At 71.3% G+C, this 56,282-nt stretch carries 50 protein-coding genes, 1 tRNA gene and 2 pseudogenes (2 of these 53 running past the window's edge); 23 read left to right on the forward strand and 30 right to left on the reverse strand.

Features of this window, described 5'->3' with window-relative positions:
- On the reverse strand, positions 1–455 hold the 5' portion of the coding sequence (locus tag ACIP63_RS30640; RefSeq protein ID WP_401522074.1) for an ABC transporter ATP-binding protein. 409 nt of this gene lie to the left of the window's left edge; the window shows 455 of its 864 coding nt (coding positions 1–455); its start codon is at positions 453–455; the stop codon falls past the left edge of the window.
- 165 nt (positions 456–620) lie between these two features.
- Entirely contained in the window at positions 621–1,496 is an 876-nt protein-coding gene (locus tag ACIP63_RS30645) for a helix-turn-helix domain-containing protein (RefSeq protein ID WP_401522076.1), read from the reverse strand.
- 93 nt (positions 1,497–1,589) lie between these two features.
- Between ACIP63_RS30645 and ACIP63_RS30650 the strand changes: the two genes are divergently transcribed.
- Entirely contained in the window at positions 1,590–2,663 is a 1,074-nt protein-coding gene (locus ACIP63_RS30650; protein ID WP_401522078.1) for a P1 family peptidase, read from the forward strand.
- A 153-nt stretch (positions 2,664–2,816) separates the two neighbouring features.
- On the forward strand, positions 2,817–3,563 hold the full coding sequence (locus ACIP63_RS30655; protein ID WP_401522080.1) for a DUF6227 family protein: 747 nt from the start codon (positions 2,817–2,819) through the stop codon (positions 3,561–3,563).
- Positions 3,564–3,577: 14 nt separating this feature from the next.
- Here ACIP63_RS30655 and ACIP63_RS30660 read toward each other — a convergent pair whose 3' ends face one another.
- Positions 3,578–5,152 carry an MFS transporter gene (locus ACIP63_RS30660; RefSeq protein ID WP_401522082.1) on the reverse strand — a complete coding sequence of 525 codons (1,575 nt, stop codon included), beginning with the start codon at positions 5,150–5,152 and terminating at the stop codon, positions 3,578–3,580.
- 61 nt (positions 5,153–5,213) lie between these two features.
- On the opposite strand from ACIP63_RS30660, the gene ACIP63_RS30665 reads away from it, so the two are divergent.
- On the forward strand, positions 5,214–6,209 hold the full coding sequence (locus ACIP63_RS30665; RefSeq protein WP_401522085.1) for a helix-turn-helix transcriptional regulator: 996 nt from the start codon (positions 5,214–5,216) through the stop codon (positions 6,207–6,209).
- A 150-nt stretch (positions 6,210–6,359) separates the two neighbouring features.
- Here ACIP63_RS30665 and ACIP63_RS30670 read toward each other — a convergent pair whose 3' ends face one another.
- Entirely contained in the window at positions 6,360–7,361 is a 1,002-nt protein-coding gene (locus ACIP63_RS30670; RefSeq protein WP_401522087.1) for an RNA polymerase sigma factor RpoD/SigA, read from the reverse strand.
- 150 nt (positions 7,362–7,511) lie between these two features.
- On the opposite strand from ACIP63_RS30670, the pseudogene ACIP63_RS30675 reads away from it, so the two are divergent.
- Positions 7,512–8,091: pseudogene (locus tag ACIP63_RS30675) on the forward strand (GNAT family N-acetyltransferase).
- Here the strand turns inward: ACIP63_RS30675 and ACIP63_RS30680 are convergent.
- Positions 8,039–8,821: a dioxygenase gene (locus ACIP63_RS30680; RefSeq protein WP_401522089.1), complete on the reverse strand. Its 783-nt coding sequence runs from the start codon at positions 8,819–8,821 to the stop codon at positions 8,039–8,041. The pseudogene ACIP63_RS30675 and the gene ACIP63_RS30680 sit on opposite strands and share 53 nt — an antisense overlap.
- Before the next feature lie 181 nt (positions 8,822–9,002).
- Between ACIP63_RS30680 and ACIP63_RS30685 the strand changes: the two genes are divergently transcribed.
- Entirely contained in the window at positions 9,003–9,515 is a 513-nt protein-coding gene (locus tag ACIP63_RS30685) for a MarR family winged helix-turn-helix transcriptional regulator (RefSeq protein ID WP_401522092.1), read from the forward strand.
- A gap of 33 nt (positions 9,516–9,548) precedes the next feature.
- Here ACIP63_RS30685 and ACIP63_RS30690 read toward each other — a convergent pair whose 3' ends face one another.
- Together ACIP63_RS30690 and ACIP63_RS30695 are read right to left on the reverse strand one after the other, a co-directional pair.
- Positions 9,549–11,069 carry an MFS transporter gene (locus ACIP63_RS30690; protein WP_401522099.1) on the reverse strand — a complete coding sequence of 507 codons (1,521 nt, stop codon included), beginning with the start codon at positions 11,067–11,069 and terminating at the stop codon, positions 9,549–9,551.
- A 196-nt stretch (positions 11,070–11,265) separates the two neighbouring features.
- Complete coding sequence (locus ACIP63_RS30695) at positions 11,266–11,928, reverse strand: TetR/AcrR family transcriptional regulator (RefSeq protein WP_401522102.1); 663 nt, start codon at positions 11,926–11,928, stop codon at positions 11,266–11,268.
- 253 nt (positions 11,929–12,181) lie between these two features.
- Between ACIP63_RS30695 and ACIP63_RS30700 the strand changes: the two genes are divergently transcribed.
- Positions 12,182–13,459: a M6 family metalloprotease domain-containing protein gene (locus tag ACIP63_RS30700; protein ID WP_401522104.1), complete on the forward strand. Its 1,278-nt coding sequence runs from the start codon at positions 12,182–12,184 to the stop codon at positions 13,457–13,459.
- Here the strand turns inward: ACIP63_RS30700 and ACIP63_RS30705 are convergent.
- Both ACIP63_RS30705 and ACIP63_RS30710 read right to left on the reverse strand, forming a co-directional pair.
- On the reverse strand, positions 13,446–15,173 hold the full coding sequence (locus ACIP63_RS30705) for a class I adenylate-forming enzyme family protein (RefSeq protein ID WP_401522107.1): 1,728 nt from the start codon (positions 15,171–15,173) through the stop codon (positions 13,446–13,448). The two genes, ACIP63_RS30700 and ACIP63_RS30705, sit on opposite strands and share 14 nt — an antisense overlap.
- Positions 15,174–15,253: 80 nt before the next feature.
- The gene (locus tag ACIP63_RS30710; protein WP_401522109.1) at positions 15,254–16,099 is read right to left on the reverse strand and encodes an NAD(P)H-binding protein; all 846 of its coding nucleotides are present in this window, start codon (positions 16,097–16,099) and stop codon (positions 15,254–15,256) included.
- 138 nt (positions 16,100–16,237) lie between these two features.
- Between ACIP63_RS30710 and ACIP63_RS30715 the strand changes: the two genes are divergently transcribed.
- Both ACIP63_RS30715 and ACIP63_RS30720 read left to right on the forward strand, forming a co-directional pair.
- Positions 16,238–16,663, forward strand: coding sequence for a winged helix-turn-helix transcriptional regulator (locus tag ACIP63_RS30715; RefSeq protein ID WP_401522111.1), 426 nt, complete (start codon positions 16,238–16,240; stop codon positions 16,661–16,663).
- Between the two features lie 159 nt (positions 16,664–16,822).
- Positions 16,823–16,895: transfer RNA gene (locus tag ACIP63_RS30720), tRNA-Arg, on the forward strand.
- A 555-nt stretch (positions 16,896–17,450) separates the two neighbouring features.
- Here ACIP63_RS30720 and ACIP63_RS30725 read toward each other — a convergent pair.
- From ACIP63_RS30725 to ACIP63_RS30760, 8 genes and pseudogenes are all read right to left on the reverse strand, one after another.
- Positions 17,451–17,888: an NUDIX domain-containing protein gene (locus tag ACIP63_RS30725; RefSeq protein ID WP_401522113.1), complete on the reverse strand. Its 438-nt coding sequence runs from the start codon at positions 17,886–17,888 to the stop codon at positions 17,451–17,453.
- A 30-nt stretch (positions 17,889–17,918) separates the two neighbouring features.
- Positions 17,919–18,026 (reverse strand): annotated as a pseudogene (locus ACIP63_RS30730) (SDR family oxidoreductase); the annotation flags it as partial.
- 58 nt (positions 18,027–18,084) lie between these two features.
- Positions 18,085–18,219 (reverse strand): hypothetical protein, encoded by a 135-nt coding sequence (locus ACIP63_RS30735; RefSeq protein WP_401522116.1) that lies wholly within the window; start codon positions 18,217–18,219, stop codon positions 18,085–18,087.
- A gap of 58 nt (positions 18,220–18,277) precedes the next feature.
- Positions 18,278–20,575, reverse strand: coding sequence for a rhamnogalacturonan lyase (locus ACIP63_RS30740; RefSeq protein ID WP_401522119.1), 2,298 nt, complete (start codon positions 20,573–20,575; stop codon positions 18,278–18,280).
- A gap of 367 nt (positions 20,576–20,942) precedes the next feature.
- Positions 20,943–21,704: a hypothetical protein gene (locus ACIP63_RS30745; protein ID WP_401522121.1), complete on the reverse strand. Its 762-nt coding sequence runs from the start codon at positions 21,702–21,704 to the stop codon at positions 20,943–20,945.
- The gene (locus ACIP63_RS30750) at positions 21,701–22,612 is read right to left on the reverse strand and encodes a hypothetical protein (protein WP_401522123.1); all 912 of its coding nucleotides are present in this window, start codon (positions 22,610–22,612) and stop codon (positions 21,701–21,703) included. Before ACIP63_RS30750 ends, ACIP63_RS30745 begins: the two co-directional genes overlap by 4 nt.
- A gap of 97 nt (positions 22,613–22,709) precedes the next feature.
- Positions 22,710–22,868 carry a hypothetical protein gene (locus ACIP63_RS30755; protein WP_401522125.1) on the reverse strand — a complete coding sequence of 53 codons (159 nt, stop codon included), beginning with the start codon at positions 22,866–22,868 and terminating at the stop codon, positions 22,710–22,712.
- A 231-nt stretch (positions 22,869–23,099) separates the two neighbouring features.
- On the reverse strand, positions 23,100–23,981 hold the full coding sequence (locus ACIP63_RS30760; RefSeq protein ID WP_401522128.1) for an aminoglycoside phosphotransferase family protein: 882 nt from the start codon (positions 23,979–23,981) through the stop codon (positions 23,100–23,102).
- An 85-nt stretch (positions 23,982–24,066) separates the two neighbouring features.
- Between ACIP63_RS30760 and ACIP63_RS30765 the strand changes: the two genes are divergently transcribed.
- Positions 24,067–24,816, forward strand: a complete 750-nt coding sequence (locus ACIP63_RS30765; protein ID WP_401522131.1) for an ATP-grasp domain-containing protein — start codon at positions 24,067–24,069, stop codon at positions 24,814–24,816.
- Positions 24,817–24,821: 5 nt separating this feature from the next.
- On the opposite strand, the gene ACIP63_RS30770 is transcribed toward ACIP63_RS30765, so the two are convergent.
- From ACIP63_RS30770 to ACIP63_RS30780, 3 genes are all read right to left on the reverse strand, one after another.
- Positions 24,822–25,640, reverse strand: a complete 819-nt coding sequence (locus ACIP63_RS30770; RefSeq protein WP_401522479.1) for an adhesin — start codon at positions 25,638–25,640, stop codon at positions 24,822–24,824.
- Between the two features lie 97 nt (positions 25,641–25,737).
- Positions 25,738–27,561, reverse strand: a complete 1,824-nt coding sequence (locus ACIP63_RS30775; protein ID WP_401522133.1) for an MFS transporter — start codon at positions 27,559–27,561, stop codon at positions 25,738–25,740.
- A 190-nt stretch (positions 27,562–27,751) separates the two neighbouring features.
- Positions 27,752–30,550, reverse strand: coding sequence for a serine hydrolase (locus tag ACIP63_RS30780; RefSeq protein ID WP_401522135.1), 2,799 nt, complete (start codon positions 30,548–30,550; stop codon positions 27,752–27,754).
- Between the two features lie 164 nt (positions 30,551–30,714).
- Between ACIP63_RS30780 and ACIP63_RS30785 the strand changes: the two genes are divergently transcribed.
- From ACIP63_RS30785 to ACIP63_RS30800, 4 genes are all read left to right on the forward strand, one after another.
- Positions 30,715–31,434, forward strand: coding sequence for a GPP34 family phosphoprotein (locus tag ACIP63_RS30785; RefSeq protein WP_356709848.1), 720 nt, complete (start codon positions 30,715–30,717; stop codon positions 31,432–31,434).
- A gap of 248 nt (positions 31,435–31,682) precedes the next feature.
- Positions 31,683–32,540 (forward strand): helix-turn-helix domain-containing protein, encoded by an 858-nt coding sequence (locus tag ACIP63_RS30790; protein WP_401522138.1) that lies wholly within the window; start codon positions 31,683–31,685, stop codon positions 32,538–32,540.
- A gap of 247 nt (positions 32,541–32,787) precedes the next feature.
- Positions 32,788–32,994 carry a DUF397 domain-containing protein gene (locus ACIP63_RS30795; protein ID WP_356709852.1) on the forward strand — a complete coding sequence of 69 codons (207 nt, stop codon included), beginning with the start codon at positions 32,788–32,790 and terminating at the stop codon, positions 32,992–32,994.
- A 559-nt stretch (positions 32,995–33,553) separates the two neighbouring features.
- Positions 33,554–35,137 (forward strand): sodium:solute symporter family protein, encoded by a 1,584-nt coding sequence (locus ACIP63_RS30800; RefSeq protein ID WP_401522141.1) that lies wholly within the window; start codon positions 33,554–33,556, stop codon positions 35,135–35,137.
- A gap of 92 nt (positions 35,138–35,229) precedes the next feature.
- Here ACIP63_RS30800 and ACIP63_RS30805 read toward each other — a convergent pair whose 3' ends face one another.
- The 3 genes from ACIP63_RS30805 to ACIP63_RS30815 form a co-directional block, all read right to left on the reverse strand.
- The gene (locus ACIP63_RS30805; RefSeq protein ID WP_401522144.1) at positions 35,230–36,345 is read right to left on the reverse strand and encodes an ADP-ribosylglycohydrolase family protein; all 1,116 of its coding nucleotides are present in this window, start codon (positions 36,343–36,345) and stop codon (positions 35,230–35,232) included.
- 186 nt (positions 36,346–36,531) lie between these two features.
- Positions 36,532–37,005 carry a carboxymuconolactone decarboxylase family protein gene (locus ACIP63_RS30810; protein ID WP_401522147.1) on the reverse strand — a complete coding sequence of 158 codons (474 nt, stop codon included), beginning with the start codon at positions 37,003–37,005 and terminating at the stop codon, positions 36,532–36,534.
- 153 nt (positions 37,006–37,158) lie between these two features.
- Complete coding sequence (locus ACIP63_RS30815; protein WP_401522150.1) at positions 37,159–38,265, reverse strand: alkene reductase; 1,107 nt, start codon at positions 38,263–38,265, stop codon at positions 37,159–37,161.
- Positions 38,266–38,323: 58 nt separating this feature from the next.
- Here ACIP63_RS30815 and ACIP63_RS30820 point away from each other — a divergent pair, with 58 nt between their 5' ends.
- Entirely contained in the window at positions 38,324–38,698 is a 375-nt protein-coding gene (locus tag ACIP63_RS30820) for a MerR family transcriptional regulator (RefSeq protein ID WP_401522153.1), read from the forward strand.
- A gap of 184 nt (positions 38,699–38,882) precedes the next feature.
- A complete protein-coding gene (locus tag ACIP63_RS30825) occupies positions 38,883–39,809 on the forward strand; it encodes an SDR family oxidoreductase (RefSeq protein ID WP_401522156.1) in 927 nt (308 codons plus the stop codon).
- A gap of 48 nt (positions 39,810–39,857) precedes the next feature.
- Here ACIP63_RS30825 and ACIP63_RS30830 read toward each other — a convergent pair whose 3' ends face one another.
- Positions 39,858–40,103, reverse strand: a complete 246-nt coding sequence (locus tag ACIP63_RS30830) for a hypothetical protein (RefSeq protein ID WP_401522159.1) — start codon at positions 40,101–40,103, stop codon at positions 39,858–39,860.
- Positions 40,104–40,320: 217 nt separating this feature from the next.
- Positions 40,321–42,897, reverse strand: a complete 2,577-nt coding sequence (locus ACIP63_RS30835; RefSeq protein WP_401522162.1) for a bifunctional FO biosynthesis protein CofGH — start codon at positions 42,895–42,897, stop codon at positions 40,321–40,323.
- 120 nt (positions 42,898–43,017) lie between these two features.
- Here ACIP63_RS30835 and ACIP63_RS30840 point away from each other — a divergent pair, with 120 nt between their 5' ends.
- The gene (locus ACIP63_RS30840; protein WP_401522482.1) at positions 43,018–43,794 is read left to right on the forward strand and encodes an HAD family hydrolase; all 777 of its coding nucleotides are present in this window, start codon (positions 43,018–43,020) and stop codon (positions 43,792–43,794) included.
- A gap of 4 nt (positions 43,795–43,798) precedes the next feature.
- On the opposite strand, the gene ACIP63_RS30845 is transcribed toward ACIP63_RS30840, so the two are convergent.
- Positions 43,799–44,539, reverse strand: a complete 741-nt coding sequence (locus tag ACIP63_RS30845) for a FadR/GntR family transcriptional regulator (protein ID WP_401522164.1) — start codon at positions 44,537–44,539, stop codon at positions 43,799–43,801.
- Between the two features lie 244 nt (positions 44,540–44,783).
- On the opposite strand from ACIP63_RS30845, the gene ACIP63_RS30850 reads away from it, so the two are divergent.
- From ACIP63_RS30850 to ACIP63_RS30875, 6 genes are read left to right on the forward strand one after another with little or no spacing between them, the layout of a single operon-like run.
- Positions 44,784–46,145 (forward strand): MFS transporter, encoded by a 1,362-nt coding sequence (locus tag ACIP63_RS30850; protein ID WP_401522167.1) that lies wholly within the window; start codon positions 44,784–44,786, stop codon positions 46,143–46,145.
- Positions 46,145–47,881: a dihydroxyacetone kinase family protein gene (locus ACIP63_RS30855; RefSeq protein WP_401522170.1), complete on the forward strand. Its 1,737-nt coding sequence runs from the start codon at positions 46,145–46,147 to the stop codon at positions 47,879–47,881. Before ACIP63_RS30850 ends, ACIP63_RS30855 begins: the two co-directional genes overlap by 1 nt.
- Positions 47,881–48,405: a ribose-5-phosphate isomerase gene (locus ACIP63_RS30860; RefSeq protein WP_401522173.1), complete on the forward strand. Its 525-nt coding sequence runs from the start codon at positions 47,881–47,883 to the stop codon at positions 48,403–48,405. Before ACIP63_RS30855 ends, ACIP63_RS30860 begins: the two co-directional genes overlap by 1 nt.
- Positions 48,405–49,199 carry a triose-phosphate isomerase family protein gene (locus ACIP63_RS30865; RefSeq protein WP_401522175.1) on the forward strand — a complete coding sequence of 265 codons (795 nt, stop codon included), beginning with the start codon at positions 48,405–48,407 and terminating at the stop codon, positions 49,197–49,199. Before ACIP63_RS30860 ends, ACIP63_RS30865 begins: the two co-directional genes overlap by 1 nt.
- The gene (locus ACIP63_RS30870; protein WP_401522178.1) at positions 49,187–49,981 is read left to right on the forward strand and encodes a sugar phosphate isomerase/epimerase family protein; all 795 of its coding nucleotides are present in this window, start codon (positions 49,187–49,189) and stop codon (positions 49,979–49,981) included. The genes ACIP63_RS30865 and ACIP63_RS30870 overlap by 13 nt, the downstream gene beginning before the upstream one ends.
- The gene (locus ACIP63_RS30875) at positions 49,981–50,850 is read left to right on the forward strand and encodes a phosphogluconate dehydrogenase C-terminal domain-containing protein (protein WP_401522180.1); all 870 of its coding nucleotides are present in this window, start codon (positions 49,981–49,983) and stop codon (positions 50,848–50,850) included. Before ACIP63_RS30870 ends, ACIP63_RS30875 begins: the two co-directional genes overlap by 1 nt.
- Positions 50,851–50,949: 99 nt before the next feature.
- On the opposite strand, the gene ACIP63_RS30880 is transcribed toward ACIP63_RS30875, so the two are convergent.
- Positions 50,950–51,567 carry a TetR/AcrR family transcriptional regulator C-terminal domain-containing protein gene (locus ACIP63_RS30880; RefSeq protein WP_401522183.1) on the reverse strand — a complete coding sequence of 206 codons (618 nt, stop codon included), beginning with the start codon at positions 51,565–51,567 and terminating at the stop codon, positions 50,950–50,952.
- A 61-nt stretch (positions 51,568–51,628) separates the two neighbouring features.
- On the opposite strand from ACIP63_RS30880, the gene ACIP63_RS30885 reads away from it, so the two are divergent.
- Positions 51,629–53,137 carry an FAD-dependent monooxygenase gene (locus ACIP63_RS30885; RefSeq protein WP_401522185.1) on the forward strand — a complete coding sequence of 503 codons (1,509 nt, stop codon included), beginning with the start codon at positions 51,629–51,631 and terminating at the stop codon, positions 53,135–53,137.
- 57 nt (positions 53,138–53,194) lie between these two features.
- Here ACIP63_RS30885 and ACIP63_RS30890 read toward each other — a convergent pair whose 3' ends face one another.
- The 3 genes from ACIP63_RS30890 to ACIP63_RS30900 all read right to left on the reverse strand — a co-directional run.
- Complete coding sequence (locus ACIP63_RS30890) at positions 53,195–54,679, reverse strand: peptidoglycan D,D-transpeptidase FtsI family protein (RefSeq protein WP_401522188.1); 1,485 nt, start codon at positions 54,677–54,679, stop codon at positions 53,195–53,197.
- A gap of 136 nt (positions 54,680–54,815) precedes the next feature.
- Complete coding sequence (locus ACIP63_RS30895; protein ID WP_401522191.1) at positions 54,816–55,661, reverse strand: LLM class F420-dependent oxidoreductase; 846 nt, start codon at positions 55,659–55,661, stop codon at positions 54,816–54,818.
- A 79-nt stretch (positions 55,662–55,740) separates the two neighbouring features.
- On the reverse strand, positions 55,741–56,282 hold the final stretch of the coding sequence (locus ACIP63_RS30900; RefSeq protein WP_401522194.1) for an APC family permease. The gene runs 1,027 nt beyond the window's last position; only the last 542 of its 1,569 coding nucleotides appear in the window; its start codon lies beyond the right edge, outside the window; the stop codon is at positions 55,741–55,743.

Below are 56,282 nucleotides of genomic sequence, written 5' to 3' on the forward strand. Positions count from 1 at the left end.
GTCACGCCCATGGCGTGATCGACGGCACTCCGGTCCTCGGCGGTCGGTCCGGCGAAGCCCCGCCGGTAGGGGTGGCGGCCGAACGCCACGACCTCCGCGACCGTCAGCCCTTGGGGCGAGGGCCGCGACTGGGAGAACAGCGTGACCTCGCGGGCGAACTGACGGGCGCTGAGCAGGGCCGCGTCACGCTCGGACGGTCCGCCGGGGGCGCCGAGCGTCACCCGGCCGCCGTCCACCCGGTGCAGACGCGACAGCGCGCGCAGCAGCGTGGACTTCCCGCTGCCGTTCGGCCCCACCAGAGCGGTCGCGCGGCCGGGTTCCAGGGCCAGCGAGACGCCGTGGACGACCTGTGTGCCGCTGTACCGCAGTACCAGGTCGTGCCCGTTGAGGGTGGCCGCCGGCATGGCGGCGTCGGCCGCCGCGCGACCGGCGCGCCGGGAGGGGCTCGTGAACATGGGGTGGGTCCGGACGTTCGGAGGGGCAGGGACAGCGGCACCCTCCGTCCGGATGTCACCGGCCGGGCATCGGACTCCCCGCGCACGGAAGCACCGTGCGCGGCGAGGTAGAACTTAGGGTCGCCTAACTACGAGAAGGGTATGTTCCGGTTGCCACGTCGGCAATCAGGAGTTTTGGACAGGCAATACGGGATTCCGGACATCCCCGGATGAGTTGTCGGCCGCGTCGAAGTAAGCGCCCGGCGTGGTGCCCATGACCCTCCGGAAGGAGGCGATGAAGGTGCTGGGCTGCGCATAGCCGAGCGACTCGGAGACGGACGCCACGTCGAGTCCCTCGGAGAGGAGCGTCAGCGCCCGGTGCACCCGCAGCACCTGCCGCCACTGCGCGAAGGACAGGCCCGTCGCCTGGCGGAACGCGCGGGTGACCGTACGGTCGCTGACCCCCAGCCGGCGCGCCCACTCCTCCAGCGAGCGGCAGTCGGCGGGATCGTCCAGCAGCGCTTCGGCGATGGCGTCGATCCGGGGGTCACCGGGCAACTGCAGCACCAACTGGCGTTCCGACGGCCGGAGCACGTCGAACACGACCGACTCCGCACGCGCTCTGGCCGCCGCGTCGAGATCCGCGCGGGACAGATGGTCCAGCAGCGACTCCAGCAGCGGCGTCATCGCGATCGCCTTCGGCTCCTCGAACGCGAACGGCGCGCGGTCGGGGGCGAAGAAGGCCTCGTGGAACCTGGCGCCCGCCGTCGCCCTGCCGCCGTGCACCAATCCGGCGGGCATCCACAGCCCCTGCCCGTCGGACACGGTGAAGACGCGATCCGCCACCCGGGACGTCAGCGTCCCCCCGCGTACCCAGACGAGCTCGTGGAGGGAGTGCGAGTGGGGCGCCCACTCCGTGGGAACGGGAGGTATCTGCAGCCCCGCGATGATGGCGAACGGGGCCGTCGCCTGCTCGTGGAGCGGCGCGACCCGGCGCACGACGGTGCCCGCCTCGCGCCGCCACATCCCGGGGCGCGCGTCGCCATGGGACGGTCGGACCATGGCGACGACTCTATCCGGCCACCCCCCGCTCCCCGTCCGCCGCCTGTACGTTCGCCCCTGCACGGCGACCCCCGCACTCACGAGGAGCTCTCCATGACCGAGGAACTGCCCGGCCAGGGCCCGCTGGACGCGCTGACGGACGTGGCCGGGATCCGCGTCGGCCACGCCGGGGTGCCGGGCGAGGGCGCGCTGAGCGGGACCACCGTCGTCCTGGCCCCCCAGGGGGGAGCGGTGGCGGCCGTCGACGTACGCGGCGGAGGCCCCGGCACCAGGGAGACGGACGCGCTCGATCCGCGCAACCTGGTGCAGCGGATCGACGCGGTCGTCCTGACCGGCGGCAGCGCGTACGGCCTCGACGCCGCGTCCGGCGTGATGGCCTGGCTCGAGGAGCAGGGGCGCGGCGTCCGGGTCGGCCCGGACCCCTCCCAGGTGGTCCCGGTGGTGCCGGCGGCCTGCCTCTTCGATCTGGGGCGGGGCGGCGAGTGGCGGGCCCGCCCCGACGCGTCGACCGGCCGCGCCGCCGTGGAGGCCGCCGCCGCGTCCGAGCCGGGCGCGCGGGTGCCCGAGGGCTCGGTGGGCGCGGGTACGGGAGCGGTGGCCGGGCAGGTCAAGGGGGGTGTCGGCACCGCGAGCGTGCGCCTGCCCTCCGGGGCCACGGTCGCCGCTCTGGCCGTCGTCAACGCGGCGGGCTCCGTCCTGGATCCGCGGACCGGGGTGCTGTACGGCGAGTACGGCGCGGGAGAGCCGCCCGTACCCCCCGCGCCCGCCGTGCACGAAGCCGCGCACCGGCGGCTGGCGGAGATCCGGGGCGCGCGGGCGGACCGGGCGGAGGAGGCCGGCGGCGCCTTCAACACCACGATCGCCGTGGTCGCGACCGACGCCGGCCTCACCCGGGCCCAGGCGCAGAAGCTCGCGGGCACGGCGCACGACGGGCTGGCGCGCGCCGTCCGGCCGGTCCACCTGCTCACCGACGGGGACACGGTCTTCGCCCTCTCCACCGGCCGCCTGCCGTTGCCACAGGAGCCCGTCGCCGCGCTCAACGACATCCTGGCGGCGGGGGCGGACACCCTGGCCCGCGCCATCGTGAAGGCCGTCAGGGCTGCACGGGGTGCCGACGGCCCCGGCGGCACGTTCCCCTCGTACAGCGAGCTCTACGGCGCATCCTGAAGCGGCCCGGAACCTCTTGCGCGCATCCCGTGACAGCCGGGAACTTTCCGCGTGCCCGGTACGTTTTTTGCGAACCCCGGTCACGATGTCAGACCCAGGGACTACGTTATGCACGCATCGGGTAACACGCGGCGACGGCCTGGAGACAGCACCTTGAGCGATCCGTACGAGACAACCGAGCAGCACCTCGAGCGACTCCTGCGACGCGCCCTCAACTCCTTCGACCTGTCCGACACGACGGTCGACCGGCTAGGGACGGCACTGGCGCACAGCAGCTCCCTGCACTCGTCCCACCACAGTTCCGCACTCCACCGCGAGACCTACCGGCACACGTATCTGCTCTCCGACGGCACCACACTCACCCTGTGGGAGCTGGTCCACGGCGGCGGCAGGGACGTCCCGGCCCCTCGCAGCCACGAGCTGTACGACGACGAGGGCGACGCCCAGCTCGCCGCCGCGCGCCTCGCCGGCAGCTTCTGGGACACCCCCGCCCTCGGTGACGACAGCCTGCGGGAGGACCTGGAGGCGCTCACCCTGCTCATGAGCGTCCCCCCGGCCCCCCTGCCCCGCATGTACGCCCCGGACAATTCGGCGGACCACGCCCGCCGCGTCCTGCGCCGCGCGGAGAACGGCGACCGGCCGGGCGCCTCGACGGCCGGACTCCTCCGGGCCGCCTTCGCCCACCACATCACCCAGGTCTTCGGCCGCCAGTACCACGTCGACGGACGGGACGCCGGTTTCACGCTCTACGAGCACGCCTTCCTGCTCCTGGACGGCAGCGAGACGAGCCTGTGGGAGGTCGAGCACACGGCCACACCCGACGGCCGGCACATGTGCGAGGTGTACGACGACGAGCAGAGCGCCCGCATGGCCATGGAGAACCGCACCCGGATCTGCTGACCCGGCCGTCCGGTTCAGCTCGTCAGCACGGGCTCCTTCCGGGCCTCGCCGTCCTGAGGCTCTCCGGGGCCCGTGTCCTCGTCCACGCCGCCCTCCAGATGCAGCTGGGGCCTGGCAGGCAGGGCGAACATCACGAGGAAGATCACCGCGAGTACCCCGGCCACCCACCACAGCGACTGCTGGAACGCGTCCACGAACGCCGCACCCATCGCTTCCGGCGGCAGCCGGTCGCTGATCGAGCCGAAGAAGACGACCGAGACGAGGCCGAGCCCGAGCGCCGTGCCCATCTGCTGCACGGTGTTGATCAGCCCGGATGCCGAGCCGGAGTGCTCCTTCGGCACTCCGGAGAGCACCGTGTCCGTCAGCGGGGCCACGATCAGCCCCATGCCCACGCCCATGACCACCAGCGGGAGCGCCATCTGCCAGGGGCTGATGGCCAGTCCGTAGCGTCCGGCCTCCCAGATGTAGAGCAGCAGCCCGGCGATCATCAGCAGGGCGCCGGCCTGCAGCACCTTACGGCCGAAACGGGGCACCAGCTTCTGCACGGAGATCCCCGCCGCGGCCGAGACGGCGACCGAGAACGGGATCCCGGTCGAACCGGCGCGCAGGGCGCTCCAGCCGAGTCCCATCTGAAGGTAGAGCGTCCAGACCAGGAAGAAGATGCCCAGGGCGATCCCGAAGGTCAGCTGCACGGCGGTGCCCGCGGCGAAGCTCTTCACCCGGAACAGCGAGAGTTCGATGAGCGGCGAGCCGTCCCGGTGCGCCTTCCCGCGCTCGAACACGATGAGCGCCGCGAACACCAGGAGGCTGGCGGCCATCGACAGATGGCCCCACAGCGGCCAGCCCAGCTCGCGTCCCCGGGTCAGCGGGTAGAGCAGCATGAGGAGGCCGAGCGTCACCAGGGCGACGCCGGTCAGGTCCAGCCGGAGCGCCTTCGGCGCCTTGGACTCGCTGATGAACTTCCGCCCGAGCACCAGTCCGGCGATGCCGACGGGCAGGTTGATCAGGAAGATCGGCCGCCACTCCAGGCCGAAGAAGTTCCACTCGGTGAGCAGGGCGCCCAGCAGCGGCCCGGACACCGCGCCCAGCCCGACGATCGCGCCGAACAGGCCGAAGACCTTGCCGCGCTCGTGCGCCGGGAAGGTGGCGTGCACGATCGACAGCACCTGCGGCACCATTAGCGCGGCCATACCGCCCTGCAGGATGCGCGAGGCGACCAGCATCTCCGGGTTCACGGCGAAGCCGCAGAGGGCCGAGGCGATCGTGAAGCCCCCTATGCCGACGAGAAAGAGCCGCTTGCGGCCGTAGATGTCACCGAGCCGGCCACCCGTGATCAGGCCGGCCGCGAAGGCCAGCGCGTATCCGGCGGTGATCCACTGGATCGATGTGAACGAGGCGCCGGTGTCCCGCGTGATGCTCGGGATCGCGATATTGACGATCGTGACGTCCACCAGGTCCATGAAGGCCGCGGTCATCACGATCGCGAGCGCGAACCAGCGGCGCCGGTCCGCCGCGTCCTGCGGCGTGGCCGGCCCTGTCGACGCCGGGTGGGCGGCTGCCGTGACCGGCAGAGATTCGGATGAGGTCATGGGCAGAAGCTAGAGGCCCAACAGGTCAGATAGTGACCTAATGGACGGGCATGCTGTCCCCATGACCGACACCCCGGCACGACTGCTGAAACTGCTGTCGCTCCTCCAGACACCTCGCGAGTGGCCGGGCAGCGAGCTGGCCGAGCGGCTCGACGTCACCGCGCGCACCATCCGCCGCGACATCGACCGGCTCCGCGACCTCGGCTATCCGGTCGAGGCGTCGCGGGGCTCGGTCGGCGGCTACCGCCTGGTCGCGGGCACCGCCATGCCGCCGCTCCTCCTCGACGACGAGGAGGCGGTGGCCATCGCGGTGGGCCTGCGTGCCGGGGCCGGTCACGCCATCGAAGGCGTCGACGAGGCATCCGTACGGGCGCTGGCCAAGCTGGAGCAGGTGCTCCCGTCACGGCTGCGGCACCGGGTCTCCTCCCTGCAGAACGCCACCGTGCCGCTCACCCGCGGCGACGGTTCGACCATCGACCCCCGCACGCTCACGGCGATCGCCTCGGCGGTCACCGGGCGGGAGCGGCTGCGCTTCGCCTACCGCTCCGGGGACGGCACCGCCTCCAAGCGGCAGGTCGAGCCGTACCGGCTGGTGAGCACGGGCAGCCGCTGGTATCTCGTGGCGTACGACATGGACCGCGAGGACTGGCGCACCTTCCGGGTGGACCGGGTGAGCGAGCCGTTCGCCACCGGCTCCCGGTTCACCCCGCGCGAGCTGCCCACCGGCAGCGGGGACGCGGCGGAGTTCTTCGCCGCGTCGATGTCGCGCACACAGCCCGAGCTGCGCCTCGACGTGACCTTCCGGGCCTCGGCGGGCTTCGTGGCGGCACGGCTGCCCTCGACGCTCGGCCCGGTGGAGCCGACGGGTGAGCGGAGCTGCCGGCTGCGCACGGCCTCCGCCGACTCGATGGAGTGGGTGGCGCTGCGGCTGGCACTCGTGGACTGCGAGTTCGAGGTGCACGGGCCCCCGCACCTGGTGGAGCACCTCAGCGGCCTGGGCGCCCGCCTGACCCGCGCCGCGTCGCCCCGGCCGGCGGAGGGGGGACGTGAAGGTTGAGGGACGGACGTGAAAGCTGCGGTGCGGACATGAATGAGCCCCGGCGCCGGGGGGGGGGTGGGCGCCGGGACTCAGCTCAGGGGACCGGAAAGGAGACCGGTCGTCGGGCCGGTGCGAACCGGCTTGATGGGGAGATTACGGGTTATCGGCTCACGCCGCAGCGTCAAAGCCCGTGTCGTGAGCCATTCGCTTCAATTCGAGCAGTGCGTGCTTCTCGATCTGGCGGATCCGCTCCCGCGTCAGACCGTGCTGCTTGCCCACCTCGGTGAGGGTCCGCTCGCGGCCGTCCTCGATGCCGTACCGCATCTTGATGATGGAGGCGGTGCGGTTGTCGAGCTTGGAGATCAGGTCCTCGAGCTCCTCGCTGCGCAGCAGCGTCATCACGGACTGCTCGGGCGACACGGCGGAGGTGTCCTCCAGCAGGTCCCCGAACTGCGTGTCGCCGTCGTCGTCCACGGACATGTTCAGGCTGACCGGGTCACGGGCCCAGTCCAGGACGTTGCCCACGCGCTCGGCGTTGGAGTCGAGCTCGGCGGCGATCTCCGTGTGGTCCGGGTCCCGCCCGTGCTCACGGTTGAACTCACGCTGCACGCGCCGGATCCTGCCGAGCTCCTCCACGAGGTGGACGGGGAGCCGGATGGTGCGGGACTGGTCGGCGATGGAGCGGGTGATGGCCTGCCGGATCCACCAGGTGGCGTACGTCGAGAACTTGAAGCCCTTGGCGTAGTCGAACTTCTCGACCGCGCGCACCAGGCCGGCATTCCCCTCCTGGATCAGGTCGAGCAGGGGCAGACCCGCCCTGGGGTAGCGCCTGGCCACGGCAACGACGAGCCGGAGGTTGGAGCGGATGAATATGTCCTTGGCGCGCTCGCTCTCGGCGACCAGCGCCTCCAGCTCCTCACGCTTCGCTCCGCCGGCCTCGCTCTCCACCACTCCGTCGAGGATCTGCTGGGCGTAGACGCCCGCCTCGATCGTCTGTGAGAGCTCGACCTCCTTGGCGGCGTCGAGCAGCGGTGTGCGAGCGATCTCGTCCAGGTACATGCCGACCAGGTCGCGATCGGCGATCTCCCCGCCCACGGCGCGAACACTGCTTGCCCGGTCGGTCCCGCCGGTACTGGCGGACGAACGACGGGCGACGGCACGGGTTGCCATGCGTGCTCCCTTGCTGAGTAGGTCGCGACACCCTCCCGGGTGCCCTGCATCCGATGGAAACAACGACTGGAATCCGGACAGAATTCCCACGGGGGCCATTCACTTTCGAGATCATGCAGTACCCTGTCGCCCCCAACCCGAGGACACAAGGTGCAGATACCCACAGAAGTGCAGGTCAGGCCCGGTGTGGAAGCCGACCTGAAGGCCCTGACGGACATCTACAACCATTACGTCCGTGAGACCGCGCTCACTTTCGACACGGTTGCCTTCACCCCGGAGGAGCGCCTGCCCTGGTTGCGCTCCCATCCGGAAGACGGCCCTCACCGGCTCCTGGTTGCTCTGGACCCGAGTACCCGGGACAACGCTCCGCATGTCCTCGGCTATGCCACCAGCAGCCCGTTCCGCCCCAAGGCGGCCTACAGCACCTCGGTCGAGGTGAGCGTGTACTGCTCCCCCGACGCGACGGGCTGCGGCATCGGCACACTCCTGTACAAGGCGCTGTTCGAAGCCCTCGCCGACGAGGACATCCGCCGCGCGTACGCCGGGATCGCGCAGCCGAACGAGGCCTCGGCCCGGCTGCACCACGCCTTCGGCTTCCGGCACGTCGGCACCTACACGGAGGTGGGCCGGAAGTTCGGCAAGGTACTGGGACGTGGCCTGGTACGAGAAGCCGCTGCTCAGCCGAACTGCAACGAGCGCTTCGCCAGACCCAGCCAGAAGCCGTCGATGACGCTGCGCCCCTGGTCGAGCTCACCCTCGGCCGCACCGAGGGTGACGAACAGCGGAGCGAAGTGCTCCGTACGGGGATGCGCCAGCCGGCCCGCCGGCGACGCGTGCTCGAAGTCCAGCAGGGAGTCGACGTCCTGCGCCTGGAGCGCACGCTGCCCCCAGTCGTCGAACTCCGCGGACCAGCCGGGGACGCCGCCACCGGTGTGCCGCAGCGCCGCCAGGTTGTGCGTGAAGAAGCCGCTCCCCACGATCAGCACACCCTCGTCACGCAGCGGCGCGAGCTTGCGCCCGATGGCCATCAGCTTCTGCGGGTCGAGCGTCGGCATCGAGATCTGGAGCACGGGGATGTCGGCGCCCGGGAACATCTCGACCAGCGGCACGTACGCCCCGTGGTCGAGGCCCCGGTCGGGGATGTCCTGGACCGGTGTCCCGGCGCCACGCAGCAGCTTGCGGACGTCGTCCGCGAGCTTCGGGGCTCCCGGGGCGGCGTACGTCACCTGGTAGTAGTGCTCGGGGAATCCCCAGAAGTCGTGGACCAGTGGCACGGTCTCGGTGGCGCCGAGAGCGAGCGGGGCCTCCTCCCAGTGCGCGGAGACCATCAGGATCGCCTTGGGCCGCGGCAGCCCCGCCGACCAGGCGGCGAGCTCGCCGGGCCAGACCGGGTCGTCGGCGAGCGGCGGCGCACCGTGGGAGAGGTAGAGGGCGGGCATACGTTCCGCGGCGGTTGTCATGACGCTCCCATTCCTCTGCCGATCAAGGTATGTGTGTTCACTACAGGTACCGGGAACCGGCATCTGCGCGAGCACCGGGGATTCGCGACCGGCTCTTCGGACCCGAGTCTTTGAATCTTCAAGTTCCAACTACCGGAGACCTTAGCTCTATCTAGTTCAACTTTCAAGAAAAGGTCGTACAGTGGAGTACATGACCACGGCATCCCCCGGCGGGCCCCGGTGGCTCACCGACGAAGAGCAGGGCGTGTGGCGCGCCTATCTCCACGCCACCACGCTCATGGAGGACCATCTCGACCGCCAGCTGCAGCGCGACGCCGGCATGCCGCACGTCTACTACGGACTGCTCGTCAACCTCTCCCAGGCCCCCCGGCGGCGGAAGCGCATGACCGAGCTGGCCAAGGACGCCAAGATCACCCGGTCCCGCCTCTCGCACGCCGTCGCCCGGCTGGAGAAGAACGGCTGGGTACGCCGCGAGGACTGCCCCTCCGACAAGCGCGGCCAGAACGCGATCCTCACCGACGAGGGCTACGCCATGCTGGCGCGGTCCGCACCGGGGCACGTCGAAGCCGTACGCCAGGCGATGTTCGCGCGGCTCAGCCCCCAGCAGGTGCAGAGTCTCGGGGAGATCATGCAGGTCATCGCGACCGGGCTTCAGCCGGAGGGCACGGACGCGGATCTGCCCTGGCTCCGCTGAGCGGAACCAGGGCAGACGTGCGGGGCCGTGCGCTCAGTGCGCGACGACCGGGATCTTGAACTCGTCCTCGATCCCGTCCGCCAGGTCCTCCGAGCCGCTCGCGGCGCCGGTGCCCGGACGTCCGGTGTTGATGAGGGTCACCGCGATCGCCGAGGCGGCGACCAGGATGCCGACCGCCCACCAGATGGCGCTCGCGAAGCCGGCGACCATGGCCTGCAGCTGGAGCAGCTTCGGGTCGCTCGCACCGGCGGCGTGATCGGCGATGTACGCGGTGGTGGCACCGGCGGCGATGGTGTTGAGCAGCGCCGTACCGATGGCCCCGCCGACCTGCTGCGAGGTGTTCACCATCGCGGAGGCCACCCCCGCGTCACGCGGCTCGATGCCGTGCGTGGCCAGCGACATGGCCGGCATGAACGCCGTGCCCATGCCCAGGCCGAGCAACAGCTGGCCCGGCAGGATGACCGCCGCGTACGAGGTGTTGATGTCCAGCTGGGTCAGCAGCAGCATGCCGACGGCCGCCACCAGGAACCCGGGGCCCATCAGCAGCCTCGGCGGGACCCGGGTCATCAGCCGGGCGCCGATCTGCGTGGAACCGGTGATCATGCCGACGATCATCGGCATGAACGCGAAGCCGGTCTTGACCGGCGAGTATCCCTTGACCACCTGGAGGTAGTACGTCAGGAAGAGGAAGAGCCCGAACATCGCGATGATGGCGAGGCCGAGCGAGAGGTAGACCCCTCCACGGTTGCGCTCGGTCAGGACGCGCAGCGGCAGCAGCGGCGACTTCACACGCGCCTCGGTGACGACGAAGGCGAGCAGCAGCACGGCGGCCGCGACGAACATGCCGATGGTCAGCGAGTCCGACCAGCCGGCCGACTCGGCGCGGGTGAAGCCGTACACCAGCGCGACCAGGCCCAGGGTGGAGAGGACGACGCCGGGGATGTCGAGCGCCGAGCGGTTGCGGCTGCCGGCCGGCTCGCGGATGACGAAGTAGGCACCGGCGGCGGCGACGATCGCGAACGGGATGTTGACGAAGAAGGTCCAGCGCCAGTTCAGGTACTCGGTCAGGAAGCCGCCCAGGATCAGGCCGACCGCGCCACCGCCGCCGGCGATGGCCCCGTAGATACCGAAGGCCTTGGCGCGCTCCTTGGCGTCCGTGAACATCACGGCGAGCAGGGAGAGGGCCGCGGGGGCGAGCAGTGCGCCGAAGACACCCTGGAGGGCGCGGGAGCCGAACATCATCGCCTCACCCGTCGCCGCGCCGCCGAGCGCGGAGGCCGCGGCGAAGCCGAGCAGGCCCACGACGAAGGTGCGCTTACGGCCCCACAGGTCGGCGATGCGTCCGCCGAAGAGGAGGAGACCGCCGAACGCGAGGGCGTAGGCGGTGATGACCCACTGCTTGTTGCCCTCGGAGATGCCCAGGTCGGTCTGGGCGGAGGGCAGGGCGATGTTCACGATGGTCGCGTCGAGCACGACCATCAGCTGGGCGAGGGCGATGAAGGCCAGCGCTTTCCAGCGGCTGGGATCCGGAAGGGTGCCGGCTGTTTTCGACATGGGAGTAGCCACCTAAGGACACGAGGAGTCGCGGGTCCGGCGCACGGGCCGCGAACGGACCGGCGTACGGAACCGGAAAAGGGCGAACGGTGCCGACGGCCGGACGCGTGAGGTCCGGGCCGGCTGTCAGGGCTGGTGCGGCCGCCGAGGGCCGCTTACTGAGGTCTGTGGGTCGGGGTTCTCCGGTGCGCGGGGGTCAGCGCCCGCTGCGCAGGTCCTCCAAGGTCGCCGCCGATCCGGGCAGCTCGGAGCGGGCCGGGGCTTCCAGACCGTCCAGGAACAGCTGCAGATGACGGTGGGTGAACCGGTCGATGTCCAGGCAGGCGATGCCGGGCAGCGGCCGGGTGAGCTGGGAGAGGGCGACGAGTACGTCACCGACGGCGATGTCGGTGCGCAGCCTCCCCGCGGACATGGCACGCTCCACGAGCCCTTCGACGGCCTCTTCGAGGCGCCGGCGCTCGGCGAGCAGTTCGGGATGGTCGGTGTCGAAGCCGCCGGACAGCATCGGGCACAGGGCGCCGATCCGTTCGTCGGCCGCCGCGTGCACGAAGCGGCTGAGGGCGGCGAAGGGGTCGGACTCGGCCGCGACGGCCTCCTCCACCCGGTCGGTGGTGCGGGAGGTGACGGCGAGGACGACCTCGTGGATCAGGGCCGCCCGGTCGGGGAAGTTCCGGTAGAGCGTGGCGTTGCCGACTCCTGCCCTCCGCGCGACCTCGTCGAGCGGCACATCCGGGCCGAACTCGACGAACATCTCGCGCGCGGCCGCCACGATCCGCTCCCGGTTGCGCAGCGCGTCGGCCCGCGGGCGGGACGTACGGCGCTGTGCGGCGCAGGTGTCGGCGGAGACGACGGGCTTCACGGCTTCCCTTTCCGGTGGGTGACCGGCCCCGGCGTCAACCGGGGACCGTTTCCCCGTTTCGCGGGGACACAGGTGCAAACGGGGAGGGGGTCCCCGGTTATTTCTCATCCCCATGTGACCTGCGTCACGTGAACGCCGTGACGGAAACCCTCCATCGGCGCACCCAGCGAGCGGTCCCCCACGACCCGGCAGAGGCTGATCGCCAGAGCGCAGTCAGGACCGGCCGGCTGCCGCGGACCGAAGGCGACGCCCTATGCAGCAGCCCCGCCACCGGATACGCGGGCACCGCCGGCCCCTCGCGCTCGCCGGAGCGACGGCCCTGGTCATCGCCACGATGGCATCGGCCAGCTCCACCCTCCCCATCGCCAGCCGCGCCTCCGCCGGACCGGCGGCCACCCCTCGGGGCACCGGCCTCGCCCCGTGCCGAATACCCACGGCCATGGGCGTACAGATGTCGGAGGGCCTGCCGACGCCCCCCGGCTACGCACGCTCCACCGGCCGCGTCAAAGCGCTCAACCTGATGATCGACTTCCCCGACGCGCAGGCGACGGAACCGGCCGAGGACCGGCTCGCGGAGTTCTTCCCGCAGACCTCAGACTGGTTCCGCACCAGCTCCTACGGCCGGCTCACCTACCTGCCCGAAACACCCGTGAAGGACTGGCTGCGGATGCCGCTGCCGTTCTCCGAGTACGGCATCGAGCGCGGCTCACCGTACGAACCGGGGTACCGCAAGATGGTCAAGGACCTGGTGACCGTCGCCGATCCGAAGGTCGACTTCTCGGCATACGACCTGGTCAACGTGCTGGTCACCCCGAACGCCGGGCCCTCGGCGCTGGACACCGTCCTGTCGGTGACCTTCTCCGGCAACGACGACGCCCCGTTCGCCGACGGCACCCCGCTCGCCAACACGTCCTTCGTCTACAGCCGCCAGGACGACGGCTCGGGCTCGTACGCGGAGACCGGTTACCGGGTGCTGCCCCACGAGAACGGCCACGTCTTCGGGCTGCCCGACCTCTACACGATGGAGGGCGGCGGCTCCGTGGGGCACTGGGACATCATGTCCGAGGACTGGGGGGCCAACAACGACCTCCTGGGCTGGCACAAGTGGAAGCTCGGCTGGCTGGCCAACGACCAGGTCAGCTGCGCCGCCATGCCCGGCACCAGCGAGCACGTCCTCGGACCGCTGGCCACGACGGGCGGCCCCAAGCTGGCCTTCGTGCCGGTGAGCGCGGAGTCCGGCTACGCGGTGGAGGTACGGACCGCGGAGGGCAACGACGAAGCGGTCTGCCGGCCCGGCGTCCTCATCTACAAGGTGAGCTCCGACGTCGACACCGGCCAGGGCCCGGTCTCCGTCGAGGACAGCACCGAGGACAGCGGCGGCTGCACGCGGCGGCCCAACGTCCACGCCGAGCTCTCCGACGCCCCGTTCGAACCCGGCGAGACGTTCACCGACCGGGCCGACGGCATACGCATATCCGTACTGGAGAAGGACGCCGACGGGAACTACCGGGTACGGATCACCCGTCCGTAAGGCCCTGGAAGCCCTGCCGGGCACGCTCCTGGACCACGCCGCGAAGCTCCCGCTTGAGGATCTTCCCCGTGGCGTTCCTCGGCAGCGGCTCCCTCGTCACCAGCACATGGGCGGGGACCTTGAACGCCGCGAGGCTCCGGCCCACGTGCTCCCGCAGCGCGTCCGCCGTGACGGCGGAGTCCGGGCCCACCCTGACGACCGCCGCGACCTCCTCGCCCAGGACCGGGTGCGGGACGCCGAGCACCGCCGCGTCCTCGACGTCGGGGTGGTCGTGCAGCGCGGCCTCGACCTCCACGCAGTACACGTTCTCGCCGCCCCGGATCACCATGTCCTTGATCCGGTCCACGACGGAAACCCGCCCGTCCCGCACGACGGCGAGGTCCCCCGTACGGAACCAGCCGCCGGTGAACGCCTCGGCCGTCGCCGCCTCGTCACGCCAGTAGCCACGGACCAGGGACTGACCGCGCAGCCACAGCTCGCCGGTCTCGCCGTCCGGGAGCGGATCGCCCCCGGGTCCGGCGATCCGCACCTCGGTGACCGGCGTCGGAGTTCCGGCGGAGTCCGGGTGCGCCCGGTAGGCGGCGCCGAAGACGGCGAGCACCCCGCCGCTGGTCTCGGTCAGGCCGTAACCGTTGCGCGGCTCGATCCGCTCGCCGTGCCGGGCCGTGAGCCGGGCGACCAGGTCGGGCGGAGCCGCGGCGCCTCCTGTGTTCAGCCCCTTCAGGCTCTCCAGTCCGTCGCCCGCGCGGTCCGCCGCCGCGAGCAGCTGGAGCGCGGTGGCCGGGACGCCCGCGTAGTGGGTGACCTCGTGCCGGCGGATGAGCCGCAGTGCCTCCTCGGCGTCCCACTTCTCCATCAGGACGAGGGTGCCGCCCGCCGCCATCGCGGCGTACAGGCCGGTGAACGCGGCGACGTGGAAGAACGGGAACGTCATCAGCGTGACCGGCGCCGGACCCTGTCCCGGGACCACTCCACGGCCCAGCGCCGAGGCTGCCGCCTGGTAGCGCGGGTTGAGGGCCGCGCCCGCCTGCGCGAGATGAGTGGCCACGGCCCCCTTGGGGCGCCCGGTGGTGCCGGAGGTGTAGATGATCGTGGAGTCGTCCTCGGGCCTGATCTCCACGTCGGGCGGCGCGGCGTACGGATCGGGCTCCGGGAGATCCGCGTACCGCTCGGCCCCGGGCGGCAGCTCCCCCTCGCCGTGGAAGACGACGAGGCGCGCCCCCGTCCTCCGGCACCGGTCCGCCACCTTCGGCAACTGCTCCCCGTCGACCAGCAGCACCGCCGGCTCGCAGTCGTCGAGGGCGTAGCCGAACTCCGCCTCGGTCCACCAGGTGTTGAGCGGTACGGCGACGAGTCCGGCGAGCTGCGCTGCCCAGAACGCGATCTGCCACTCGGGGCGGTTCCGCATCGCCACCACGGCCCGGTCACCGGGGCGGAGCCCGTACGACTCGGTGAGCCGCCGGGCGAGTGAGGAGGCGGCCGCGAAGAACTCACCGTACGAGCAGACGCGTTCGCCCGAGATCAGGAACGGCTGGTCACCGAAGGCCCAGGTGGTCTCCACGAACTCCCGCAGAGTGCGCGGGCCGTTCGCGTAGATGAGGGGCCCGTGCTCGGCGCGCACCACGGCGAACGGCGCCCCGGGTCCGGTCAACGACGCCTCGATACGGGCGGGGGCTGCGGGCTCGGACGAACTGCTGGGTTCGGCGTGCGGCACGGACGGCCTCTCGATGCACTGCGGACTGGCTCAGCGACCCGGCGACGCTATGCCCGCGCCCATTCCCCGTCAACCAGCCCCTACCGGAAGGCGGGCAGGCTGCGCTCGGCCCACGCGGCGAAGGGGGTGGCGGGGCGGCCGAGGACCTTCTCGACGTCCGGGCTGACGCGCCGCTCGGCGGGAAGCGGCAGCCCCAGGATGTCCAGGGTCCCGTCGACGACGACCCCCGGCATGAACTGCGCCATGTGGGCGAAGGCGGCCTCGCGGGTCAGCTCGACGAACGCCACTTCCTCGCCCAGGAGTTCCGCCAGGACCGCGGCCTGCTCGCGCGGAGTGACAGCGGCCGGCCCGGTCAGCTCGTAGGCCTGCCCGGCGTGGCCGTCCTCCCGCAGGGCGACCGCGGCGACCTCGGCGATGTCCGCGGGGTCGACGACCGGCAGCGCGACATCACCGAACGGCGCGAGCACGGTGCGCCCGGTGCGTACCGAATCGGCCCACGCGAAGGCGTTGGAGGCGAATCCGCCGGGCCGCAGAATCGTCCACTCCAGGCCCGAGTCGCGGACGGCGTGCTCGAACTCCCGCAGCCGGCCGTGCGAAACCGCCTCCGGGCGGGTCGTGGTGATCTGCGAGGAGAGCAGGACGACCTTGCGGACCCCCTCCTCCCTGGCGATGCCCAGCAGGGTCCCGGCGCTCTCGCCGCCGGTCAGCATCTCCCCGGCCAACAGGATGAACAACGCGTCGGCACCCTTCAGTACGCCGCGGAGGCTTTCCGCCACCCCCAGGTCCGCCCGCACGTGGCGAGCGCCTTCGGGCAGCTCGGCGGGGAGCGGCCCACGCGAGACGGCGGTGACCTCCTCGCCCCGGGCGGTGAGGGCGGCGACCAGCGCGCGGCCCACGTTTCCGGTGGATCCGGTGACAACGATCATGAGACTGCTCCTCGACAGGGGACGGAGAACCGCCAACAGACAGCGCCGGTGACATCGGCGTTCTGTGGCTTCTTCCGGGAAGCTAGCATCCTGAATAAAGTAGGTACCTAGAGGAAAGTGACTATCCGGAGGGCTCGTATGACCACCAGCACCGCACGACCGGGCGCCTGGGCCGCCCCCGCGCAGGGAGTGACCTCGGAGCAGGCATGTCCCATCGCCCCGGTGCTCGACATCGTCTTCAGCCGGTGGACGACGCCGATCCTCTGGACTCTCCACGCTTACGGGCGCCAGCGCTTCGTCGTACTGCAGCGCAACATCGGCACCATCACCCCGAAGGTGCTCACCCAGCGCCTGCGGCAGATGGAGCGCGACGGCCTGGTGCTGCGGACGTACCACCCGGAGGTGCCCCCCAGGGTGGAGTACGAGATCACCGACCTCGGAAGCAGCCTGGCACCGCTCTTCGCCCACCTCGCGGACTGGTCCGCGGACAACCTGCCGCGTGTCGAGAAGGCGCGGCAGGAGTTCGACGCGACGGAAGAGACGACCTCGGGCCGCGGCCGCTGAACGCGAGAGCGGCGCCCAGGCAGGGCCGGGACGCCCCCATCACGGAACGCGCCCACCCGCTACACTGATCCCGGTGCAGGGCCACGCCCTCGCACCGCACGGCTCAAAGGAACCGAGTACCTGGGTCCACAGGGACCCGACACCCGTTTCCTGGGCCGCGCCTTCGTAGCTCAGGGGATAGAGCACCGCTCTCCTAAAGCGGGTGTCGCAGGTTCGAATCCTGCCGGGGGCACAGACAGAAGGGCCAGGTCGGGAGGGGTTTCCTCCCGGGCTGGCCCTTCGTCGTTTCAGGAGCCGTGCCCCAGGCGTGCCACTGCGCCCACATCCCCACCCATGGCAGGAAGTCCTGGAACAGGTTGCCCAGGGCAGCCTTACGCAGAGTGCCGGATGGTCTGCAGCAGCCCGCCGGACCCATCATCGAGCAGCCAGAACGACCAGCCGTTGCGGTTCGGGTTCACGTCGGGCTTGTAGTACGCCACCACCGCTCGCGCCGCCCCGGTCGGCGTCTTGAAGCTCTGCCCGGCAAGCGGCCCCGAGGTGATGTCGTCTCCACATACACAACGTGTGGACGGTGGGGGCGTGACGGCTTCCGTGCGGAACGTTCGAGCGTCAGCGAAGCCGGATGGGCGGAAGAGGTTTCTCCTCATACAGCCGATGAACGGCGGTGTGGTGGTGAGCGGGGCAGTTCTCCGTTCTCACGGGTGAAGACCCTTCCGGCTCCCCCAGGCCCGCCCCGACGGGGCCAACGCCCGGGCGCCGGCCCCGCCGGCATTCTCACGTTCGTCTGTCAGGCCGTGGCGAGACCTGAGAGGGATCCGTCACCGAGGGCACCTCGGAGAACGTGGGCGATCTCCTCGGGCTTGAGATCGATGCCGTCGATCCCCTCCACGGTCAGCGGGACCTCCTCCAGTGCGTACTCGCCCCGGCCCTCTGCGCTGAACTCGGGCCCGGTGCGGTCGGCGAAGGACCAGGTCGCGATGCGGGTGAGGTAGAAGAGCTGGCGCTCGTCGTCGGACTCCATCGTGTGCAGGAGGCGGACGATGTCGGCCTTCCCTGCGATCTCCTCGTGGATCTCCCGATAGAGGGCGGCCTCACGGGACTCGTCTTCGGCTTCGACTCCTCCACCGGGAAGCACCCAGTACACGGGAACTCCGGGCTTGGTACGGCGGATGACCAGCATCGTGTCGTGCTCGGTGACGAGGACGGCTCGGACTCGTTCGATCATTCGGCTCTGTCTCCTTGCTCGTTGACGGTCTCAGTGCATCAGCCAGCCGCCGTCGACGTGGACTGATTGCCCCGTGATGAACGATGCGGAGGGCCCGGCGAGGAACGCCACGAGCGCCGCCACATCTTCGGGCCGCCCCCGGCGGGGAACACAGTCAGCGACATCTGACGGGCGATGAAAGCGCCGGGGACACGGCTCAGTAGGCCGCGAGCAGCCGTCCGAGCAGAGCCGCGGTGGCTTCGCCGGCCGAGGTCCGCGTCACGACGTTGAACTCCCAGGTGATGCCCTCGTGCAGAGAGACGATCGCGATGCCTTCGCTCGGCGGGATCACCAGTTCGGGAAGCAGCGCGATGCCGAGGCCGTTGGCGACGAAGACCGGGAGCGAGGGTTCAGCGGCGGCGGCCCGGCAGCGGGACCTCGGACCAGTCGGTGTCCGAGGCCAGGTAGAAGCCCGGGTACGCCGGTTGGTTGTACGCGGTCTGCTGCCGCGCCACCTCGGCGCGGTACTGGGCGTCGTGCATGAGGGTGTACATCTTGTGCCCGGTGAGCTCGGTGCTGAGATACATCCGGATCGCCGAGCTGTCCGCCGTGCGCACCAGCATTTCCTCGCGCCAGTCGCCGAGGACGTCGGCCACCAGCGAGGGGTTGCCCTTGGTGCCGTTGCCGGTCCTGGTGTCCGTGGCGGTCAGCCGGGTGCCGCGCCGCCAGTCGTTCACCGTGGGCGTGGCATCGCCCGAGCCGTCCACCAGCTGGGTGGTCAGGTCGCCCGCCCACCTGATGCTCATGTTGGTGCCCGGGGTGGCCGTTCCGACCGGTTCGCCGGCCGCGGTCCACAGCCCGGAGCCGTCCGAGCCGCCCGGCATCGAGGCCCAGGTCTCGAGGCCCGGGTGACTCGGGTCCACATCGCCGACCATGCCGCGCCCGGTGTCCCGGCCGCTGTACGCGCCGTACAGCACCTCGCCCGTCGCGGCGTCGCGCAGCGCATAACCGTAGGGTGCCGAGGTGCCGCCCTCGTGCACGGTGTAGATCTCCATGCCGGGGTGGTCGGGGTCGATGTCGGTCACGTGCATGGCGTCGCCGTGGCCGAGCCGCGCGTCCCGGCCGGGGGCCGGGCTCTGGGGCGGCATGGTGCCGGAGGAGCTGTAGAGCAGGGTGCCGTCGTCGTCGATGGTGGCCGAGCCGTAGACGATCTCCTGGCGGCCGTCGCCGTCCACGTCGGCCGCGCTGAGGGAGTGGAAGCCCTGGGTGGTGAGGGTGCCGAACTCCGGATCGGTGCCGTCGACGCCGTGCGGGGAGTCGTTGAACGGGTTGGACATCGGGGTGAAGCCGCTGTCCACGTCCCAGTCCTTGCGCAGGCTTCGGCCGTCCCACCGGTAGGCGGCCAGGGTGGTGCGGGTGTAGTAGCCGCGGGCGAACACCGCGGAGGGGTGCCGGCCGTCGAGGTAGGCGACTCCGGACAGGAAGCGGTCGACCCGGTTGCCCGGCTCGATCCGGCTCATGGCGTAGTCACCCCACATCAGCCCGTCGTCGTGCCGGCCGGGCTCGTAGCGGACGGTGTCCAGCTCGCGGCCCGTGGCGCCGTCGAAGACGGTCAGGTACTCGGGCCCGTCGAGGATGAACCCCTCGAAGGCGCGCAGGTTGTTCCTGGTGCTGCGGCTGGGCGCGTAGACGTCGATGAAGTGGTCCGCCAGCGCCTCGGCGTCCGCCCGGGAGAGCGGATAGGCGTAACGGTCCTCGATACCGAACGCCGACTCCAGGGTGGCGGGCCAGTCACCGGCGGCGACCTCGGGGTGCTGCTGCCAGTCGCGGAACATCCCGACCAGGTGGTCGCGGTAGTCGGCCGCGCTCAGGCGATAGTCGTCGGTGTGCGCGTACCCGGCCCTGACGTCGGCGCGGGGCATGGTGATGTACCGCTCGGATGCGACGCTTCCGTCCGCGCGGTAGCGGATGCTCCTGGTGCCGGGGGCGGTCTTGAACATCATCTCCGAGCGGCCGTCGCCGTCGAAGTCGTAGACCAGGAACTGGGTGTAATGGGCGCCCGCCCTGATGTTGGGTCCCAGGTCGATACGGTTCAGCAGCGTGCCGTCGAGGCGGTAGGTGTCGATGTAGGTACGGCCGGTGTACCCGGCCTGGGAGACGTCCTTGGAGTTGGACGGGTCCCACTTGACGACGTACTCGTACCGGCCGTCGCCGTCCACATCGCCGACGCTCATGTCGTTGGCGGAGTAGGTGTAGGCCTCGCCCGCGGGTGTGACGCCGCCGGCGGGCTTGCGCAGCGGCAGGTCGTAGAACCCGTCGGCCCACGGTGAGACGGGATCGCCGCGCCGGGCCTCCCGGCCGTCGACGATGGCGGCGACGCGGTACTCGGCGTCGGAAGCGCCTTGCCGGTCGAGGTAGTTGGTGCTGTCGGTGACGGTGGCTATCGGCCTGCCGTCACGGTAGACCCGGAAGTCGGCGCCGGCCAGGCCGGTGTCGGTGTGCCCGGTGACCTCCGAGCCGAGGAGGCGCCAGCTCAGGAACACTCCCTCCGCGCTGGAGACGGCGACCAGTCCCCGGTCCAGCCGCTCCAGCTGTGCGTCTCCCGCTCCCTGCCCGGCGTGGCCGGACCGGGCCGCCTGCGCGTCCACTCCCGTGCCGACGGCCAGCACCCCCGCCAGGAGCGCTACGGCCCATCTCCGTACCTTCATCGACAACCCTCTTACGCCGGGGGGTGATTCGTTTCATTGAGTCGTTTCAATCCTGGCCAGGCGCGACAGTACGAGGGGGCCGGGCAGCCGTCAAGGCTTCGCACCGCGATCGGGAGTCGTCCACCGCGACCCGGAACGCGAACACCGGGCCACTGCGCGGTGGCGGCGTCGTCCCCCGATCCGGCTTCACTCCGTGGAGAGCCGGCCGCCGCAGGGAGACACCGGCCTCGCCGCGACCGTGCTCGCGACGCTCGTCAGCGGCTCGCGCATGGGCCCCCGTAGGTCTCCCGGCAGCGAGGTGACCGGGGAGGGTGAACGGCCGGCAGACGCGGCCGCGCGCCCGAACCCCCCACCGCCCATCAGCCGTTCACCTGAGCAGACCGACCAGGCGGTCACGGACGTTGTCCTTGCCCCCCTCGGGGTCCGGCACCAGCTTCTCCCGGTCGCCGGGGCTCCGGACAAGGGCATGCAGCCGTCCGCCACTGCGGGCCAGCACCAGGTCCCTGCTGCTGCCCGCGGTCTCGGTCGATCCCTGCGCCGTGTAGTCGGTGACGGTGATCAGCGCGGAGCGCTCCGAGACGGCGAGCACCGCCTCGGCGTCCACCGCCTCACCGGGGCCCGCCGACGAGCCTCGCGGCAGCCACTCGGTGAGCGTGTCCAGGGCTTCCTTGAGCTTGTACAGACCCAGCTGATGGACGCCGAGCGCGTCGATGCGCACCATGAGGCAGATCCGCTCGGGTTGGGGCAGCAACAGGATGCGCCACGGCTCACCCGGACCCGACCCGGTCGTACGGGCGTCGAGCACCTTGCGGGCCCTCTGCTGGAACGCCACGGCGATGCCCAGGTCTCCCTGCACCTGGACCTGCTCGCCCGTGTCACCCGCCAGCAGCAGCTGCCGGGCCGCCAGCGAGCGGACGGCCTCGGCGATCACCTCGTCCGACGGCCTGGCCTCCAGGAAGTCCACGATCGCGTCCACGGCGGTGAGCTCCGCGACGGTGTACGCCCCGAGCAGCACCGGTCCTGTACCGACCAGGTTCACCACCGCCGACACCAGCCCCGACGGGGCGGAGGCCGCACCCGCGTCCGACGGTTCCGCGGCGGGAACCTCGCGCTGACCGTCGTCGCTCATGACGGCCCTCCCGGCTGCAACAGCGGCACCGCGGGCGGTACGCGACTCTCACGGAGCACCGCGGCGGCGCTGCGCGAGAGGGTCTCGGTCACCCAGACCTCGGAATTGCCGAACAGCCCACGGCCCGCCCTGCCGGACAGCGACTGTCCCAGCTCGCCGGCCAGGTCCTCCCGGTCCGGGGGCGGGAACCGGACCGCCAGGTCGGTGGAGACAGCGGAGGCGTCGTCCCCCTCCTCGATCCGGCGCAGCGCCTGGGTCAGCACCCGCGCGACCGGGGGCGTCAGGGACGTCGCCACGGCGAGGGACGGCGACAGGTAGAGCGGCCGCCGTTCCGTCATCCGCGACAGTCCCCAGGGCCCGACGTTGCTGCGTGTGATCCGGTAGACCACATAATCCATGAGGTGGCGGAGGTCGCTCACGCTGGGGAGCCTCCGCCCGCCGAAAGCGGCCGGTGTCTTCTCCAACTGCACCCAGGTTCCCTGGGCGGTGCGCCCGTGCAGCTTCTCCCGCACCACGGCCCCGCGCATCCCGATGTCCGGGTAGAGCGCCTTGTCGATGTCACGGTGGTGGCTGGACAGCCGCTCGTGACTCACCTCGGCGAACCGCCATTCCTCGTACAGCTGCGGTTCGTCCACCAGCACATGTCCGCCGCACAGCACGTCGTGCAACTGGGGCACCTGCAGTCCGTGGCGCTCGAGATCCGAGAGGACCACCGCTTCCTCCGGGCTGAGGCGGCGAGCTGCCTCGACCAGCCCCTTGCGGTAGACCCCGGCCTTCGCCGTGATCTCGATCATGAGCCGGACCCGGGTGCGCACCCGCTCGGCCCGCCGGTCGTTCTCACTGTCCGAGGCCGCCCCGCCGGGCCGCCTCAGGTGGGTGACCGCTGCCAGTGCGTGCTTTCGCTCCACGTCGTCAGTACAGCACGGTGGGCCTGTGCACGCACCAGCTCGGCGCCCCGGCCGGGGCGGGCACGGCACGAAGAGTCCGGTGCGCCGGATGCGGCTTTCAGGCCTGGTCCGCGTCGTCCGCCGTGTGGGGAAACAGGGGGAACAGCCGGGTGCCGAGGGCCACCGGTCGAGCACCGTCCGGCCGGGCCAGGGGGCGCTGTTCGCGGGCCCGGCAGCGCACGAGCGCCTGTCGGATCACGTCCGCGACCCGGCTCACCTCCTCAGGTGTCAGATGGGCGACAGCACTGAAGGCCTCGTCGTGCCTCCTCTCGGCGGCGCCTCGTCCCTTCGGGTCAGCCGTCGTTGCCTCGATGTCCGTGGCGTGCGAGCTGCGAGGAGCTCGAGGCTCCTCGACGACCGCCGGCCCGCAGCGGTCGCCACGACCGTGCGATTCCGTCAAGCCCCCTGCATCGGCGCTTCGCACGCCATGCGGGCATCGCGCCCGGCGTCACAAGGGCGCCCGCCTCGTCTCCTCCAGGATCTCGCCGATCACCCGCCGGGCCGTCCCCGCCATCACCGGGTTCGACGTCCGGTAGTACGAGAGCTCCATGAGCGCGATCGACAGGGCCCAGCCCCTCCCCCGTGCCCACGTCTCCGCGTCCACCCCCACCCGCGTACGGAAGATCCGCCTCGCCCCGGCCCGCAGCAAATACCAGCCGGGGATCAGGTCGACCGCGGGGTCGGCCAGGCCCATGCAGCCGAAGTCGATGACCGCGCTCAGCCGGCCGCCCGAGACCAGGACGTTGCCCGGCTGGAGGTCCCCGTGGACCCATACGGCCGGGCCCTGCGGTGCGGGGGCCCGCAGGGCTTCCGACCACGCGGCGGCCGCCGCCCCGGTGTCGATGACGCCGTGCAGCGCGTCCAGAGCGGCCCGGGTGGCCGTGCCCCGTGAGGCCAGCGGTTCGCTGCGGTAGGCCGGCGGGGCCCCGGCGGGGTCCACACCGCGCAGCGCGAGGACGAACTCCGCGATGTCGGCGGCCAGTTCGGCACCGCCCGCACCGGGGGCCGGGTTGGTGCCGTCGAGCCAGCGGCAGACCGACCAGGACCAGGGGTAGCCCTCGGCGGGCACACCCTCGGCCAGGGGTGTGGGGACGGCGAAGGGGAGGTGCGGGGCGAGGCGGGGCAGCCAGCGGCTCTCCGTCGCCACGTCCTTCGAGCCGCCCTCGATACGGGGCAGCCGTACGGCCATATCGGTGCCCAGCCGGTAGATGGCGTTGACCGTCCCGTGGGAGCCGACCCTCTCGACGGGGAGATCCGCCCACGCGGGGAACTGCCCGGCGAGCAGGCGCCGTACGAGCGCTGTGTCGGTCTTGGTCTCATCGGCGTGCATCCGGCCCATGCAAGCCGAACCGGGTGGGGCTGTCGAGCGAAATCCGGTGGGCCGCGCCTCCCCCGCTGCGGCAGGATCCCTGCCCATGACCCTCGTACTCCCGCCCCGTCTCACCGCCTCGGCCCGGACCCTCCGCGACAGCGCCCGGCGGCGGGGACTGCACACCGTGCGGCTGCCGGACCACGAGGTCCCCGTGGGGCTGCGCGGCGGGAGCGCGTATCTGCACGCCGGCCCCTCCTTCGCCGACGCCGTGGCCCCCGCCCTGGGTGTCGCCCCGCTCGAGGCCCCCGCCGACTGGCTGGCCCGGCTGCCCGCCGACTTCGTCCGGCGCGAGATCCGGGCCGTGCCCATCCGCGAGGCGTACGGGCTGCGCCGCCCGGTCTTCGTCAAGTCGCCGAACGACAAGGGCATCCCGGCGCTGGTCTACGCGGACGGATCCCGGCTGCCGGGGCCGGACGCGGTCGCTCCGGAGACGGTGGTGCTGGTGAGCGATGTCGTCGCGTTCGACGCGGAGTACCGGCTGTATCTGCTCGACGGGCAGGTTCACACCGGCAGCCGCTACGCCGTCTCGGGGCGGCTGCACCCGGCGCCGCTGTCCGCCGCGGCCCACGCGTTCGGCACGGAACTGCTCGCCGCGGTGGGGCACACCCTGCCGTCCGCGATCGTCGTCGACGTCGGAGTCACCGACGGAGGCCACTGGGCGGTCATCGAGGCCAACGCCGCCTGGGCCAGCGGCTGTTACGCCTCCGACCCGGACCGCGCACTGGAGGTGGTGCTCCGGGCCGCCGGCCCTGCCGCACACCTGGCGGAACGGGACGGCCCGTTCGTCCGGTGAACTCGTCAGCGGCAGGAGGCCTTCAGCTGGGCCGCCGCGTGGTGCGCGCCCACCAGCTCCGCGTCACCCCAGTCCCGGCCCCGGTCGACCATCTGCACCGCGAAGGTGTCCCCCTTGACCGGGTAGCTCCGTACGTCGACGGCGGTCCCCCGGTGCTCCGGCTGGTGCACGGCGAAGCCCGTATAGGCCGAGTCGGTGTCGTCCGGGTCGGACAGGACCCGGTAGACGGTCGGATCGCCCGCCACGTCCCGGTCGCGGACGCTGCTCGGCACGAAGACCGTCAGGGCGCACTCACGGAAGCCGTCACCGAGGTGCCAGGTCCAGACGGCGCTGCTCCCCCGGTCCTGGCCCGGGCTCCCCGACATCGGGACGGCGCTGAACCGGCCGTCGCACGGACCGTCCGCGAAGCCGCCCGAGTCGACGGTGTACCAGCCCGCGTCGCCGTTCTCGAAGCGCCCGCGCTCCGCGTAGCCGCCCGTGGTGCAGCCGGGCCCGGCCCACTCCGTGTAGCGGTAGCGGCCCGGGCCGGCAGAGGGCTCCGGTACGCCGTCCCCGGGCCCGATCCGGGTCGGGGCCCCGCCGCCGATCGGTACGGGCACGGCGCCGGCCCGGCCGGCCGCCTCCGGGCGCGCGCCTCCGGCACCCGTGGCGATCAGCGACACGGCGGTCGCCAGACTGCCCGCGGCCACGACGACTCCCGCCACGAGCAGCGCCTTCCGCCGCCGGGGCAGCGTGGAGAACCGGCCCGCCAGCGTCTCCTCGGCGATCCAGGAACCGCTGCCGCGAGGCGAGCGCTCCACGGAACCGCACCGGGGGCAGACCATGCCCGGCAGCGGACCGATGTGTTCACCGCCGCAATGTTGGCACCTCATGGCAGCACACCATGCCAGTGCGGCGAGCCCGGAGGGAGAGTTCCCGCACTTATTGGCGCAGTTCCTCGGGACAGGGCGTACCCGGCTGGAACTGGTACGGCCCCGCCAGGCGGTAGACCCCCGGGCGCGGTGCGAGCAGCTCGGTCCACTCGTCGCCGTCCGCGTCCTCCTCCACCTTGATCAGACAGCCGTGATCGTTGGTGAACTCCTTCGGAGCGTTCCCGTCCTCCTCCGAACGCTTCTTGGACGCCTCCGTCTCCTGCGGCCGCTCCACTCCCTTGCCGTCCTCGTCGACGACGGCCAGCCACCGGGAGTACGGGATCCGGATCAGGACCCGGCCCGCCGACCGCACGCGGATCGTCAGCCTGTCGTCACCGGCCCGCTCCACCGTCGCGGGCGGATCGGCGAGCGGCACCGGGTCCAGGACCCGGAACACCTTCCAGTTGGCGTCGCTCCAGACCGCCTTCAGATACGGCAGTCCCTTCTCGACGAGCGCGGTCTCCTGCTCGGCCCCCGAGTCCGGCTTCCCGGTGGGCAGCACCACGTAGTGCACGGCCCAGCGGTCCAGCCACTCGCGGTAGTTCATGGAGTTGAGGGTGTCGTCGTAGAAGAGCGGGTTGCGCTTCATGTCGGCCTGCCGGTTCCAGCCGCGCGCCAGATTCACGTACGGCACGAGCGCCGAGGCCTCACGGTGGCTGCTGGGGGGTACGACCTCGACCCTGCCCCGCTCCGCCCCCACCCTCTGGAGCTGGTTGACCAGCGGGGCCAGCGAACGGTTCCAGGACGCGTCGGGGGCGGTACGCACGATGTCGTCGACACCCTTGAAACCGATCCAGAAGTTCAGCCCCGCGAAGACGAGGAGCAGCGCGTACCAGCGCCGGGTGCGCGGAGCCGTGTACGGGAGCGCGGCGAGCAGGACGACACCGGCGAACAGCATCGCCATGCGCGAGACGTTCGAGCCGATCTGCGAGTCGACCACATAGGTCAGCAGCGTCCCGGCGCCGTAGACCGCGGCGGCCGTCCGCACGGTGCGCCAGTCGCGGGGGACCAGGAAGAAGACGAAGACCGAGTACAGGAACGGCAGTGACAGGGTGCCCAGGGCCATCGGCTGGGTGCCCGAGAACGGGAACAGCCACGAGGACAGGACCACCACCGCGACGGGGGCCAGACCCAGCGCGTACGCCCCGGGGCGCCGTTTGTTCAGGAAGAGCGCCGCGGCGACGACACCGAGGAAGAGCCCGGCGACGGGGCTGCCCGCCGTGGCGAGCCCGGCCAGCGGCGCGGCGATCCCGGCCTTCGCCCACCGCTTGTAGCGCCAGCGGTGGGGCCAGCAGAAGACGGCGGCGACGGCACCGAGCGCGAACATCATGCCGAGCCCGAACGTCACCCGGCCGGACAGGGCGTTGCACAGGTACGCGAAGACCCCGGCGAGCGCGCACGCGACCGGGTTACGGACCGCGGGGACCCGCACCAGGATCAGGGCGGTGAGCGCCGAGGACACCGTGCCGGCGATCATCATCGTCGACCGGACGCCGAGCACCGACATCAGGTAGGGCGACACCACGCTGTACGAGACCGGGTGCATGCCCCCGTACCAGGCGAGGTTGTACGCCGTACCGGGGTGGCGGCCGACGAACTCGGACCAGGCGTCCTGGGCGGCGATGTCACCGCCGCTGTTCGCGAAGAAGAAGAACCAGAGGAGGTGCACGGCCGCGGCGACCGCGGTGGTCAGCAGGACCGGGTGGCGCAGGAGACGGCTCCGTATCGAGCTGTCGGGACCGTCGCCGCCACCGGTGGACTGGGCCGGGATCCGGACCGGGCTGCTCCCGGCGGGCGGGCCGGTCTCGGCCCGTGTCGGCTCAGCGGTGGTCACTGCGACTCTCCCCGTCCTCGCCCGGGCCTGCCGAACCGTCCATGTACCGCACGGCCTCATCCGTACTCGGAAGGACGCGTCCCGACGCCCGACCGTTGCCTTTGGGACGCTAGCACGCGGCATTTTCGCCGCGCTGCCCTATGGGGGACACGCCCCTGTCCCCGCGGGGGCGGGGACAGGGGGGCGGCCGTCAGGTGATGCGGGTGAGCTTGTCGCCGAAGCCCGGTTCCGTCATCTCGCTCTGGAGGGCGACCGGGGCGGAGACCTTGCCCGTCCCGGTACCGACCGTCACCTCGCCGACGACGGTGCCCGCCTTCGCCGTGTGGGCGGGCACCTCGCCGCCGTCGGTCAGCTTGAGATCCACCTCGAGCCCGCCCCAGCCGACGGCCTTGAGGTCCTTGGTCGCGACCACCGGCGTCTGCCCGCCGAAGCCGTTGTCGACGTAACCGACGACCTGGCCCTTCTTGACGACGGTGGCGGAGTCGACGCCCTCCTGGGCGGTCCGGATCAGCGCCAGGCTGCTCTGCAGGGCGCGCTGCAGCTTGGCGTCCAGGGTCCCGTCGACGTCGGCACCCATCACCGCGCCGATGATCCGCCGGGTCTTGCCGTCGATGACCGTGTCGGCCGTCCAGATGAGGTTGCCGCCGGCGGGGGTCGACGAACCGGTCTTGATGCCGCTGACGCCGGGCTCCAGCAGGATGTTGTTGTTGTTGTAGATCATCTTGCCGATGCCCGGGATCTCGGCCTGCGGCATGTTCACGATCTCGCGGAAGACGTCGTTCTGCATGACCGCCTTGGCCAGCTTGAGCTGGTCCGCGGGGGTGGACCGGGTGGTGGCCTCGAGACCGCTGGGGTCCGTGTACACCGAGTTCGTCATCCCGAGGTCCTCGGCCGCCGCGTTCATCTTCTCGACGAACGCCTTCTCGGTGTCGGCGTCCCAGCGGGCCAGGAGCCGCGCCACGTTGTTGCCGGACGGGATCATCAGAAGCTGGAGCATCTGACGCTCCGTGTACTTCTGGCCCTCCTTGATGGGCGCCGTCGACTCGTCAGGCCTGTTCGCCTCGTCGCCGGCCTTCGCGTCGACCACGATCTGGTCGCCCGCCTGCTTGCCGGTGATCGGGTGGCCCTGGAGGATCACGTAGGCCGTCATGATCTTCGCGACGCTCGCGATCGGCGCGGACTTCTCCTTGCCGTACGTGCCGATGGTGCCGACACCCTCGACCTCCACGGCACCCTGTCCGTCCTCCGGCCACGGCATGTCCAGCTTCTCGCCGCCGAAGGCGTACGTGGGTGAGGCGGAGAGGGTCAGCGTGGGGTCGGGCAGCGGACGCATCGCCTGCGCGATCGCAAAGATGACCAGGACGAGCAGGAGGAGCGGCGTCCAGATCTTCACCCGCCGGACCGCGGTGCGGACGGGGGTCTCCGGGGGCGGCGGAGTGTTCGTCAGCTCGGCGAGCAGGTCGAGCGGCGGCCTGGGCGGCATGGGCTGCTGCCTGGTCCGCTCGGCCTCGGCGAAACCCGCCCCGGGGCTCGCGGGGGTGCCGGGTCCGGCCGCGACGTCCGGGGTGACCGTGGGACCGACCACGGGCGCGGGGCGTACGTCGTCCGAGCGCAGCGGGACGAACTTGCTGGTCCGCTCGGCGGGGGCCTCGGGCGCCCCGGGGGCTCCGGAGTCCTTGGCGGCCCAGGAGGCGGGCTTACGCGCGGCCGCCTTCTCCTTCGGCGGGAGCTTCAGCGCGGTCGTCGGGTGGTCGATCTGCTCGGCCCGCGGCGCCTTGAAGACGGCCGTCGGATGATCGATTCCTCGCCCGTCGCGCGCGGGGTCCGCCTCCTGGGCAGGGGAGGCCTCCTCGCGGGTCTTCGGGACCCGGGGGGCGTCGCCGGAGGCGCGGGTGGCCGGTGCGTCGGCCTCGGCGTCCGCGGACCCGGTGGCCGCGTCGGATGCCTCGGCGTCCGTGGGCTCCTCGGTGTCCGTGAGCTTCTCGGCGTCCGTGGGCTCCTCGGCGTCCGTGGGCTCCTCGGCGTCCGTGGGCTCCTCGGCGTCCGTGGGCTCCTCGGCGTCGTCGGAGCCCTTGGTGTCGCTGCCGGCCGGGGCCTTGGCATCGCTGCCGGCCGGGGCTTCGGCGTCCTCGCCGGCCCGGGTCCCGGCGGCGGGAGCGGCCGGTGTCCCGGCGTCCTCGTCCGCCGACGAGTCGTCGTCGCCGGCCGGGGTCACGTCGGCGTCCGACGACATTTCGTCGTCGGCGCTCTCCGTCTTCATCTCCTCGGTGCCGGCCGGATCCCCACCGCCGCTCGCGGACACCTTGCCGTCGTCCTCGGACGGCTTGTCGGCACCTTCGGCCGCACCGCTGCGACCTGCGGCTTCCTCGTCGGGCCCGGTCGCCACCCATGCCGCGACGGCGGCACGCAGCCGGGCGTCGGTGGGCGTCGATCCGGCCTCGGAGCCGGCCTCGGACTCGCCATCCGACTCTGCGCCGTCGGCGTCGACGGCCTCCTCGCGCTCGGAGCCTGAATCGGACCCGGCCTCGGAGCCGGAGTCCGCCTCGGCGCCGGAACGGCCGGAATCAGCCTCGACCTCTGCTTCGGCCTCGGTGCCGGAGTCCGGCTTCGCCCCCTCGGAGGAAACCGCCGAGGGCGCCTCAGGCACCGCCGTGGCCTCCCCTGCCGCGTCCTCCGCCTTCTCGGCCTCCCCGGCCGCCTCACGGGGCGTGGAGGCCCTCTCAGGGCCCTCTGCGCCCTCCGAGGCGCCGGAGGCGCCCCCGGAGGCGTCGGCCTCCGCGGGGTGCGGCAGGCGGAAGACAGCCGTCTCGCTGTCCTTCGCGGTGCCTGTCGCCCCGTCCGCCGTACTCCTGTCCGCCGCAGCGCCCGGTTCACGGAACACGGCGAGACGCGGATCGCGTTCCTCCGCCGACCCCGACGACTTCCGCTGCTCCGACTTGCCGGGGGACTCGCCCGCCACCGATACCTCCTTGATGAGCCGCGGGGACATGCCCGCACTGTCCGAACCATCTACCAGTGTCCTGTGTGAACCCTTGACCGAGCCGCTAGACGAGAACGACATACCTAACGGTTCCCTCACAAAGCACCCAGGCACCCTCGACAGACCAATGTGAGAGGGGTCACCCTGTCATTCATCCACGCGGGGAGGCATGGATGGGCAGGAGCCGCAGAACAATTCCGGAGGAGCTTCTGCTGCTCGCTCTGGACCCGACCACGGGTACCACAGCGCAGCCGCAGTCGCTCGACCTCGGCCTGGCCGGGGCACAGCTAGTGGAGCTGGCTCTGGCAGGACGGATAGCCCCTGACGGGGATCGTATCGCCGTGGTGATGCCACGGCCGACAGGAGATCCGACTCTGGACTCCGCACTGGAACTGCTGCGCCGTCGTGGCAGTCCGGTTCGGGCGGTCCACTGGATCGGCGGGCCCCGGCTGGGACTTCGCCAGATCTACCTCGCTCATCTGGAGCGGTGCGGCATGGTTCATGCCGTGGCGGGCCAGATGTGCGGAGTGCTGCCGACGACTCGCTACCAGGCGACGGACACGGCAATCAGCCGGGACATCCGAGCCCGGCTGGACAACGCGATCCGCACCGGCGTACCGCCGGACCCGCGGACCGCGGCGCTCGCCGCACTGGCCCACGCGGTCGGACTCGGCAAGCACCTGTACCCCGGGAACGAGGGGCGCTCATCGCGCTCCCGGCTCCGGGACCTGATCAGACACGACCCGATGGGCGGTCTCGTGGCGCACGCCGTGATGGACGTCCAGAACGGCGTGGCCGTCCAGCCACGCCGTAATCAGCAGACGGCAGGCGTGCCGTTGCAGCCGCAAGCACAAGCGCGTCGCGGCAGCATGGCGCACACCTCCGTCCACTGACAGCACGACCGCGCGGACACTTGGCGCGGAGTACCGAATACCGCCATATCGCCGCACCGACGTCCCCATGACCCGGTTCGGGAGCCGCACCAGGCGCGGGGCAGCCGGATCCACCGGCTGCCCCGCGCTCTTGCCTGCGCTGATTGCGTGTGGCCATTTCCCAGCGCGGCCGGGGCCCCGGGTGGCAATCTGCTGAGCAAGCAGATACGCACAGCTACATCAGCTGCATAGCCGGAGGTGCCGTTCCCGTGCCGACCAACGTCAATCCCACTGTCAGGCGACGCCGGCTGGGCCAGGAACTGCGCCGCCTCCGCGAGATCAAGGGCATGACGGCCGAGGAGGTGGCGGAGCGCCTGCTGGTCTCGCAGTCGAAGATCAGCCGGCTGGAGAACGGCCGCCGCTCGATCAGCCAGCGCGACGTACGCGATCTCTGCGGGGTCTACGAGGTCGAGGACCACCGCATCGTCGACTCGCTGATGCAGATGGCCAAGGACTCCCGCCAGCAGGGCTGGTGGCACGCCTTCGGCGACATCCCGTACAGCGTGTACATCGGGCTGGAGACCGACGCCGAGTCCCTCCGGGTGTACGAACCCCAGGTGGTCCCCGGACTGTTGCAGACCCGGGGTTATGCGGAGGCCCTGATCAACGGCGCCCTGCCCGAGGCGCCGCCGTCCGACATCGAGAAGCGGGTGAACGTCCGGGCCCGCCGCCAGGACCGCGTCAACGCCCCTGAGCACCCCCTTCGCCTGTGGGCGGTCATCGACGAGTCCGCCCTGCGCCGGCTGGTCGGCGGCAAGCAGGTCATGATCGAACAGCTGGAGCACCTCATCGAGCAGTCCCAACTGCCCCATGTGACCGTGCAGGTGCTGCCCTTCGACATGGGGGCGCACCCCGGCATCAACGGGCAGTACGCCATCCTGGAGTTCCCCGACGCCGCGGACTCCAGCGTCGTGTACATCGAGGGCGTGACCAGCGACCTCTACCTGGAGAAGGCGAACGACGTACAGCGCTACAGCGTCATGTACGAGCACCTGAGGGCGCAGGCGCTGAACGTGGACCAGACCCGCCAGTTCATCGGCGACATCGCCAAGGAATACACCCGCTGAGAGCCTCCGGGTACCCGCCGGAACAGGCCTGCCCGACAAGACCGTTTGTGCGGGAAATGCTGCGATGTAAGCGAGGTGGGGGCGGGACGATACACCGCCACCACCTCGCAGCGGAAGACCCGCATGGAATATGCCATCCGGTCGAGTGAACGGCCCCACCACCACGCGATGTTGGCGAGTAGCGTCGATCACGCCAACAGGAACGAAGTTGGTGCCACTCACATCAACTCTCTGAACCGGAGTGAACATGGCCATTCTTCAGGGCGCTACGGATAACTGGACGAAGTCGACGTACTCCGGCGGCAACGGCGCGTGCGTCGAAGTGAAGTCGCCCGTCACGCAGGCCATCGCCGTGCGCGACTCGAAGGCCCCCGAAGGCCCCTCGCTCTCCTTCGTGTCGGGAGCGTGGAACACCTTCGTGCGCGACGTCGCGTCGGGTTCGATCAACGCCTGACCGGTACGTCCGACCGGTACGCCGGTCCTCACGCGCCGCACCATGGCCGGTCACCGAACACGACCGCCAGGAGCCCTCTCGACTGGCCCGCCGTCCTGGCCGAGGGGGCTCGACCCGCCATCGGAACCGGCGCCGTCGATGGACGTACCGCACACATCATCACGTCAGCATTCGGCACCGACAGCACGCTCCGTGCCATCGGTGCGCAAGCGTCACATACAGCTTTCCCCTTTCTCCGGCCGCACGGGACCCGCATCCCGTGCGGTCGTTCTGCGTTCTCGGGCGTTCCTGCCTTGCGTCGATCTCTGCACAGCCTGACGAAGTGCCCGCTTATCGTGTGGCCGTGGTCACGTTCACGACAACGCTTCGATAGGTCAAGAACGAGTAAAATCGTTCGCCTTACTGATCCGCGTTCACATCCCTGACCGAGAAAACCTTGACCGAGGACCCGGACAGGCGGTTCAATCCCCGAAGTCCCCGTTCCCGCACGGGGCCCCGCTGAACGGCCGTACTGACGAAGTGCGTTCCCGTTCACAAGGCGGACCCCTGGAGGGGGCACATGAACAGTCTCGACTGGGCCGTGCTCATCGGCTACTTCGGTGTGATGGTCGCGATCGGACTCTGGTCGCACAAGCGCGTGGACAACGTCAGCGACTTCTTCACGGCCGGCGGCAAGATGCCGTGGTGGCTGTCGGGCATCTCGCACCACATGTCCGGCTACAGCGCGGTGATGTTCACCGGCTACGCGGGGATCGCGTACCAGTACGGCGTCACGTCCTTCGTGACCTGGTCACTGCCGATCGCGATCGGTATCGGCATCGGCGCCAAGCTCTTCGCACCCCGGCTCAACAGGCTGCGGTCGCGGTTGCACGTGGCCTCGCCGCTCGAATACCTCAAGGACCGCTACAACGTCCCGACCCAGCAGGCCCTGGCCTGGTCCGGACTCCTGCTGAAGATCGTGGACGTCGGTGCCAAGTGGGCCGCCATCGCCACCCTGCTCTCCGTCTTCACCGGCATCACCCTCACCCAGGGCATCTTCATCACCGGCATCATCACGGCCGTCTACTGCACGGTCGGCGGGCTGTGGGCCGACGCGCTCACCGAGCTCGGGCAGTTCATCATCCAGCTCTTCGCCGGGGTAGCCATGCTGGTGATCGTCATGAGCAAGCTCGGCGGCTTCAGTTCGCTGTGGACGGTCTGGGACAAGCTGCCCGAGGGCCACACGGAGCCGACGGCCGGCCCGTACACGGTGACCTTCCTGCTGGCGTACCTCTTCATCAAGACCTTCGAGTACAACGGCGGCATGTGGAACCAGGCCCAGCGCTACATGGCCACGGACTCCGCACGCTCCGCGACCCGTTCGGCCTACCTGTCCGCCGCCCTGTGGCTGGTCTGGCCGGTCGTGCTCTTCTTCCCGATGTGGGTGGCACCGCTGCTCGTCGAGGCCAAGAAGCCGGACGCCTCGGACAGTTACGCCCTGATGACCGAGCAGCTGCTGCCGCACGGGCTCCTGGGTCTGGTCGTCGTCGGTTTCTTCTCCCACACGATGGCCATGTGCTCCTCCGACGCCAACGCCATCTCGGCGGTCTTCACCCGGGACATCGCGCCGGTCTTCTCCAAGGCGGCCCGCACCTGGAGCAACCGCAGCGGGCTCATGGCCGCGCGGCTGTCCACACTCGCCTTCCTCGGCCTGTCCATGGCGCTGGCGACGCAGATCAACTCGCCGACGTTCAAGGACATCATCTCGGTCGTCATCAAGTGGGTGGCAGGGCTGATGGGCCCGATCGCCATCCCGTTCATGCTGGGCATGCTGCGCAGGTTCCGCCGGTCCGGCCCGACGGCGGCGCTCACCAGCTGGGCGGCCGGGCTGCTCGCCTTCTTCTTCACCAACTACAACCTCGACGGTTCGGTGAAGACGGACGTCGCCCTGCAGTACCAGGTGGCTCTGCCGCTGGCGATATCCCTCGTGCTCTACATCGTCATCGGGTTCGTCAAGCCCGAGGACACCCCGGAGCGCGACGCCCTCATCGAGACGATCAACACGGAGGGCGGTGGCCCCCGCGGCACCGCCGCCGCGGCGGCCGTACCGGCGCAGAAGCCCGGCCCGGAGAGCACGGGGGTCCCGGAGGGCGTGAAGGACTGACCGCCTCTCACGCGGGGGGGCACCTGAACGGTGGGCGGGCGCGGCGGCGCCCGCCCACTTCCGTCGTCCCGGGCCTCCGGGGGAACCCCCGCTCAGTCCCGCGGGTAGCGGGCCAGCCAGCCCGGGGCCACCGCGGTCGGGCTGTGCAGGGCGGGCCCCTGGGTCATCTCCATCGCGAAGTCGTCCGAGAGTTCGAGAAGCGTCGAGCGCCCCTCCAGCTCCGCCAGCCAGGCAGGCGGCAGCGCCGTCTCCCCGTGCAGCGCCCCGAGAAGGGCCCCGCAGACGGCCCCCGTCGCCGCGGACGGTCCGGAGTGGTTCACGGCGAGCCGCAGCCCGTGGCGTACGTCCTCGCCCACCAGCGCGCAGTACAGCGCCACGGCGAGGACCTCCTCCGCGGAGTCGGTGTCGCCCAGCGCCTCGATGAGGGCAGGCCCGGGTATCCCCTGGCGTACGGAGCCGAGGGCCTGCCGGAGCGCCTCGGTGACCTGCTCGCTGCCCGGACGCTCGGCGAGCAGGGCGAGCGCGTGCTGGACCGAGCCGTCCAGGCTCTCGCCGCGGGCCAGCCCGTGCACCATGACGGCGAGGGCACCGGCGGCGAGCTGGGCGGTGGCGTGGCCGTGGGTCTGGGCGGCGCACTCGACGGCCAGCTGGAGGACGAGCTGGGGCTCCCAGCCGACGAGCAGGCCGAAGGGTGCGGAGCGGGTGAGCGCGGCCGAGTCCCGTGCCGCGGGGTTCTTGGGCACGGCGAGGGTGCCCATCGTGGTGTCACCGAAGCCGACGAGGCACTCACGGGTCGGGGCGCGGCGGGTGTACAGCCACTCCTCCCTGGCCAGCCAGCCGTTGTCCTTGCGGCGTTCGTCGGGCCCCCAGGCGTTCTGGGTGGCCGCCCACCGCAGATGGGCGCGGTGCACGTCGGTCGGCGGATGCCAGGCGCCGGTGTCGCGGCGGACCTGGGCGCGGATGAGCCCGTCGACGGTGAAGAGGGTGAGCTGCGTGACGGCGGTGACGGCGCCGCGCCTCCCGTGCGCGGGGACGAAGTCGGCCACCCCGTCCACACCGTGGGCGGCGCGAATCGCCTCCAGGGTGAGCCCCGAGACACCCGCCCCGAGCGCGTCCCCGATCGCCCCGCCGAGCAAGGATCCCCGTACCCGGCCGCGGAAGTCCTGCTGCTGGGCACGGCCCCAGACAGCTGATGTCCCTGTGCTCACCGTGCCCCTTCCGTCCGGCCTGCCGCCTGCGACCGCGCAAGCACTGTAATCGAACAGGAAGGAGCGGTTCAGGGGCTGAACGGAATGTACGGACTGGTACGCGAGAGCGCTTCCGCGCGGCATTCCTCATGGTTTCCGGCCCGTGCCCCCGCGGCCGGGAGAGCGCCCCGGCCGCGGGTGGTGAGGTCAGCCGAACATGCCGGGCCGGTAGTCGCCCGCGGGCTGCTGCACGATGACGTTCAGCCGGTTGTACGCGTTGATCACGGCGATCAGGGCGACCAGGGCGACGAGCTGGTCCTCGTCGTAGTACTCGGCGGCGTTCGCCCACACGTCGTCCGGCACCCCGCCGGCCGCGTCCGCGATCCGGGTCCCCTGCTCCGCCAGCTCCAGGGCGGCTCGCTCGGCATCGGTGAAGACGGTGGCCTCGCGCCACACCGCGATCAGGTTGAGCCGGAGCGCCGTCTCCCCCGCCTCCGTGGCCTCCTTGGTGTGCATGTCGGTGCAGAAGCCGCACCCGTTGATCTGGCTGGCCCGGATCTTGACCAGCTCCTGGGTCGCGGCGGGCAGCCCCAGGTCGGTGACCACCTTCCCTGCCGAGTTGATGTGCCGCAGGAAGGTGGCGGCGGCCTTGTTGCCGAAGAGGTCGAGACGAGCGTTCATGATCAGCTCCTGAGCTTCTGCCGATTTCTTACACTCCCTCGACGGACCGGCCCCGGCAGGATGTGACATGGCCCCATGTGACCCGCGTCTCCCGGCGGCGACGACGACTGTCTCGAAGTGACCGACGGATTCCCTGTTCGTCGCCTACGCGGCTCAGCCCACGGCGTCCAGCGTCGGATAGTCCGTGTAGCCCGTCTCCCCGCCCACGTACATCAGGTACGCGTCCCGGACCTGGTTCACCGGCGCCCCCGTGCGCAACCGGCGGATCAGGTCCGGGTTGGCGAGGAAGGGCCGCCCCAGCGCGATCACGTCCGCTCCGGCGGCCAGCAGCCGCTCGGCGTGGGCGATGCCGCCGTCCTCCGGGATGCGGTCCTTCGGCAGGACGGGGTTGGCGATCAGCGTGCCCTGCCAGTCCTTCCGGATCCGCTGAAAGACGGGGTCCTCCGGGTCGGCGTACCCCACGTGGAGATAGGCCAGGCCGGTTCCCGCCAGGGCCGCGAGGAGCGCCGGGTAGATCTCCTCGGTATCGCCCTCCTCCATGCCGTTGACCGTGCTCCACGGCGACACGCGCAGGCCGGTCCGCTCGGGTCCGATCGCCGCCGCCACGGCCTCGGCCACCTCCACGACGAAGCGGATGCGGTGGTCCACGGAGCCGCCGTAGGCATCGGTCCGCCGGTTGGTTCCCTGGCCCAGGAACTGGTGGAGGAGGTGGCCGTTGGCGCTGTGCACCTCGACGCCCTCGAAGCCCGCCTCGACGGCGTTGCGGGCCGCCGAGGCGAAGTCGGCGACGGTGGAGGCGATGTCCTCGGTGGTCATCTCGCGGGGTACGACCGAGGGCACGCGCCCGGCCGGGGTGTGGATCGTCTCCGGCAGCGCGATCGGCGAGGGGGCTACCGGCGTCAGTCCGCTGGTGTCCGGATGGCCGGCGCGCCCGCCGTGCTGGATCTGGAGGAACATCCGCCCGCCCTCCGCACGGACCGCGTCGGTGACCCGCCGCCACCCGGCGACGTGGGCCGGGCTGTGGATCGCGGTGATGTTCGGGTACGTCTGCCCCACGGCGTTCGGTGTGGACGCCTCCGCGATGATCAGCCCCGCCGAGGCGCGCTGCGCGTAGTACGTGGCCATGAGCGGGGTCGGCACACCGTCGGCGGTGGCACGGTTCCGGGTCAGCGGAGCCATCACGAGGCGGTGGGGAAGGGTGAGGGGGCCGAGTTCGACGGTCTCGAAGAGCTTCGCGGGGGAAGTGGCTGCGTTCGTCATGCCGGAACGGTAAGAATTGACACCGGTGTGAGGTTCAAGCCCCGGAGGCGAGGAAACCATGCGGATCGGCGAGCTGGCGGCGCGTACGGGAGTGAGCGAACGCTCCCTGCGCTACTACGAGACCCAGAACCTCCTGACGGCCGACCGCACCCCCGGAGGCCACCGTGACTACGCCGAGGGCGCGGTCGACCGTGTGATCCGCATCCAGGAGTTCTACGCCGCCGGGCTGTGCAGCTCGAAGATCGCCGAGCTCCTGCCCTGCGTACGGGACACGGACGGCGGCCCCTCCGAGATCGCCACCCCGCGCCTGGTCAGCGACCTCTCCGTGGAGCGCGACCGCATCGACCGGAAGATCGACGAGCTGCGGCGCTCCCGGGAGGTGCTGGACGACGTGATCGCCACGGCGGCGGGCGAGACGCCGAGCGGACGCTGAGCCGAGCACGCCTCCTTCATCCCCCCGGCGTCATCATCGGCTCGTCGGCGGACGGACCGAGCCGCGAGCCCGCCGAATAAAGGGGACACAGGATGTCGGGTATGGCGCCGAGCATGGTTTCACCGGTCGTCGGCGACGACTTCATGGACCGGGCCGTGCCGCCTGCCAGGACTCGAGGAGATTCATGCCCGACACATCGACACCCGCACTCCACGGAAAGATCGCCCTGGTCGCAGGCGCCACCCGGGGCGCCGGCCGTGGCATCGCGGTCCAGCTCGGCGCGGCGGGCGCGACCGTCTACGTCACCGGCCGCACCACTCGGGAACGGCGCTCGGAGTACGGCAGAGCCGAGACGATCGAGGAGACCGCGGAGCTCGTCACCGCCGCGGGCGGTACGGGCATCGCGGTGCCCACCGACCACCTGGTGCCCGAGCAGGTCCGTGCGCTGGCCGAGCGCATCGATGCCGAGCAGGGGCGTCTCGACGTGCTCGTCAACGACGTCTGGGGCGGCGAGCGGCTGTTCGCGTTCGACAAGCCGGTGTGGGAGCACGACCTCGACGACGGGCTGCGGCTGCTCCGGCTGGGCGTGGAGACCCATGCGATCACCAGCCACTTCACGCTTCCCCTGCTGGTGCGGCGGCCGGGCGGGCTCGTCGTCGAGATGACCGACGGGACAGCCGCGTACAACGGAGCGAACTACCGCAACTCCTACTTCTACGACCTGGTCAAGAACAGCGTGCTCCGCATGGCGTTCGTCCTCGCCCACGAGCTGGAGCCGCACGGCGGGACGGCGGTGGCGCTCACCCCGGGCTGGCTCCGCTCGGAGATGATGCTCGACGCCTTCGGTGTGGCCGAGGAGAACTGGCGCGACGCGCTGACCGAGGTGCCGCACTTCTGTATCTCGGAAAGCCCGGCGTACGTCGGCCGCGCGGTCGCCGCTCTGGCCGGGGACGCCGCCCTGGCCCGCCGGAACGGCCAGTCACTGTCCAGTGGGCAACTCGCCCAGGAGTACGGCTTCACCGACCTCGACGGTTCCCGCCCCGACGCCTGGCGCTATCTCGTCGAGGTCGCCGACGCCGGGAAGCCGGCCGACGCGTCGGGGTATCGCTGACGGCCAGGCCGGGGGGCCTTGGTCGCTTCGGCTGAGGAGCCGAGCCGCCTACTCCTCGGCAAAGACGTCCTCGACCGACCGGGCGGTGGGGGCCCGCAGAAGCCAGCGGTTCAGGGTGTCGAGATCGCCGCAGGTGGTGATCCGTTCACGCGCCTCGTCCGATACGTCGACGCCCGCTTGCGCAAGGAAGAGCAGGATGCCCTGCGCAATGCCTTCCGTCCGGCCCTCGTCCCGGCCCTCGTCCCGGATTTCCTCTGCCATGAAGGACTTGTAGAAAGAGAGGTCCACGGCCACCAGATTCCTCCACTGTTGTGCGGCCGGGCGGTTGCCCAGGCCTTGCGCGGTGCCCCGAGCGCCGGGGTGGTTCTTGCCGGGAGCATATGTCCGCGCGCTCGCCCAGACCCGCCCGAAGGAGTCGGCTCACCCACGTGAGTGACGTACCCAGAACGGCAGTTGCGAGCAGCCGCTTCCGGAGCCCGGCCGCGCGGCTCCGGAAGCGGCAGGTGCTCCGCTACCGCGGCAGCACCGGCAGCAGTTCCGGCAGGTGGCCGTCCGACGCCGCCGCGGCCGTGACCCGCTCCTCCGGGACCTCGCCGTACAGCGTCGTACGCGGCTTCGCCGGCCGGCCCGCCAGGTCGGCGATGGCGACGAGGTCCTGGATCGAGCGGTACGAGCCGTAACTGGAGCCCGCCATACGCGAGATGGTCTCCTCCATCAGGGTGCCGCCCAGGTCGTTGGCGCCCGAGCGCAGCATCTCCGCAGCGCCCTCCGCACCGAGCTTCACCCAGCTGGTCTGGATGTTGGTGATGTGCGGGTGGAGCAGGAGGCGGGCCATCGCCGTGACGGCCCGGTTGTCGCGGTCGGTGGGGCCCGGGCGCGCGATGCCCGCCAGGTAGACCGGGGCGTTGGTGTGGATGAACGGCAGCGTCACGAACTCCGTGAAGCCCCCAGTCTCCTGCTGGAGGCGGGCCAGCGTCCTGAAGTGACCGAGCCAGTGCCGGGGCTGGTCGACATGGCCGTACATCATCGTGGACGAGGAGCGCAGGCCCGTCTCGTGCGCCGTCCTGATGACCTCCAGCCAGTCGGCCGTCGGCAGCTTGCCCTTGGTGAGGATCCAGCGGACCTCGTCGTCCAGGATCTCCGCGGCGGTGCCGGGGATCGAGCCGAGGCCGGCCTCCTTGGCCGCGGTCAGCCAGTCGCGGATGGACATGCCGGTGCGGGTCGCGCCGTTGACGACCTCCATCGGCGAGAAGGCGTGGACGTGCATCCCGGGCACGCGTTCCTTCACCGCCCGCGCGATGTCGAAGTACGCGGTGCCGGGCAGGTCCGGGTGGATGCCGCCCTGCATGCAGACCTCGACCGCGCCGACGTCCCATGCCTGCGCCGCACGGTCGGCGACCTGGTCCAGGGAGAGGGTGTAGGCGTCGGCGTCCGTACGCCGCTGGGCGAAGGCGCAGAAACGGCAGCCGGTGTAGCAGACGTTGGTGAAGTTGATGTTCCTGGTGACGATGTAGGTGACGTCGTCACCGACCACGTCACGACGCAGGGTGTCCGCGATCCGGCACAGCTCGTCCAGCGCCGCCCCGTCCGCGTGGAGCAGGGCGAGGGCCTGGTCGTCGGTGAGCTTCGTGGGATCGTCGGCGGCCTGGCTCAGGGCCTGGCGTACGTCGGTGTCGATACGGGACGGCACCATGCCGGGGGCGGCGGCCTCCCGCAGGGCCTCCCAGTCGCCGTACACCTCGTCGAAGTCGTCGCGCCGGTCGCCGGTGCGGCCCTCGGTGTCGATGGTGCGGTGCAGGTCGGTACGGCCGGACGAGCCGAACTCCTCGTCGGGCTCCTGCCAGGGCAGCCCGGCCGGGATCGCGTCCTCCTTCGCCAGGCCCGTCTCCGGGTCGGCGAGCGCGCGCACGTGCGGCAGCAGGCGGGGGTCGATCCAGGGCTCGCCGCGCTGGATGAACTCCGGGTAGATGGTGAGGCGTTCTCGCAACTGGAACCCGGACTCGGCCGTACGGGCCGCGAGTTCGTCGATGTGCGGCCAGGGGCGCTCGGGATTCACATGGTCCGGGGTGAGGGGCGAGACCCCGCCCCAGTCGTCGATGCCCGCGCCGATCAGCAGGGCGTACTCGGCGTCGACGAGATTCGGCGGGGCCTGGATACGGGCCGAGGGGCCCAGGATGTGGCGGGCGACGGCGATCGCGGCGGCCAGCTCCTCCAGCTCCGCGTCCGGCATCCCGCGCATCGCGGTGTCCGGCTTGGCGCGGAAGTTCTGGACGATGACCTCCTGGATGCCGTGGTAGGAGCGGGCCGTCTTGCGCAGCTGGAAGAGGGAGTCGGCGCGCTCCTCGTACGACTCGCCGATCCCGATCAGGATGCCCGTGGTGAACGGCACGTTGGACCGGCCGGCGTCCTCCAGCACCCGCAGCCGGACGGCAGGCTCCTTGTCGGGAGAGCCGTAGTGGGGGCCGCCCTTCTCGGACCACAGCCGGGTCGCCGTCGTCTCCAGCATCATGCCCATGGACGGCGCGACGGGCTTCAGCCGCTGCAGGTCCGTCCACGTCATCACACCGGGGTTCAGGTGCGGCAGCAGCCCCGTCTCCTCCAGCACCCGCACCGCCATGGCCCGCACATACGCCAGGGTGTCGTCGTACCCCTCGGCCTCCAGCCACTCCCGCGCCTCGGGCCATCGGTCCTCGGGCCGGTCGCCGAGCGTGAACAGGGCTTCCTTGCAGCCCATTTCGGCGCCCTTCCGGGCGATGTCGAGGACCTCGTCCGGCGACAGGAACATCCCGTGGCCCGCGCGCCTGAGCTTCCCCGGCACGGTGACGAACGTGCAGTAGTGGCAGGTGTCCCGGCAGAGCCGGGTCAGCGGGATGAAGACCTTGCGGGAGTACGTGATCACTCCCGGCCGGCCCGCGGCTTCGAGACCCGCGTCCCGGACCCGGGCGGCGGACGCGGCGAGATCGGTCAGGTCCTCCCCCCGCGCCTGGAGCAGGACGGCGGCCTCGGCCACGTCGAGGGCGACACCGTCGCGGGCCCTCCGGAGGGCACGCCGCATGGCGTTGGTCGTGGGGCGCTGAGGAACGGTCATGATCCGAGCATACGAGCGCGTCACTCCTTCCGGACCGGGGCCTCTGCCGTGCGTAACCACCCCGTCGGCACTGGCGCCTTGGCCGTTATGTCCCGCTTGCCCCGTAGGCTCGGGGAGGTGATGGAAACGATCGTCTTCGACATCGGAGAAACCCTCGTCCGCGACGACCGCCACTGGGCCTCGTGGGCCGACTGGCTCGGGGTCCCGCCGCACACCGTCAGCGCCCTGGTCGGCGCCGCCGTCGCCCAGGGCCGCGACGGCACCGACGCGTTGCGCATCCTGCGCCCCGGCATGGACGTCGGCGAGGCGTACCACGCCCGGGCGGCGGCCGGGCGCGGCGAGCACCTGGGCGAGACGGACCTCTACCCCGACGTCCGCCCGGCCCTGGCCGAACTGCGCGCGCTCGGCCTGCGGGTCGTCGTCGCGGGCGACCGGACGGCCCGGGCCGGAGAGCTGCTGCGGGCCCTCGACCTGCCGGCCGACCTGGTCGTCACCTCGGAGGAGTGGGGTGTCACCAAACCGGACCGGGAGTTCTTCGACCGCGTGCTGGAGGTGTCGGGCGCCTCGCCGGAGGCCACCCTGTACGTGGGGGACCACCCCGCCGACGACCTGTTCCCGGCGAAGTCGTCCGGACTGCGGGCGGCCCACATCCGCCGTGGCCCGTACGGACATTGGTGGGCGGACCACCCGGACGTCCTGGAGACGGCGGACTGGCGCATCAGCGCCCTGACCGAACTGCCGGGACTGCTGGGCGGAACCGCGCGGCGGAGGCCGGCCCCGGGCCGGCCCGAGGAGCCCGCGCCGCGCGAGGAGGCCACCCCACCCGAGGGTTCGGCTCCGCACGAGGAGGCCAACCCGCCCGAGGATTCAGCCCCGTCCGAGCAGGTACGAGCCTGAGCTCCTACTCCTCATCCCCCCGCAGCGAGAGCCGCAGCCGGTCGCTGGCCAGCCTCATGTGCTCGGCCATCGCAGCGTCCGCGCCCTCCGGGTCCCCCGCCCGGATCGCGTCGAGCACGGCCCCGTGCTCGTGCAGCGTCCCGCTGACCGTGCCCTCGATGTCTCCCGCCCGCTCCATCCACACCTGGAGCAGCGCCCGGATGGAGTGCAGGATGTCGCTGAGCACCGTGTTGCGGGCGATGTTCGCGGTCTCCAGATGGAAGGCGATATCGGCGTCGATGAACGCCTTGACGTCCGTCCCCGCCTCCCGCATCCGCTCCAGGTGCTCCTCCAGGCGCTCCACGTCCGCCTCGGACGCCCGGTCCGCGGCCAGCCGCGCCGACATGCCCTCCATGAAGGTACGGACCTCGACCAGGTCCTGGGTGCGGCGCTGACCGAGCATCAGGCCCCAGTTGATCGCCCGCGGCAGGAACTCCGAGGTCCCCTCGCGGACGTACGAACCGGAGCCGGGCCTGATCTCGATGATGCCCAGGACGTCCAGCGCGGACAGCGCCCCGCGCACGCTGGACCGCGCGACGCCGAGGGCGTCGGCGAGCTGACGCTCGGCGGGCAGGCGCGTGCCCGGCTTCAGGTTCCCCTCGGACAGGTGATCAAGGAGCCGCTTGGCCACCTCACTGACCGAGGACTCCCGTACGACGGGGCGCAGAAGTGACGTGAAATCGGGCGCTTCGGGCTGCGTGGACACGCTGACCAGTACATCAGACGGGGCGGCGGAACCCCGGGGCGGGCGGACGATAACGCGCTCATCGGCCCAGGAGAAGAGCTCAGGGGAGCGACCTACGTCACTTTGGTAAATTGGTGACCAATTTAGGATCCGAGGCTAGCTTGGAGTTGTTCACCGGCCGGAAACACAACCTTCCACGGTTCGCCTTCGCCTGCCGGAGTAGACACGGAACCGGACAAAGCGGTCCGCAAGCGAGGAGTCTTCCATGGGCGCCACTGCGCATTCAGCGATCGAGAGATCAGCGATCAAGAAGGTCTCGATCCGGCTCGTCCCCTTCGTGGCCCTGATGTTCTTCGTGAACTACCTGGACCGGACGGCGGTCTCGTTCGCCGAGCCCAACGGCATGGGGCAGGACCTCGCCCTCACCGCGGCGCAGTTCGGCTTCGCCTCCGGCGTCTTCTTCATCGGCTACATCATTCTCGAAGTGCCCAGCAACATGGCGCTGCACAAGTTCGGCGCCCGGCGCTGGCTGGCCAGGATCATGGTGAGCTGGGGCGTCGTCGCCCTCCTCTTCACCTGGGTGCAGAACAGCGAGCAGCTGTACACGCTGCGCTTCCTGCTCGGTGTCGCCGAGGCGGGCTTCTTCCCCGGCGCGATCCTCTTCCTCAGCCAGTGGGTGCCCTCCCGGCACCGTACGAAGGTGCTCGGCCTCTTCTACCTGGCGCAGCCCCTGACCACCGTCATCGGCGCCCCGCTGGCCGGCTGGTTCATCAACCAGCACGGGCTCCTGGGCCTCGAGGGCTGGCGCGTGATGTTCCTCGGTGTGTCGATCCCGGCGATCCTGCTGGGCGTCATCGCCTGGTTCTACCTGATCGACAAGCCGGCCGACGCGAAGTGGCTGACCTCCGAGGAACGGGACTGGCTGACGAAGGAGCTCGCCGCCGAGAACGCCGGCAAGACCGGCGCGGACGAGAAGGCCAACCACGGCAAGGCCGCCCTGAAGGCCGCCTTCACCAACAGCCGGGTCTGGATCCTCGCGCTCATCTACTTCGGCTTCATCTACGGCCTGTACGCCCTCGCCTTCTTCCTGCCGACGATCATCAACGGCTTCCAGGAGCAGTTCGGCACGACGTTCAGCGTGATGGACAAGGCCCTGATCACCGCCATCCCGTATCTCCCGGCCGCGATCGTCCTCTACTTCTGGTCGCGCCACGCCACCAGGCACGGCGTCCACACCTGGCACATCGCGGGTCCGGCCGTCGTCGGCGGTATCTCGATCCCGGTCGCCCTCTACATGGGCTCACCGGCCGCCACGGTCGCCGTCATCACCGTCACCGCCTGTGCGATCTTCGCCGCGCTGCCGGTCTTCTGGTCCGTCCCCTCGCAGTTCCTGACCGGCGCGACAGCCGCGGCCGGTATCGCCCTGATCAACACCGCGGGCAACGTGGCCGGCTTCGCCGCCGGTTACGTCACCGGCTGGCTGAAGGACTTCAGCGGTGCCTACTACCTGCCGCTGTTCCTCGTCGGGGCCTTCATGCTCATGTCCGCCGCGCTGATGCTGTGGCTCGCCAACCGGTCCAGGGGCCGGGGCGCGAACCAGGGCCGGCCCCTCGCAGAGGTCCGCTGATGACCCGCCTGTCCAACGACCCCGCCGCCTTCGCCGACGAGGCACTCGAAGGCTTCGCAGCCGCCCACCCCCGCAGGGTCCGCCAGGTCCCCGGCGGCGTGGTCCGGGCCACCCGCACCGCCCCCGGCCAGGTCGCCGTGGTGGTCGGCGGCGGCTCCGGCCACTACCCGGCCTTCTCCGGGCTGGTCGGCCAGGGCCTCGCGCACGGCGCGGCCGTCGGCAACGTCTTCGCCTCCCCCTCCGCCCACCAGGTGCGCCAGGTCGCGCGGGCCGCCGAGACCGGCGGCGGCGTCCTCCTCGCGTACGGGAACTACGCGGGCGACGTCCTGCACTTCGGCCAGGCCGCGGCCCGGCTCACCGCCGAGGGCGTCCCCACCCGCACGCTCGGCGTCACGGACGACATGTCCAGCGCCTCACCCGACGAGGCGCACAAGCGCCGCGGTGTCGCCGGGGACCTGGTCGTCTTCAAGACGGCCTCGGCCGCGGCCGAGGCGGGACTGCCGCTGGACGAGGTGACCAGGATCGCCGAGCTGGCGAACGCCCGTACCCGGTCCTTCGGTGTCGCGTTCTCCGGCTGCACCCTCCCGGGCGCCGACCACCCCCTGTTCACCGTCCCCGAGGGCCGCATGGCCGTAGGCCTCGGCATCCACGGCGAGCCCGGCATGGGCGAGCAGCCCGTACCGACCGCCGACGAGGCGGCCGAACTTTTGGTCGCCACCGTCCTCGGCGAGCTCCCCGAGGGCGTCGGGTCCCCGCGCGGCGAGCGGGCGGCGGTGATCCTCAACGGCCTCGGCTCGGTGAAGTACGAGGAGCTGTTCGTCGTCTACCGCCGGGTCGCCCAACTCCTCGCCGAGGCCGGTGTGGAGGCCGTCGACCCCGAGGTCGGCGAGCTGGTCACCAGCTTCGACATGGCCGGTGTCTCGCTCACCCTGTGCTGGCTCACCGACGAGCTGGAGCCCCTGTGGACGGCCCCGGCCGACGCCCCCGCCTACCGCAAGGGCACCGTCGAGGCGGCGGACCTGTACGTACCCGACCCGTCGGCGGAGACGGCCGAGGAGGCCGTCCCGCCCGCCACCGACGCCTCCCGCGAGGCGGCCCGCACGGCCCTCGCCGCCCTGCGCGTCCTCAAGGAGACCGTCGACGTCCACGCCGAGGAGCTCGGCCGGATCGACGCGGTCGCCGGTGACGGGGACCACGGCATCGGCATGCAGCGCGGCTCCACCGGGGCGTACGAGGCGGCTGCCCGCGCCGAAGCGCTCGGCGCCGGTGCAGAAACGCTTCTGCACTGGGCCGCCGATGCCTGGGCCGACCGGGCCGGCGGCACCTCCGGCGCCCTGTGGGGCGTCATGCTCCGGGCGCTCGGCACCGCGCTCGGCGACACCGAACGGCCCACGGCCCCCGTGGTCGCCACCGGAGTCGCCCGGGCCGCGGCGGGCGTGATGGAGCTGGGGAAGGCGGAGGTCGGCGACAAGACCATGGTCGACGTCCTCGTCCCCTTCTCCTACGCGCTCACGGCCGCCGCCGACGCGGGGCAGCCCCTGGCCACCGCCTGGGACACCGCCGCGCACTCCGCGTCCGCCGCCGCCGAGGCCACGGCGGACCTGCTCCCGCGGATGGGCCGCGCCCGCCCGCACGCCGGGAAGAGCCTCGGCACCCCGGACGCGGGAGCCCACTCGCTCGCCCTGATCGTCCGTGCCGTGCACGACGTGTTCGTACCCACCCTGGAGAACCACTGATGTCCGAGAAACGGTCCGAGAAGCGGTCCGAGAAGCGGTCCGAGAAGCCGTCCGGGAAGCTCCGCGTCGTCGTCGGCTCCGACGACGCCGGTTACGCGTACAAGGAAGCCCTCAGGAAGGACCTGGAGGCCAGCGGCCTCGTCGAAGCCGTCACCGATGTCGGTGTCGACGCCGACGGGCACACCGCCTACCCGAAGGTCGCCATCGCCGCGGCCGAGATGGTCGCCCGCGGCGAGGCCGACCGCGCCCTGCTGGTCTGCGGCACGGGCCTCGGCGTGGCCATCGCCGCCAACAAGGTCAGGGGGATCCGGGCCGTCACCGCCCACGACTCCTTCTCCGTCGAGCGCGCGGTGCTCTCCAACAACGCCCAGGTCCTCACCTTCGGCCAGCGCGTCGTCGGCCTGGAGCTGGCCCGCCGGCTGGCCTCCGAGTGGCTGACGTACCGCTTCGACGAGGCGTCGGCGTCGGCCGCCAAGGTCGCGCTGATGGACGACTACGAGAACCAGCAGGAAGCCGCAGCCTGATGCCCGCGCAGAACCGCCCCCGGGTCACGATCGGGGTGAGCCTGAAGATGTACTTCGGCCACCACGAGACCCTCAACTGGGCCCGCAGCATCGCGGATCTGGCCACCCGGCACCCGGCCGTCACCGACGGCACGGCCGAGCTGTTCGTGCTGCCCGCCTTCCCCGCGCTCGTCCCCGTCACCGGCATCCTCGCCGGTACGGAGGTACGGACCGGGGCGCAGGACCTGGCCACCCAGGACTCCGGCCCGTACACCGGCGAGGTCAGCGGCGCGCACCTGCACGAGATCGGCGCCCGTTACGCCGAGGTCGGGCACGCCGAGCGCCGCCGGCTCTTCGGCGAGGGCGACACGGTCGTCGCCGCCAAGACGGCCGCCGCCCTGCGCAACGGGCTGACCCCGGTGCTCTGCGTCGGCGAACTCGACCAGGTGTCCCCCTCCGAAGCCGCCGCCCGCACGGTCGCCGAGGCCGAACGCGTCCTGGCCACGGCGGCCCACGACGGCCCCCTCGCCCCGGTCGTCCTCGCGTACGAACCGCAGTGGGCCATCGGCGCCCCCCGGCCCGCCTCGCCCGAGCACATCCGCACGGTCTGCGAGGCCCTCACGGCCTGGCTCGCCACCCAGCCCTCCCTGGCCGGCAGCCGCGTGATCTACGGCGGCAGCGCGGGCCCGGGGCTGCTGACCGAGCTGGGCCCGTGCGTCGACGGCCTGTTCCTCGGCCGCTTCGCCCACGACCCGGCAGCGGTGGAACGCATCCTCGACGAGGCGCGGGAAGGGGCCGCCGCGTGTACGGCCTGAGCACCTACGCCTTCTTCTGGCGCCTCTCGGACAGGGCCCCCCGCCCCCTCTCCCTCGACGAGATGCTCGCCGAGACCCGTGAACTGGGCGGCGAGGTCTTCCAGATCTGCGACTACCCGCTGATCGAGTCGTACGACGACGAACAGCTCGACGCCCTGCGCGCCACCGCCGCCGGCCACGGCATCACGCTGGAGCTGGGCACCAGGGGCGTACGCACCGAGCACCTCGCCACCTACCTCCGCATCGCGCGGCGCCTGGGCGTCACCCTGGTCCGCTCCATGCTGAACACGGCCGACCACCGGCCGTCCGCCGCGGAGGCCACCGCGCTCCTGCGCGAGGCCGTCCCCGCCTACGCGGCGGCGGGCGTCACCCTCGGCCTGGAGACCTACGAACAGGTCTCCACCGACGACCTGCTGGCCGTCGTACGAGGTGTGGACAGCCCGCATCTCGGCGTCGTCCTCGACCCGGGCAACAGCGTCGCCCGCCTGGAGCGCCCGGTGGACGTCGTCGACGCCACCGCCCCGTACGTGGTGAACATCCACGTCAAGGACTTCTCGTTCTCCCGCCGCGACGGCTGGGTCGGCTTCACCTACGCCGGCTGCCTTCTCGGCGAGGGCCTCCTCGACTACGACGACATGATCCGCAAGGTCGGTCCCGACGAGCGGGGCATCAACCAGATCGTGGAGCACTGGCTCCCCTGGCAGGGCGATTTCGAGGAGACCGCCCGCCTGGAGGACCAGTGGACCCGGCACAGCATCAACACCCTTCTGAGGAGCAAGTAATGGCCACCGGATCCAGGACCGTCGCCGTCATCGGGGCCGCAGGCAAGATGGGCCGGCGCGTCTCGAACAACCTGGTCAAGAGCGACTTCACCACCCTCTTCGCCGAGAACTCCCCCAAGGGCCAGGAGCTGATCCGCGAGCTCGGCCGCGAGCTCACGGACAGCGCCGACGCCGCCGCACAGGCCGACGTCGTGATCCTCGCCGTCCCGGACGTCGTCCTCGGCACGGTCTCCGATCAGCTCGTCCCGGTCATGAAGCCGGGCGCGATCCTGCTGACCCTGGACCCGGCAGCCGCGTACGCCGGTCTGCTGACCCGCCGCGCCGACGTGCACAACGCCGTGGCGCACCCGTGCCACCCGTCGGTGTTCCTGGAGCGGACGACGAAGGAGGAGTGGGCGGACACCTTCGGCGGCATCGCCGCCCCGCAGGAGGTCGTCGCCTCCTTCGAGCCCGCCGCCGAGTCCGCCGACCCGTCGGCCCAGGAGCTCGCCGAGGCGGTCATCTCCACGATGTACGCCCCGGTCGTCGAGGTGCACTGGGTGACGGTCAAGCAGCTCGCGGTCCTGGAGCCGACCCTCGTCGAGACGATCGCCTGCATGGTCGGCGCCCTGCTGACCGAGGCCCTCCACGAGACCGTCCACACGGTGGGCGTCCCGGAGAAGGCGGCCCGCGCGATGCTGCTCGGCCACACCCAGGTCGCGCTGGCCAACACGCTCAAGGGCTCGAACCCGTTCTCCGACGCGTGCCTGATCGCGATGGACTACGGCCGCGAGTCGATCGTCCGCGACGACTGGAAGAACGTCTTCAAGGACGACGAGCTCGACAAGGTCATCACGCGGATGCTCAAGATCAAGGAGATCAAGCGCTGACCCGGTCCTGACACCGGCGCCACCGCTCAGGTCCCCGCGAAACCGGGCCGGGCTCTCCATCAGGGGTGGAGGGCCCGGCCCTCCGCATGTCCTCTCGCCTCACACCCCGAGGATGCGGGAGATCCCGTAGTCGAAGCGCTCGTCGAAGGAGGCGTCCTCGAAGTGCTCGGCGGCCCGGGACAGTGACGGGTACTCCCCCGCACCCAGCCGTCGGGCGAACACCGGGCCCCTCGCGTCCGGCAGCGCCTGCTCCTCCTGGGCCAGCCCGAGGGTGAAGTAGACCAGGGTCCAGGCCGTCCAGACCGCCTCCCGCTCCCTCAGTCCGCCGGCCAGCAGCGCCTCGACCGTCAGCTCGGCGAAGCGGAGCGTGGCGGGCTCGGCGGCGTACGTGCCGGCCACGATCCTGGCGCCGTCCCGGTGGGCGAGCAGAGCCCGGCGGTAGCGGTGGAACAGCCCGCGGACGCGGGGCTCCCAGGGCTCGGGCAGCCCCTCCACCGGCACCTCGGCCAGGATCGCGTCCGCCATCAGCTCCAGCAGCCGGGCCTTGGTCTTGGCATGCCAGAGCACGGTGTTCATCCGTACGCCGAGCCGGTCCGCGATGCCCCGGATCGAGAGACCGTCCGCGCCCTTCTCGTCCAGCAGCTCCAGCCCCGCACGCACCACCGCGTCAGGGCCGAGCCGGACGGACGCGGGACTCTCCGCTTGCTTCTTGGTCACCGACCTAGTCTACTGGGCACCCACGCCATTGGTCACTGACCAAGAAAGAAGGAGTCGCCCCATGGAACACGTCGTCATCGCGGGAGGCGGGCCCACCGGCCTGTGGCTGGCCGCCGAACTGCGCCTGGCCGGGACGCCCGTCACCGTCCTGGAGGCCCGGCACGAGCGCGACCCGCACTCGAAGGCCCTCACCCTCCACCCCCGCACGCTGGAGATCCTGGCCTTCCGGGGCACCGTGGACCCCTTCCTCGCAGAGGGGCGGCGCATCCCCAGCGGGCACTTCGGCGGCCTGGACAGCCGGATGGACTTCAGCGCCCTGGACACCCCGTACCCCTTCACGCTCGCCCTGCCGCAGGCCCGCACCGAGGAGCTGCTGGAGGAACGCGCCCTGGCCGCGGGCGCCGACATCCGGCGCGGGCACCGGGTGACCGGCCTCACCCAGGACGAGGACGGGGTGACCCTGGAGGCGACCGGCCCCGAAGGCCCGTACACCTTGCGCACCGCGTACGCCGTCGGCTGCGACGGCACCCGGAGCACCGTGCGCGGGGCCGCCGGGATCGCCTTCCCCGGCACCGACGCCACGACCTGGGGCTGGCTCGGCGACGTCGTCCTCGACGCCCCGCCCGAGGGTGCGGTGTACGCCGCGTCGGGTCCGGCCGGCGGCGTCATGGTCGTCCCGTTGCCGGAGGGCGTCCACCGGATCGTCGGCGGCGACCCGGACAGCGACGGCCCGGACCACCCCGGCGAACTGACCCTGGACGCCCTCCGCGCCAAGGTGACCCGGATCGCCGGCACCGACTTCGGGATGCGCGACCCGCACTGGCTCTCCCGGTTCGGCAACGCCACCCGGCAGGCCGCCTCCTACCGCAAGGGCCGCATCCTGCTCGCGGGCGACGCCGCACACATGCACTACCCGGCCGGAGGCGTCGGCCTCAACGTCGGCCTCCAGGACGCCACGAACCTCGGCTGGAAGCTGGCCGCGACCCTGGCGGGCACGGCCCCGGACGGGCTCCTGGACAGCTACCACACCGAACGCCACCCGGTCGGCGCCGACCTGCTGCTCGGCACCCGGGCGCAGACGGCCCTGATGAACGCCCACTCGGCCGAGGGTCAGGACCTACGCACCCTGCTCAGCGAACTCATCGCCACCGTGCCCGAGTTCTCCCGGAACCTGGCCGAACGGCTCTCGGCGCTTGCCGTCGCCTACCCGGCTGCGGCGCCCCACCACCCCCTGGCCGGCCACCGCGCGCCCAATCTTCGACTCGCCGACGGCACAGACCTCTTCACCCTGCTCCGCACCGGCCGCCACATCCTCCTGCACTTCACCGGCACCCCGGCGCCCGACTCCATCCCCCACGTCATCACGCACACCGCAGCCGAGCCGGACTCACGTCCCGCCTGGTCCACCGTGCGTGCCGCGCTCATCCGCCCCGACGGACACATCGCCTGGGCGAGCGAGCAGCCCGAGGCCGAAGCCCTGCGGGCCGAGGCGCAGGCGGCGGCAGCCACCACCCACCGCCGCGGCACCCCTCGGTCAGTGGGAAGTCGAGGAGACAGAAACCGGACATGACGTACGCATATCTGTCCGCGACCTCTCACTGACGGGGTGCGCGCCGGGAGCGCCGGCCTACTTGCCCAGCACCGCCTTCATCACTTCCTTGGCGATCGGGCCGCCCAGGCCACCGCCGGAGATGTCCGAGCGGGAGATGTCCATCGCCGTCGGGTCGATGAACACCGCGACCGCCACCGACCGGCCGTCGGAGTTCTTGCCGTACGAGACGAACCAGCCGTACGGGACTTCCTTGCTCACGTCGTCGCCGCGCTGGGCCGTACCCGTCTTGCCGCCCACCGTCACACCGTCGATCAGGGCGCGCTTGGCGCTGCCCTCCTTGGCGGTGAACTCCATCATCTCCTGGACCTTCTTCGCCGTCTCCTCGGAGACCGCCTCGCTCTTGAGCTGCGGCTCGTGCTCCTCCAGCGTGGAGAGGTCCGGGCCGTCCAGCTTGTCCACGATGTACGGCTGCATCAGCTTGCCGTCGTTGGCGAGGGCCGCCGTGACCATGGCCATCTGCATCGGGGTGCTCGTGAGGCTGCCCTGGCCCATGCCCGTGAGGGCGGTGCCGGGCTTGTCGAGCTTCTCGGGGTAGAGGCTCTTGGTGGCGAGCATGTCGCCGAAGGCCTCGGAGTAGACGTCCGCGTTGAAGCCGAACTTCTCGGCCGTCTCGCGCATCCCCTGGTCGCCCACCTTGAGGGCGGCGTCCAGGAAGACGTTGTTGCAGGAGTACTGCATGGCCGTCTTCATCGACGCCTTGTTGCAGACCGCGTCGCCGGCCTCACTGCTGATCTTGCTCGACGACAGCGGCAGGGGGTACGGGGAGACCGCGTCGGTGGGGGCGTCGACGTCCGTGACGACGCCGTGCTCCAACGCGGCGGCAGCCGTGAGGATCTTGAAGGTGGAGCCGGGCGGGAAGGTCTCGCGCAACGGCCGGTTGGCCAGCGGCTTGCCCTTGTCGTCGACCAGGGCCTGGAACTTGTCGCCCTCCTTGAAGGAGTTGCCGGCGAAGACCGAGGGGTCGTACGAGGGTGTCGAGACCAGGGCGAGGACCTTGCCCGTCGACGGTTCGAGGGCGACGACCGCTCCCCGGGCGTCCAGGTCGCTCAGGCCCTTGTAGCCCGCCTCCTGCGCCTTCGGGTCGATGGTGGTGACCACGTTGCCGCCGCGCCGCTCCTCACCGGTGAGGACGTCCTTGGCCTGCTGGAAGGCGAAGCGCTCGTCCTCGCCGCTGAGGACGCTGTCGTACGTGTTCTCCAGGAGGGACATGCCCTGCGCCTGGGAGGCGTAGCCCGTGACGGGGGCGTACATCGGACCCTGCTTGAACGTCCGCTGGTACTTGAAGTCGGTCCCCTCGACCGCCTTCGACCCCGTGACCGCCTTGCCGCCCACGATGATGTCCCCACGCGGGGTGGCGAACTGGGTGATCTTGACCCGCCGGTTGTGCTCGTGGGTGGCCAGCTCCTCGCTCTGCGCGTACTGGAGCCAGTTGGCCCGTACCAGCAGAGCAAGCATCAGCAGCCCGCAGAAGATGGCTATGTGCCGCAACGGCCTGTTCATCGTGCTCCCGCTCCCAGGCAGCCGAGCACACACGCACACGGGCCGCACCATCGATGTCCGGAGGTGATAGATGCGATTTTAGCGTCGATGGTTGCACGGGAAGCCCACGGCCGGTGGCTACCGGGCCCCAGCTCCCTCACAGATGGGCGGCGTACGCGTCCAGGGCGCGCAGCACCTCCGCCTCCCCGGCCGGGGGCAGCTGGAGGACGACCTCGTCGACACCGAGATCCGCGTAGTGCGCCAGCTTTCCCGGCGAGGGCCGCACGGCGTAGGGCACCACCTGGAGCTGCTCCGGGTCGCGGCCGGCCTCCTCCCAGGCGGCGCGCAGCTTCGGCACGGACTCCGACAGGCCGCGCCCGCCGATCGGCAGCCAGCCGTCCGCGTCCCGGGCGATCTGCGCGAACAGCTTCGGCCCAGCCGCCCCGCCGATGAGGGTGCGCGGACCGTTCACCGGGCCGCGCGGCGCCTGCACCGGCTTCGGGTGGGCGTGGCTCGCCCGGACCGAGCCGAACTCACCCTCGTACGCCGTCGGTTCCGCCGCCCAGAGGGCACGCATCAGGGCCAGCCGGTCGCTGCCGAGGGCGCGCCGGGTCGACCACTCCACCCCGTGGTCGGCGGCCTCCTCCACATTCCAGCCGAAGCCGATGCCGAGTGTGAACCGGCCGCCGGAGAGGTGGTCGAGCGTCGCGGCCTGCTTCGCCAGGTCGATGGGGTCGTGCTGGGCGATCAGTGTGATGCCGGTGCCGAGGGCCAGCCGTTCGGTGACGGCGGCGGCCTGCCCCAGGGCGACGAAGGGGTCGAGGGTGCGGCCGTATTCGGGCGGGAGCTCGCCGCCCGCCGGATACGGGCTCTCCCGGCTCACGGGGATGTGGGTGTGCTCGGGCAGATACAGCCCGGCGAATCCCCGCTGCTCCAGCTCGCGAGCGAGCCGGACCGGCGTGATCGTCTCGTCGGTGAGGAAGATCGTTGTGGCGATCCGCATGCGAGGCACCTCCGTCGTCGTCCGTGACGGGTCCCAACGTATGCCGTGCGGCGGGTGAATCGGGCCCTCGCCAGGTGATTCAGTCCTGCACGACCAGCGCCGGGGTCTCCTTCGTCAGCACCTCACCCCGGAAGAACGCCGGGCCCCGGCGGCGCATGGCCTCCATCAGCACCACACCGAGCAGCAGCAGCCCGACGCCGATGACGAAGACGGAGCCGACGCCGAACACGGAGGAACCGGAGCCGTAGGCCGGGTCCCACATGTCGTACAGGGTCTTGCCGAAGACCGCCGTGAGCAGGATGCCGCCGACGACCGGGAACAGGCCCTTGAAGACGAGGTCGCGGGCGGACCGGGTGAGGTCGGCGCGGAAGTACCAGGCGCAGGCGAAGGCCGTGAGCGCGTAGTAGAAGCAGATCATCAGGCCGAGCGCGTAGATCGTGTCGACCAGGACGTGCTCGCTGACCAGGGTCATCACCGTGTAGAACACCCCGGTCGCGACGCCCGCGACGACCGTGGCCCTGCCGGGCGTACGGAAGCGGGGGTGGACCTTGGCGTACGAGGCGGGCAGTGCCTCGTACGCCGCCATCGCCAGGACCGTGCGCGCCACCGGGATGAAGGTGG

Origin of the sequence: Streptomyces sp. NPDC088746 (assembly GCF_044751065.1) — a bacterium.
In the GTDB taxonomy this organism is placed as follows: domain Bacteria; phylum Actinomycetota; class Actinomycetes; order Streptomycetales; family Streptomycetaceae; genus Streptomyces.

Bases quoted from the DNA above. Each gene is read 5' to 3' on its own strand.
- ACIP63_RS30645 (WP_401522076.1), bottom strand. From the start codon at position 1,496: ATGGTCCGACCGTCCCATGGCGACGCGCGCCCCGGGATGTGGCGGCGC.
- ACIP63_RS30650 (WP_401522078.1), top strand. From the start codon at position 1,590: ATGACCGAGGAACTGCCCGGCCAGGGCCCGCTGGACGCGCTGACGGAC.
- ACIP63_RS30660 (WP_401522082.1), bottom strand. From the start codon at position 5,152: ATGACCTCATCCGAATCTCTGCCGGTCACGGCAGCCGCCCACCCGGCG.
- ACIP63_RS30665 (WP_401522085.1), top strand. From the start codon at position 5,214: ATGACCGACACCCCGGCACGACTGCTGAAACTGCTGTCGCTCCTCCAG.
- ACIP63_RS30670 (WP_401522087.1), bottom strand. From the start codon at position 7,361: ATGGCAACCCGTGCCGTCGCCCGTCGTTCGTCCGCCAGTACCGGCGGG.
- ACIP63_RS30680 (WP_401522089.1), bottom strand. From the start codon at position 8,821: ATGACAACCGCCGCGGAACGTATGCCCGCCCTCTACCTCTCCCACGGT.
- ACIP63_RS30690 (WP_401522099.1), bottom strand. From the start codon at position 11,069: ATGTCGAAAACAGCCGGCACCCTTCCGGATCCCAGCCGCTGGAAAGCG.
- ACIP63_RS30700 (WP_401522104.1), top strand. From the start codon at position 12,182: ATGCAGCAGCCCCGCCACCGGATACGCGGGCACCGCCGGCCCCTCGCG.
- ACIP63_RS30710 (WP_401522109.1), bottom strand. From the start codon at position 16,099: ATGATCGTTGTCACCGGATCCACCGGAAACGTGGGCCGCGCGCTGGTC.
- ACIP63_RS30715 (WP_401522111.1), top strand. From the start codon at position 16,238: ATGACCACCAGCACCGCACGACCGGGCGCCTGGGCCGCCCCCGCGCAG.
- ACIP63_RS30725 (WP_401522113.1), bottom strand. From the start codon at position 17,888: ATGATCGAACGAGTCCGAGCCGTCCTCGTCACCGAGCACGACACGATG.
- ACIP63_RS30740 (WP_401522119.1), bottom strand. From the start codon at position 20,575: ATGAAGGTACGGAGATGGGCCGTAGCGCTCCTGGCGGGGGTGCTGGCC.
- ACIP63_RS30745 (WP_401522121.1), bottom strand. From the start codon at position 21,704: ATGAGCGACGACGGTCAGCGCGAGGTTCCCGCCGCGGAACCGTCGGAC.
- ACIP63_RS30760 (WP_401522128.1), bottom strand. From the start codon at position 23,981: ATGCACGCCGATGAGACCAAGACCGACACAGCGCTCGTACGGCGCCTG.
- ACIP63_RS30765 (WP_401522131.1), top strand. From the start codon at position 24,067: ATGACCCTCGTACTCCCGCCCCGTCTCACCGCCTCGGCCCGGACCCTC.
- ACIP63_RS30770 (WP_401522479.1), bottom strand. From the start codon at position 25,640: ATGGTCTGCCCCCGGTGCGGTTCCGTGGAGCGCTCGCCTCGCGGCAGC.
- ACIP63_RS30780 (WP_401522135.1), bottom strand. From the start codon at position 30,550: ATGTCCCCGCGGCTCATCAAGGAGGTATCGGTGGCGGGCGAGTCCCCC.
- ACIP63_RS30785 (WP_356709848.1), top strand. From the start codon at position 30,715: ATGGGCAGGAGCCGCAGAACAATTCCGGAGGAGCTTCTGCTGCTCGCT.
- ACIP63_RS30795 (WP_356709852.1), top strand. From the start codon at position 32,788: ATGGCCATTCTTCAGGGCGCTACGGATAACTGGACGAAGTCGACGTAC.
- ACIP63_RS30800 (WP_401522141.1), top strand. From the start codon at position 33,554: ATGAACAGTCTCGACTGGGCCGTGCTCATCGGCTACTTCGGTGTGATG.
- ACIP63_RS30810 (WP_401522147.1), bottom strand. From the start codon at position 37,005: ATGAACGCTCGTCTCGACCTCTTCGGCAACAAGGCCGCCGCCACCTTC.
- ACIP63_RS30815 (WP_401522150.1), bottom strand. From the start codon at position 38,265: ATGACGAACGCAGCCACTTCCCCCGCGAAGCTCTTCGAGACCGTCGAA.
- ACIP63_RS30820 (WP_401522153.1), top strand. From the start codon at position 38,324: ATGCGGATCGGCGAGCTGGCGGCGCGTACGGGAGTGAGCGAACGCTCC.
- ACIP63_RS30825 (WP_401522156.1), top strand. From the start codon at position 38,883: ATGCCCGACACATCGACACCCGCACTCCACGGAAAGATCGCCCTGGTC.
- ACIP63_RS30835 (WP_401522162.1), bottom strand. From the start codon at position 42,897: ATGACCGTTCCTCAGCGCCCCACGACCAACGCCATGCGGCGTGCCCTC.
- ACIP63_RS30840 (WP_401522482.1), top strand. From the start codon at position 43,018: ATGGAAACGATCGTCTTCGACATCGGAGAAACCCTCGTCCGCGACGAC.
- ACIP63_RS30850 (WP_401522167.1), top strand. From the start codon at position 44,784: ATGGGCGCCACTGCGCATTCAGCGATCGAGAGATCAGCGATCAAGAAG.
- ACIP63_RS30855 (WP_401522170.1), top strand. From the start codon at position 46,145: ATGACCCGCCTGTCCAACGACCCCGCCGCCTTCGCCGACGAGGCACTC.
- ACIP63_RS30860 (WP_401522173.1), top strand. From the start codon at position 47,881: ATGTCCGAGAAACGGTCCGAGAAGCGGTCCGAGAAGCGGTCCGAGAAG.
- ACIP63_RS30865 (WP_401522175.1), top strand. From the start codon at position 48,405: ATGCCCGCGCAGAACCGCCCCCGGGTCACGATCGGGGTGAGCCTGAAG.
- ACIP63_RS30875 (WP_401522180.1), top strand. From the start codon at position 49,981: ATGGCCACCGGATCCAGGACCGTCGCCGTCATCGGGGCCGCAGGCAAG.
- ACIP63_RS30885 (WP_401522185.1), top strand. From the start codon at position 51,629: ATGGAACACGTCGTCATCGCGGGAGGCGGGCCCACCGGCCTGTGGCTG.
- ACIP63_RS30890 (WP_401522188.1), bottom strand. From the start codon at position 54,679: ATGAACAGGCCGTTGCGGCACATAGCCATCTTCTGCGGGCTGCTGATG.
- ACIP63_RS30895 (WP_401522191.1), bottom strand. From the start codon at position 55,661: ATGCGGATCGCCACAACGATCTTCCTCACCGACGAGACGATCACGCCG.